Annotated in this window: 53 protein-coding genes, 1 other RNA gene and 2 pseudogenes (2 of these 56 only partly in view); 36 read left to right on the forward strand and 20 right to left on the reverse strand. The window is 71.8% G+C overall.

Translation table 11 applies throughout. The annotated features are described in order from the left end of the window. Positions 1-1522 carry the 3' portion of an FAD-dependent oxidoreductase gene (locus ACF08M_RS05465; RefSeq protein ID WP_392183987.1) on the forward strand. It extends 182 nt beyond the left edge of the window, so the window shows 1522 of its 1704 coding nt (coding positions 183-1704); its start codon lies beyond the left edge, outside the window; the stop codon is at positions 1520-1522. Between the two features lie 96 nt (positions 1523-1618). On the opposite strand, the gene ACF08M_RS05470 is transcribed toward ACF08M_RS05465, so the two are convergent. Then, on the reverse strand, positions 1619-3214 hold the full coding sequence (locus ACF08M_RS05470) for an FAD-dependent monooxygenase (RefSeq protein WP_392183902.1): 1596 nt from the start codon (positions 3212-3214) through the stop codon (positions 1619-1621). A 245-nt stretch (positions 3215-3459) separates the two neighbouring features. Here ACF08M_RS05470 and ACF08M_RS05475 point away from each other — a divergent pair, with 245 nt between their 5' ends. The 17 genes and pseudogenes from ACF08M_RS05475 (at position 3460) to ACF08M_RS05555 (ending at position 18887) form a co-directional block, all read left to right on the forward strand. Next, entirely contained in the window at positions 3460-3909 is a 450-nt protein-coding gene (locus tag ACF08M_RS05475; RefSeq protein ID WP_392183903.1) for an anthrone oxygenase family protein, read from the forward strand. Next, on the forward strand, positions 3906-4475 hold the full coding sequence (locus tag ACF08M_RS05480) for a hypothetical protein (RefSeq protein WP_392183904.1): 570 nt from the start codon (positions 3906-3908) through the stop codon (positions 4473-4475). The genes ACF08M_RS05475 and ACF08M_RS05480 overlap by 4 nt, the downstream gene beginning before the upstream one ends. After that, positions 4472-6352, forward strand: a complete 1881-nt coding sequence (gene asnB, locus ACF08M_RS05485; RefSeq protein ID WP_392183905.1) for an asparagine synthase (glutamine-hydrolyzing) — start codon at positions 4472-4474, stop codon at positions 6350-6352. The genes ACF08M_RS05480 and asnB overlap by 4 nt, the downstream gene beginning before the upstream one ends. Before the next feature lie 225 nt (positions 6353-6577). Next, the gene (locus tag ACF08M_RS05490; RefSeq protein WP_392183906.1) at positions 6578-8530 is read left to right on the forward strand and encodes a BTAD domain-containing putative transcriptional regulator; all 1953 of its coding nucleotides are present in this window, start codon (positions 6578-6580) and stop codon (positions 8528-8530) included. Positions 8531-8878: 348 nt separating this feature from the next. After that, entirely contained in the window at positions 8879-9250 is a 372-nt protein-coding gene (locus ACF08M_RS05495) for a TcmI family type II polyketide cyclase (RefSeq protein ID WP_392183907.1), read from the forward strand. Continuing rightward, positions 9247-9678, forward strand: coding sequence for a cupin domain-containing protein (locus ACF08M_RS05500; protein ID WP_392183908.1), 432 nt, complete (start codon positions 9247-9249; stop codon positions 9676-9678). The genes ACF08M_RS05495 and ACF08M_RS05500 overlap by 4 nt, the downstream gene beginning before the upstream one ends. Then, on the forward strand, positions 9675-10955 hold the full coding sequence (locus tag ACF08M_RS05505) for a beta-ketoacyl-[acyl-carrier-protein] synthase family protein (RefSeq protein ID WP_392183909.1): 1281 nt from the start codon (positions 9675-9677) through the stop codon (positions 10953-10955). The genes ACF08M_RS05500 and ACF08M_RS05505 overlap by 4 nt, the downstream gene beginning before the upstream one ends. Beyond that, entirely contained in the window at positions 10952-12319 is a 1368-nt protein-coding gene (locus tag ACF08M_RS05510) for a ketosynthase chain-length factor (RefSeq protein ID WP_392183910.1), read from the forward strand. The genes ACF08M_RS05505 and ACF08M_RS05510 overlap by 4 nt, the downstream gene beginning before the upstream one ends. A 38-nt stretch (positions 12320-12357) precedes the next feature. Then, positions 12358-12621, forward strand: a complete 264-nt coding sequence (locus tag ACF08M_RS05515; RefSeq protein WP_392183911.1) for an acyl carrier protein — start codon at positions 12358-12360, stop codon at positions 12619-12621. Then, a pseudogene (locus tag ACF08M_RS05520) lies at positions 12621-13076 on the forward strand (SRPBCC family protein); the annotation flags it as partial. The gene ACF08M_RS05515 and the pseudogene ACF08M_RS05520, both read left to right, overlap by 1 nt. Positions 13077-13100: 24 nt before the next feature. Next, positions 13101-13817 (forward strand): annotated as a pseudogene (locus tag ACF08M_RS05525) (SDR family NAD(P)-dependent oxidoreductase); the annotation flags it as partial. Between the two features lie 29 nt (positions 13818-13846). After that, positions 13847-14596, forward strand: a complete 750-nt coding sequence (locus ACF08M_RS05530) for an SDR family NAD(P)-dependent oxidoreductase (protein WP_392183912.1) — start codon at positions 13847-13849, stop codon at positions 14594-14596. Between the two features lies 1 nt (position 14597). Then, entirely contained in the window at positions 14598-14924 is a 327-nt protein-coding gene (locus tag ACF08M_RS05535; protein WP_392183913.1) for an antibiotic biosynthesis monooxygenase family protein, read from the forward strand. Further along, entirely contained in the window at positions 14921-15265 is a 345-nt protein-coding gene (locus tag ACF08M_RS05540; protein WP_392183914.1) for an antibiotic biosynthesis monooxygenase family protein, read from the forward strand. The genes ACF08M_RS05535 and ACF08M_RS05540 overlap by 4 nt, the downstream gene beginning before the upstream one ends. Positions 15266-15267: 2 nt before the next feature. Next, positions 15268-16527, forward strand: coding sequence for a cytochrome P450 (locus ACF08M_RS05545; RefSeq protein WP_392183915.1), 1260 nt, complete (start codon positions 15268-15270; stop codon positions 16525-16527). 38 nt (positions 16528-16565) lie between these two features. Further along, positions 16566-17390, forward strand: a complete 825-nt coding sequence (locus ACF08M_RS05550; RefSeq protein ID WP_392183916.1) for an SAM-dependent methyltransferase — start codon at positions 16566-16568, stop codon at positions 17388-17390. A 6-nt stretch (positions 17391-17396) separates the two neighbouring features. Continuing rightward, on the forward strand, positions 17397-18887 hold the full coding sequence (locus ACF08M_RS05555; RefSeq protein ID WP_392183917.1) for a peptide MFS transporter: 1491 nt from the start codon (positions 17397-17399) through the stop codon (positions 18885-18887). A gap of 338 nt (positions 18888-19225) precedes the next feature. On the opposite strand, the gene rnpB is transcribed toward ACF08M_RS05555, so the two are convergent. Together rnpB and ACF08M_RS05565 are read right to left on the reverse strand one after the other, a co-directional pair. Further along, an RNA gene (gene rnpB, locus ACF08M_RS05560) (RNase P RNA component class A) lies at positions 19226-19627 on the reverse strand. Between the two features lie 79 nt (positions 19628-19706). After that, the gene (locus ACF08M_RS05565) at positions 19707-20276 is read right to left on the reverse strand and encodes a Uma2 family endonuclease (RefSeq protein ID WP_392183988.1); all 570 of its coding nucleotides are present in this window, start codon (positions 20274-20276) and stop codon (positions 19707-19709) included. Between the two features lie 179 nt (positions 20277-20455). Between ACF08M_RS05565 and ACF08M_RS05570 the strand changes: the two genes are divergently transcribed. Both ACF08M_RS05570 and ACF08M_RS05575 read left to right on the forward strand, forming a co-directional pair. Next, positions 20456-21199 (forward strand): MerR family transcriptional regulator, encoded by a 744-nt coding sequence (locus ACF08M_RS05570; protein WP_392183918.1) that lies wholly within the window; start codon positions 20456-20458, stop codon positions 21197-21199. Continuing rightward, complete coding sequence (locus ACF08M_RS05575; protein ID WP_392183919.1) at positions 21196-22050, forward strand: hypothetical protein; 855 nt, start codon at positions 21196-21198, stop codon at positions 22048-22050. Before ACF08M_RS05570 ends, ACF08M_RS05575 begins: the two co-directional genes overlap by 4 nt. On the opposite strand, the gene ACF08M_RS05580 is transcribed toward ACF08M_RS05575, so the two are convergent. After that, entirely contained in the window at positions 22001-23443 is a 1443-nt protein-coding gene (locus tag ACF08M_RS05580; protein ID WP_392183920.1) for an RNB domain-containing ribonuclease, read from the reverse strand. The two genes, ACF08M_RS05575 and ACF08M_RS05580, sit on opposite strands and share 50 nt — an antisense overlap. Before the next feature lie 195 nt (positions 23444-23638). Between ACF08M_RS05580 and yaaA the strand changes: the two genes are divergently transcribed. Both yaaA and eda read left to right on the forward strand, forming a co-directional pair. Then, on the forward strand, positions 23639-24439 hold the full coding sequence (yaaA, locus tag ACF08M_RS05585; protein ID WP_392183921.1) for a peroxide stress protein YaaA: 801 nt from the start codon (positions 23639-23641) through the stop codon (positions 24437-24439). A gap of 179 nt (positions 24440-24618) precedes the next feature. After that, positions 24619-25239 carry a bifunctional 4-hydroxy-2-oxoglutarate aldolase/2-dehydro-3-deoxy-phosphogluconate aldolase gene (gene eda, locus ACF08M_RS05590; protein ID WP_392183922.1) on the forward strand — a complete coding sequence of 207 codons (621 nt, stop codon included), beginning with the start codon at positions 24619-24621 and terminating at the stop codon, positions 25237-25239. A gap of 78 nt (positions 25240-25317) precedes the next feature. On the opposite strand, the gene ACF08M_RS05595 is transcribed toward eda, so the two are convergent. From ACF08M_RS05595 to ACF08M_RS05610, 4 genes are all read right to left on the reverse strand, one after another. Then, a complete protein-coding gene (locus ACF08M_RS05595; protein WP_392183923.1) occupies positions 25318-26595 on the reverse strand; it encodes a bifunctional RNase H/acid phosphatase in 1278 nt (425 codons plus the stop codon). Then, positions 26595-27338 carry a zinc ribbon domain-containing protein gene (locus ACF08M_RS05600; RefSeq protein ID WP_392183989.1) on the reverse strand — a complete coding sequence of 248 codons (744 nt, stop codon included), beginning with the start codon at positions 27336-27338 and terminating at the stop codon, positions 26595-26597. The genes ACF08M_RS05595 and ACF08M_RS05600 overlap by 1 nt, the downstream gene beginning before the upstream one ends. Next, positions 27335-28177 (reverse strand): Nif3-like dinuclear metal center hexameric protein, encoded by an 843-nt coding sequence (locus ACF08M_RS05605; protein ID WP_392183924.1) that lies wholly within the window; start codon positions 28175-28177, stop codon positions 27335-27337. Before ACF08M_RS05605 ends, ACF08M_RS05600 begins: the two co-directional genes overlap by 4 nt. Before the next feature lie 85 nt (positions 28178-28262). After that, positions 28263-29306 carry an ABC transporter substrate-binding protein gene (locus ACF08M_RS05610; protein ID WP_392183925.1) on the reverse strand — a complete coding sequence of 348 codons (1044 nt, stop codon included), beginning with the start codon at positions 29304-29306 and terminating at the stop codon, positions 28263-28265. 199 nt (positions 29307-29505) lie between these two features. Here ACF08M_RS05610 and ACF08M_RS05615 point away from each other — a divergent pair, with 199 nt between their 5' ends. Next, entirely contained in the window at positions 29506-30816 is a 1311-nt protein-coding gene (locus ACF08M_RS05615) for a hypothetical protein (RefSeq protein WP_392183926.1), read from the forward strand. Between the two features lie 375 nt (positions 30817-31191). Here ACF08M_RS05615 and ACF08M_RS05620 read toward each other — a convergent pair whose 3' ends face one another. The 3 genes from ACF08M_RS05620 to ACF08M_RS05630 form a co-directional block, all read right to left on the reverse strand. Further along, positions 31192-32145 carry a 3-oxoacyl-ACP reductase gene (locus ACF08M_RS05620; protein WP_392183927.1) on the reverse strand — a complete coding sequence of 318 codons (954 nt, stop codon included), beginning with the start codon at positions 32143-32145 and terminating at the stop codon, positions 31192-31194. Between the two features lie 63 nt (positions 32146-32208). Beyond that, positions 32209-33285: a Zn-dependent alcohol dehydrogenase gene (locus ACF08M_RS05625; protein ID WP_392183928.1), complete on the reverse strand. Its 1077-nt coding sequence runs from the start codon at positions 33283-33285 to the stop codon at positions 32209-32211. A gap of 42 nt (positions 33286-33327) precedes the next feature. Beyond that, the gene (locus ACF08M_RS05630) at positions 33328-34194 is read right to left on the reverse strand and encodes a MaoC/PaaZ C-terminal domain-containing protein (RefSeq protein ID WP_392183929.1); all 867 of its coding nucleotides are present in this window, start codon (positions 34192-34194) and stop codon (positions 33328-33330) included. Positions 34195-34466: 272 nt separating this feature from the next. Between ACF08M_RS05630 and ACF08M_RS05635 the strand changes: the two genes are divergently transcribed. From ACF08M_RS05635 to ACF08M_RS05645, 3 genes are read left to right on the forward strand one after another with little or no spacing between them, the layout of a single operon-like run. Further along, positions 34467-35405 (forward strand): ABC transporter ATP-binding protein, encoded by a 939-nt coding sequence (locus ACF08M_RS05635; protein ID WP_392183930.1) that lies wholly within the window; start codon positions 34467-34469, stop codon positions 35403-35405. Continuing rightward, the gene (locus tag ACF08M_RS05640; RefSeq protein WP_392183931.1) at positions 35405-36124 is read left to right on the forward strand and encodes an ABC transporter permease; all 720 of its coding nucleotides are present in this window, start codon (positions 35405-35407) and stop codon (positions 36122-36124) included. Before ACF08M_RS05635 ends, ACF08M_RS05640 begins: the two co-directional genes overlap by 1 nt. A 5-nt stretch (positions 36125-36129) precedes the next feature. Further along, entirely contained in the window at positions 36130-36450 is a 321-nt protein-coding gene (locus tag ACF08M_RS05645) for a hypothetical protein (protein ID WP_392183932.1), read from the forward strand. A gap of 240 nt (positions 36451-36690) precedes the next feature. On the opposite strand, the gene ACF08M_RS05650 is transcribed toward ACF08M_RS05645, so the two are convergent. Further along, positions 36691-37890 carry a lipid-transfer protein gene (locus ACF08M_RS05650; protein WP_392183990.1) on the reverse strand — a complete coding sequence of 400 codons (1200 nt, stop codon included), beginning with the start codon at positions 37888-37890 and terminating at the stop codon, positions 36691-36693. Positions 37891-37974: 84 nt separating this feature from the next. Beyond that, a complete protein-coding gene (locus tag ACF08M_RS05655) occupies positions 37975-40155 on the reverse strand; it encodes an acyl-CoA dehydrogenase (protein ID WP_392183933.1) in 2181 nt (726 codons plus the stop codon). A gap of 270 nt (positions 40156-40425) precedes the next feature. Here ACF08M_RS05655 and ACF08M_RS05660 point away from each other — a divergent pair, with 270 nt between their 5' ends. Beyond that, positions 40426-42240: an MFS transporter gene (locus ACF08M_RS05660; RefSeq protein ID WP_392183934.1), complete on the forward strand. Its 1815-nt coding sequence runs from the start codon at positions 40426-40428 to the stop codon at positions 42238-42240. A gap of 85 nt (positions 42241-42325) precedes the next feature. Here ACF08M_RS05660 and pepE read toward each other — a convergent pair whose 3' ends face one another. Then, on the reverse strand, positions 42326-43054 hold the full coding sequence (pepE, locus tag ACF08M_RS05665; RefSeq protein ID WP_392183935.1) for a dipeptidase PepE: 729 nt from the start codon (positions 43052-43054) through the stop codon (positions 42326-42328). Positions 43055-43134: 80 nt separating this feature from the next. Beyond that, entirely contained in the window at positions 43135-43965 is an 831-nt protein-coding gene (locus tag ACF08M_RS05670; RefSeq protein WP_392183936.1) for an IclR family transcriptional regulator, read from the reverse strand. A 175-nt stretch (positions 43966-44140) separates the two neighbouring features. Here ACF08M_RS05670 and ACF08M_RS05675 point away from each other — a divergent pair, with 175 nt between their 5' ends. From ACF08M_RS05675 to ACF08M_RS05715, 9 genes are all read left to right on the forward strand, one after another. Then, positions 44141-45094 (forward strand): DUF1177 domain-containing protein, encoded by a 954-nt coding sequence (locus ACF08M_RS05675; protein WP_392183937.1) that lies wholly within the window; start codon positions 44141-44143, stop codon positions 45092-45094. Then, a complete protein-coding gene (locus ACF08M_RS05680; protein WP_392183938.1) occupies positions 45094-46485 on the forward strand; it encodes a cytosine permease in 1392 nt (463 codons plus the stop codon). Before ACF08M_RS05675 ends, ACF08M_RS05680 begins: the two co-directional genes overlap by 1 nt. Further along, on the forward strand, positions 46482-47810 hold the full coding sequence (locus ACF08M_RS05685) for a M20/M25/M40 family metallo-hydrolase (RefSeq protein WP_392183939.1): 1329 nt from the start codon (positions 46482-46484) through the stop codon (positions 47808-47810). Before ACF08M_RS05680 ends, ACF08M_RS05685 begins: the two co-directional genes overlap by 4 nt. A gap of 136 nt (positions 47811-47946) precedes the next feature. Further along, complete coding sequence (locus tag ACF08M_RS05690) at positions 47947-48216, forward strand: type II toxin-antitoxin system prevent-host-death family antitoxin (protein ID WP_392183940.1); 270 nt, start codon at positions 47947-47949, stop codon at positions 48214-48216. After that, positions 48206-48664 carry a type II toxin-antitoxin system VapC family toxin gene (locus tag ACF08M_RS05695; RefSeq protein ID WP_392183941.1) on the forward strand — a complete coding sequence of 153 codons (459 nt, stop codon included), beginning with the start codon at positions 48206-48208 and terminating at the stop codon, positions 48662-48664. Before ACF08M_RS05690 ends, ACF08M_RS05695 begins: the two co-directional genes overlap by 11 nt. A gap of 221 nt (positions 48665-48885) precedes the next feature. Beyond that, a complete protein-coding gene (locus ACF08M_RS05700) occupies positions 48886-49473 on the forward strand; it encodes a class I SAM-dependent methyltransferase (RefSeq protein WP_392183991.1) in 588 nt (195 codons plus the stop codon). A gap of 35 nt (positions 49474-49508) precedes the next feature. Next, positions 49509-50438: an N-acetylmuramoyl-L-alanine amidase gene (locus tag ACF08M_RS05705; RefSeq protein WP_392183942.1), complete on the forward strand. Its 930-nt coding sequence runs from the start codon at positions 49509-49511 to the stop codon at positions 50436-50438. A 192-nt stretch (positions 50439-50630) separates the two neighbouring features. Beyond that, the gene (locus ACF08M_RS05710) at positions 50631-51452 is read left to right on the forward strand and encodes a hypothetical protein (RefSeq protein ID WP_392183943.1); all 822 of its coding nucleotides are present in this window, start codon (positions 50631-50633) and stop codon (positions 51450-51452) included. 123 nt (positions 51453-51575) lie between these two features. Continuing rightward, on the forward strand, positions 51576-52583 hold the full coding sequence (locus ACF08M_RS05715) for an LLM class F420-dependent oxidoreductase (protein WP_392183944.1): 1008 nt from the start codon (positions 51576-51578) through the stop codon (positions 52581-52583). Between the two features lie 40 nt (positions 52584-52623). Here the strand turns inward: ACF08M_RS05715 and ACF08M_RS05720 are convergent, their stop codons facing one another. From ACF08M_RS05720 to ACF08M_RS05740, 5 genes are all read right to left on the reverse strand, one after another. Continuing rightward, positions 52624-53214 (reverse strand): VOC family protein, encoded by a 591-nt coding sequence (locus ACF08M_RS05720; RefSeq protein WP_392183945.1) that lies wholly within the window; start codon positions 53212-53214, stop codon positions 52624-52626. A gap of 4 nt (positions 53215-53218) precedes the next feature. Then, a complete protein-coding gene (locus ACF08M_RS05725) occupies positions 53219-54298 on the reverse strand; it encodes a PHP domain-containing protein (RefSeq protein ID WP_392183946.1) in 1080 nt (359 codons plus the stop codon). Between the two features lie 115 nt (positions 54299-54413). Further along, positions 54414-55190 carry a maleylpyruvate isomerase family mycothiol-dependent enzyme gene (locus ACF08M_RS05730; RefSeq protein ID WP_392183947.1) on the reverse strand — a complete coding sequence of 259 codons (777 nt, stop codon included), beginning with the start codon at positions 55188-55190 and terminating at the stop codon, positions 54414-54416. Positions 55191-55231: 41 nt separating this feature from the next. After that, positions 55232-55381 (reverse strand): hypothetical protein, encoded by a 150-nt coding sequence (locus tag ACF08M_RS05735; RefSeq protein ID WP_392183992.1) that lies wholly within the window; start codon positions 55379-55381, stop codon positions 55232-55234. 138 nt (positions 55382-55519) lie between these two features. Continuing rightward, positions 55520-55742 carry the 3' end of a prenyltransferase gene (locus ACF08M_RS05740; RefSeq protein WP_392183948.1) on the reverse strand. The gene runs 866 nt beyond the window's last position, so the window shows 223 of its 1089 coding nt (coding positions 867-1089); the start codon falls outside the window, past its right edge; the stop codon is at positions 55520-55522.

Consider the following 55742-nt stretch of genomic DNA (forward strand, 5'->3'; position numbering starts at 1 on the left):
CCTGGTGGAACGCCACCCCGACACCTCCACCCACCCCAAGGCCCGCGCCATCAACCCACGGACGATGGAGCTGTACCGCGCGGTCGGCATGGAGGAGCGGGTACGCGCCGGGCGTTCCCCCATCTCCGGCAACACCGATCTGGTGCACGTCGAGAGCCTCGTCGGCAAGGAACGCGTACGGATGCCCAACGCCTCCCCGGAGGACATCGGGCGGATCAGCCCCACCCAGTGGACGCTGATCGACCAGAACCAACTGGAGCCGATCCTGCGGGAGCGGGCCGTCGAGGCCGGAGCGGACGTCCGCTTCTCGATGCGGGTCGACGCGATCCAGGAGTACGCGGAGGACGGGGCGGGGGTGCTGGTCAGCACCACCGACCTGGCCACCGGTGCGCGTTCACAGATCCACGCCGACTACGTGATCGCGGCGGACGGCAGTCGCAGCCCGCTGCGCGCGATGCTGGGCATCGGGGCACACGGCCGGGGCACCATCACCAACCTCGTCAGCTTCTTCTTCGAGGCCGACCTGACCGAGGCACTGCGCGGCCGCCGGATCATCGCGGCATACGTCAACAACCCCGAGGTGCGCGGCACGATCATCCCCATCGACAACGACCGCCGCTGGGTCATCAACGTCTCCTTCTTCCCCGAACAGGGCCAGCGCGCCGAGGACTTCACCGAGGAACGCTGCACCGCGCTGGTGCGGGCCGCGGTCGGGGTGCCCGATCTGCCGCTGAAGATCGAGTCGGTGGACATGCCCGCCTGGGACATCTCCGCGCGCGTGGCGGACACCTTCGCGACCCGCCGGGTGTTCGTTGCCGGTGACGCCGCCCATGTGATGCCGCCCACCGGGGCCTTCGGCGCCAGCACCGGCATCCAGGACGCGTACAACCTGGCCTGGAAGCTCGCCCTGGTGCTGTCCGGCACGGCCGGCCCCAAGCTGCTGGAGAGCTACGACGCCGAGCGGCGGCCGGTGGCCGAGGAGACCGTCCGGCAGGCGATGCTGCGGTTCGCGGTGCGGGAGGGCAAGCAGTACCAGGAGGTCGCTGACGAGCTGTTGGACGAGACGACCATGACCTTCGGGTACTGCTACCGCTCCGGGGCCTTCGCCGTGGAGGAGGGGGCACCCGGCTCGATCGTGGAGGACCCTGCGCATCCTGGCGCGCGGCCCGGTGCGCGCGCCCCACACCTCCAGCTCGACGGTCCCGATGGGCCGGTGTCCGTCATCGACCTGTACGGCGACGGGTTCACTCTGCTCGTGGACGAGGTGGCGGGGCGGTGGACCGGGGCGGTGGAGCAGGAGGCCGCGCGGCTCGGTGTGGGCCTGAAGGTCGTCCGCATCGGCCGTGGTACCAGGCTGTCGGACCAGGACGGGTCCTTCCGCCGCCGGTACGGCCTGCTGGCCGGTGGGGCGGTTCTGGTACGGCCCGACGGGTTCGTCGGCTGGCGTACGACCACGGGGCGCAGTGGGCCGGTCGACCGCGCGGCGATCGCGGCCCTGCGTGCGATCCTGGACCGGGTGTAGGCGTTCTCTGCCCCTGAGAGAGCGATCCGCGCGCATCGAACGGCCGCGGTGCTCCGTCCTGGAGCGCCGCGGCCGTGGTGTGGGCGAGGGCGGAACCTACGACAGGCCCTGGGGGGCCGTGCGGTGCAGCACCGTGTCCAGGATCGTCATCAGGGACTTGGCGGGGTTCTCCGGCAGGTCGGTGCCGCGCCAGGCGATGAAGCCGTCCGGGCGGAGCAGAACCGCGCCGGTGTCCTGGACGCCGTGGCGGGCGAGGAAGCGCTCGACGACCTCGGGGAGTTCCTCCGTGCCGACGCGGTGGAAGGACAGGCCGAGCGTTGCCGCCGGCTCCTGCCAGGCGGTGCCGTTCGGGCCGGCGAGAAGCCAGAAGTCGCCGTCGAGGAGGTCGTGGAGGGGGATCTCCTTGCCCTGGCGGACCAGGGGGAGGTGGGGAGCGCGGGTGCCGGGGCGGCCGCTGGGAGTGGCCGGGTCCTCGACCACGCCGGTGCCGTCGTCGCCGGCCTCGCCGATGACGGCGTCCGATCGGTACACGTGGCCGAACAGCACCGTGGTCTCGGGACGGTGCCGGGCCGCGGCCGCCTCGTCGAGGCCGCTGCGCTGGAGGTAGCGGATGACGCCCTGGTCGACGGTGAACTCCGCGACCGGCGCCCGCTCCTGCTCGTAGGTGTCCAGCAGACCGGGACCCGCCTCTCCGCGCAGCACCCGCGCGAGCTTCCAGGCCAGGTTGTGCGCGTCCTGGATCCCCATGTTGCCGCCGAACCCTCCGGTGGGCGGCATCACATGCGCACAGTCACCGGCCAGCAGCACCCGCCCGGAGCGGAAGCGGTCCGCCACCCAGGCGGCGATCTCCCAGCTCGTCGCCGACTCCACCGCAACCGGCAGATCGGGCACCCCCACAGCGGCCCGCACCAGCTCCACGCAGTCCTCGGTGCCGTAGGCGCTGTGGTCGGCCCCGGGCGGCAGGCTCGGCGCGAGCACCCAGCGGTCGGAGTCCGCGCCGCCGAGCTTGCCGAGTACGCCCTTGACGGTCGGGTTGCTGACGAAGCAGAGGAAGAAGGTGCGCCCTGCCACGTACGGGTCGAGGTCGGCGTGGAAGACGATGTTCATCTGCCGGCCGAACGCGCCCGGCCCGTGCCGGCCGATGCCGAGCGAGGTACGAATCGGCGCCCGTGAGCCGTCGGCCGCGACCAGGTACCGCGCCCGCACGGTCTGCTCGGAGCCGTCGCCCAGGTCGCGCAGGACGGCCGTGACGCCGTCCGCGTCCTGGGTGAATCCCGTCATCTCGGTGGCGAACCGGATGTCCGCGCCGAGTTCCTCGGCCCGCTCCCGCAGCACCGGTTCGAGACGGTCCTGTCCGATCAGGGTCCAGCCGGTGGTGCCCACGTCGTTCGGGTCGTGGCGGAACGGGCCGTCGAATCGCCCGAGTTCGGCCCCGGTGAGCGACTCGGCCTGGAGGATGTCGCCGTACTGGGCGTGCGGGTTCTCCCGCGCCCGTACCGCGTCCTCCAGGCCGAGCGCGCGGAGCAGCTCCATGGTCCGCGGGCTCGCGGCCTGCGCCCGGGGGTGCGCGGAGATCTCCGCATGCCGCTCCACCAGCAGTGGCCGGATGCCCTGCCGGGCGAGGAACAGGGCCTGGGCGAGGCCCACCATGCTGCCGCCCACGATGAGTACTTCGGTCGTCTCGTCCGCCATACCGGCTCCTCGAAGGTGTGGGAATGCGTTGGGTTTCGGCGGGCCGATGCAACACCCGGGACCTCGAACCGGGCTCGCGGCGCGGGCGAACGGAACGGGTGCGGAGGGGGCACGCTCCCAGGCGGATTCGAGTGCCGTCCGAGGTACGGCTGACAGGTTCGAGCCGATGGCAGGCCCTGAAGAGGACCGGAACAGGCTGAGCACAGGCCCTGGGGACGTGCAAGGATCGAAGGAGGGCGGAAGCGGTGGTGGAGGCTTTGAGTGTGCTGGTGCTGACGGGCACCGGCCTGGTGGCGGGGGTGCTCTTCGCGGTCGCGGTGAGCGTGATGCCCGCGCTGATCGCGATGACACCGGAGCGGTACGTGTCCACGCACATCCTGCTCGGCAGGCGCTACGACCGGATCATGCCGTTCATCGTCACCGGCTCCACGGCCGTGGACGTGGGGCTCGCGATCCGGGCCTCGGGCGGTCCCCGGGCGCTGTTCGCGGTCGCCGCCCTGTGCATGGCCGGGGTGGCCGTGGTGTCGCAGACCCGGAACGTGCCGATCAACCGGGTGGTCAAGCGGACCCGGCCCGAGGACCTGGGCCCCAGCTGGTGGGATCCCCGTCCGGCCTGGCGCGGCTGGCATCTGGCGCGCACCTGCCTCGCGATCGCGGGATGCGCGCTGACGGCCGCCGCGGTGGTGGTGTCGTGAGCCCCGTCGTCGTACGCGATCTACCGAACGGCGAGGAGCGGGCCGCGGCCGACGCCCGGATGCGGGAGCTGCTGTCCGCGCCCGCGCCCGGTCCGATGGCCGAGCGGCTCGCGCTGCTGCACTTCACGGGGCGGCACAGCGGACGGCCGTACACCGTGCCCGCCGGGGTGCACACCCTCGGCGGCGCGCTGGTGGTGGCGACCGGCAGCGGCTGGCGGCACAACTTCGCGGGCGGCTCGACGGGCGAGCTGACCTGGCGAGGGCAGCGGCGGCCGGTGCGGTTCTCGCTGGTTGACGACGCGGAGCGCACCGCGCACGGCTATCTGGAGTTGTACCGCCGCTACGGGGAGGCGGCCCTGCGTCGGCTCGGCATCGCGGTACGCGGCGAAGGGGCTCCGGGGCTCGACGAGTTCCGGGCGGCCGTGACCCGGCACGGGCTGTCGCTTGTCGAGCTCACCCACCTCCCGGCCGAGAACAGCGCCCCCGCAACGGACGCCTCCACACCAGACGCATCCACTTCGGATGCCCCCACTTCACACGCAGCGAACGAGAGGACCCCACGATGAGCGGAATCGCCGGCTGGGTGGACTTCGAGCGGGACCTGACACCGGAGGCGCCCACCGTACGGGCGATGGCGGCGGCGCTCGCGCACCGCGGCCCCGACGGCTTCGGCGAGTGGATCGAGGGGCACGCCGCGCTGGCCCACCGGCGGCTCGCCCTGCTCGCCCCGGGGCACCCCGAGCATGTGGCGCAGCCTGCCGTGGTGGAGTCGGAGGCCGGGAGCCCGGTGGCCGTGCTGACCTTGGACGGGGCTGTCACCAACCACACCGAGCTGCGCTGTGAACTGGCAGCCAAGGGGCACCGGTTCACCGGCGGCGGCGACGCGGAGGTAGCACTGCACGCCTACCTGGAGTGGGGGGCCGCGTTCCCCGAGCGGCTGGAGGGCCTGTTCGCCCTGGCCGTATGGGACGTACGACGGCAGGAACTGCTGCTGGTGCGCGACCGGCTGGGGGTGAAGCCGCTGTGCTACTTCCTGTCCCCGTCCGGGGTGGTCTTCGCCTCCGAGCCCAAGGCGCTGCTGGCCCACCCGGCGCTGCGGCCGGTGGTCGACGGCGACGGGCTTCGGGAGCTGTTCGCGCACAGCCGCATGCCCGGTACCGGGGTCTTCCGGGGCACGCGTGAAGTGCTGCCCGGCCACACGATGACCGTGCGCGCCCCGGGTACGGGTCACCGGCGGTACTGGTCGCTGCCCGCCCGGCCGCACACCGACGGCCTGGACACCACCGTCGCCACCGTGCGCCGGCTGCTGTCGGAGGCGGTGGCTACGCATCTGCGCGCGGACGTGCCGGTCGGCGCGATGCTCTCCGGCGGGATCGACTCCAGCGCGCTGACCGCGCTCGCGGCCCGGGAGCGGCCGGCGGCCGGGGGCGGGCTGCGGTCGTTCTCGGTGAACTTCTCCGGCTACGCGGAGAACTTCGAGCCGCACCCGACCATGCGCGCCACTCCGGACGCGCCCTACGCGGCCCTCGCCGCCGAGCACATCGGGACCGAGCACACCGAGATCCTGCTGGACACGGCGGCGCTCGCCGACCCGAAGACGCACGCCGCCGCCCTGCGCAGCCAGGACGCGCCCTCCCCGCTCGGTGACATGGACGTCTCGCTGCTGCTGTTCTTCCAGGCCCTGCGCGGCGCCGGGATCACCACCGTGCTCTCCGGGGAGACTGCCGACGAGGTGTTCAACGGCTACTTCTGGGCGTACGACCCGGACCACAGCAACTCCACGACCTTCCCGTGGGTCTCCTTCGAACGCGGGCACGACGCCGCCGCGGGCGGTCTCGGCTGCTCGCTGGTGGACCGCACCCTCCGCAAGGAGCTGGACTTCATGGAGTACGCCGACCAGCACTACCGCGACGCGCTGACCGAGGTCCCGCACGTGGCCGGGGAGGGCCCCGCCGAGCGCAGGGCGCGCGAGGTCACCTATCTGGCGCTGACCCGGTGGGCTCCGACCCATCTGGACCGGGCCGACCGGATGAGCATGGCCCACGGGGTGCAGCTGCGCCCGCCGTTCTGCGACCGGGCGCTGGTGGAGTACGTGTACAACGTGCCGGCCGAGTTGAAGCGGGTGAACGGCCAGGAGAAGAGCCTGCTGCGGGCCGCCGTCGCCGATCTGCTGCCGGATCGGGTGCTCAACCGGCCCAAGAGCGCCTATCCGACCGTCCAGGAGGCGGCGTACGGCGAGTTCGTGCGCAGCCGCTTCGGGGACGTGGCCGCGGACCGGGCGGCCCCGGTCGCGCCGCTGCTGGACGCCGAGGCGACCCGGGCGGCGCTGGGCGCGGCGGCGGCTCCGAGCGGCGCCTTCGCGTGGGTGGAGCGGGCCGGCATGGAGATGGTGCTCCAGCTCAACACCTGGCTGGCGGAGTACCGGGTCGAGCTGGCTCTGTGAGGGGTGCCGGACGCCACACTCCGGAAGGAAATGTGTATCTTGTCATCCATGTGCGCGGAGTAATAGGACGCCGAGGCAGGGAACAAAAAAACGACTTTCGGAGAAAAGGGGGATTCTTTCCGTCCTATCCATGCACGAGATGTTCCGCGCAAAAATGAGTGACGCAGGAAGGTGAACAACCGATGGCCGCCACTTGACACAGGCGGCGCACTCAGGGGGAATGCAGTGATAGAGATCGGCCTGCTGGGCTCCATGCAAGTACGTAGGAACGGAGAGGACGTCACACCGTCGGCTCCCAAACTGCGTCAGGTGCTTGCCCTGCTGGTGCTCAATGCCAACTCACTGGTCAGCGTGGACCAGCTGTGCGAGGAGCTGTGGGAGGACCGTCCGCCGCTCAGCGCGCTGACCACGTTGCAAACCTACATTTATCAACTGCGCCGCAGACTGCTGCTGGCCACCGGACAGCACGGCGCGCCTTTCGGAACCCGTCCACCGCACGGCTGCCCCGCACTCCTGACCAGGGTGGGCGGTTACGAACTGCGCCTGGACAACAAGCAGTCAGTGGACGCCTACCGGTTCGACCAGCTCACCGAACAGGGCATGGCACAACTCCGCGGCGGCGACTGGGACGAGGCCGCCCGCACCCTGAAGAACGCCCTTTCCCTGTGGCAGGGCGGAGCCCTCGTCGATATCAGCGCCGGACGCCGGCTGTCGGCCTGGTCGACCCAGTTGGAGGAACGCCGTAAGAGCGTCCAAGAGCAACGTTTCTCCTTGGAGCTCGAACTCGGCCGCCACCACGCCGTGCTGGACGAGCTGTCCGAGGCCTTCCGCGCCCACCCCACACACGAGGCGTTCGCCGGACAGCTGATGCGGGCCCTGCACCGCTGCGGACGCCGGCCCGACGCCCTCAACGCCTTCCGCACCCTGCGCAGCCATCTCGTCGAGGAACTCGGCCTGGAACCCTCCGCGCAGCTCCAGCGGCTCCACCAGGAGGTGCTCGCCGACCGCGGCCACCTCAGGGGACCGGCCGCCACGGCCAAAGCGGACACCGCCCCCGGCGGGCGCTGGCTCGCGCCCGGACCGGCCCAGCTCCCCGCCGACGTCGGTGACTTAGTCGGACGGGAACGCGAACTCGACCAGCTGGAGACCTTCTTCGGCGCGGACCGGGCCAGCACCGGCATGCGGGTCGTGGAGGTCCACGGCCCGCCCGGCGTCGGCAAGAGTGCCTTCGCCGTACGCGCCGCGCACCGGCTGCGCCCGCGCTTCCCCGGCGGACAGCTCTTCATCGACCTGTCCGCCGTCGGCGAGGGCTCCCAGCAGCTCACCGACGTATTGTCGGCCTGTCTCACCGCCTGTGGCATCCAGCGCGAGAAGCAGCCCGGCGGGCTCGACGAACTGAGCCGGCTCTTCCGCACCTGGACCGCGGACCGCCGGGTGCTGGTCGTGGTCGACGACGTGCTCACCGCCTCCCAGGTCCGTGCCGTCCTGCCGGGCGGCTCCGGCTGCGCGGTGATCGCCACCAACCGCTACCGGGCGCACAGCCTCTCCACCAGCCGCAAGATCGTGCTTCCCGCCCTGTCCCCCGAGCTGTCCCTCCAGCTCTACGACCGGGTCGCCGGGGAACGCTCCCGGCAGGAGGACCCCGCCGCCGTGCAGGAGCTCATGGAGCAGTGCGAGGGACTGCCCCTGGCGATCAGAGCGGTAGCGGGCCGGCTCACCGCGCGGCCCGGCTGGTCGGCGGCCCGGCTGGCGCTGCGGCTGCGCGGCAACCACCGGATGCTGCTCGAACTGCCCGCCGGGACCCAGTCGTTGATGACTACGGTGGCCGCCAGCCATCGGCATCTGCCCGCCCCCTCCCAGGAGCTGCTGCGCCTGCTGCTCCAGCGTGAGCGGCCCCGATGGAGCCTTGACGAGGTGGTGGCACGGCTGCGCCCCGGCATCGGTGACGCCGAGACGCTCCTCGAGTACCTCGTCGACGTCCATCTCGTCCAGGAACACCTGACCGCGGACGCCGAGCTCCTGTACTCCGTGCCCTGGCTCACCCGGCAGGCCCTGATCCTGCTCCTGCGGGGCGCGCCTGCGAGTGACGTACCGAACGGCCGGACGGGCACCGCGGGCGTCGGCGGCCGCACCGGCGCCCGCGTGACGCTGATGAAGACGGCGGGCGTCCGCCGATAGAGCCAAACATGCCGGTAGAACCGGCAACGCCGGGTGGGACGACCTCCCCGACGGCCCGCCGCACCCCAGGTGCGGCGGGCCGTCGTGTTGTGCCGGCTGCTCTTCGCGTCGGCCCGTCGCGCTGCGTCCGTCGTTCCTCGCGCCGGCCCGTGTCGCGCTGTGCCCGGCCGCCTCCGCCCCGAGTCGCTGCACTCTGCCCGCCCCTCCCCCACCGAGCCGTCGTACCGCCCCCGCCCGGCCTGGCTGGGCCCCCGCACCGGGGCCGTCAGTGGTTCTCCAGGCGCCCTCGAGGGCGTCTCGACCCCCGCCGACCAGGGTGAACACAGACCGACAAGCCAGGAGGACATCGTGCACCGAACGCTGATCGTGGCGAGGATGGACCTCGCCGACGCCGAGGGCGTCGCGCAGGTCTTCGCCGATTCGGACAGTACCGAACTGCCGCATCTGGTGGGGGTGTCGAGGCGGACGCTGTTCGCGTTCCACAACCTGTACTTCCATCTGGTGGAGGCCGACCAGGACATCGCGCCGAACCTGTACAAGGCGCGCAGCCACCCGCTCTACGAGGAGATCAACACCCGGCTCGGCCAGTTCATCTCGCCCTACGACCCCGACTGGCGCGAGCCCAAGGACGCCATGGCCGTCCCCTTCTACTCCTGGACGCCTCAGCAGGGCCCGCGGACCAGCGCCCCGCGCTCGGCGAACCTGGGCGGTGCCCGATGAGCGCCCCAGCCACCACCAGGGTCTCCGCGAACGAGGTCGCCGCCAACACCAAGCGCGGCGGCGACATCCGCGTCACTCTCAGCCCCAAAACCGTGGGCTGCACCTCCGGCTTCGGCGGAGTGCTGCGACTGGCCCCCGGCCACCACGTCACCGAGCACTACCACCCGTACTCGGAGGAGTTCCTGCATGTGATCCAGGGTCGCCTGGAGATGACGCTGGACGGCGGCGCCCCGGTCGAACTCGGCCCCGGCGACTCGTTGCTGGTGCCCATTGGGGTGAGCCACCGCCTGGTCAACACCGGTTCCGTACCGGCCGAGGCGGTCTTCCACCTCTCCCCGCTCGCACCGCGCCCCGAACTGGGCCACGTCGACACAGAGCAGCCGCTCAACGCGTCCGCGGGCAACCCCGATGTGGGAGCGGCCCGATGACAGCGTCGCACCGCCGCGCGGTGATCACCGGGGTGGGCGCCGTCGCGCCCGGCGGGATCGGGCGGGACGCCTACTGGGACCTGCTCACCGCCGGCCGCACCGCCACCCGCCGCATCAGCCTGTTCGACCCGGCCGGGTTCCGCTCCCAGGTCGCCGCCGAGTGCGACTTCGACCCGCTCGCCGCCGGACTCACCCCCCAGGAGACCCGCCGGATGGACCGGGCCGGCCAGTTCGCGGTCGTCGCCGCCCGCGAGGCTGTCGCGGACAGCGGCGTCGAACTGCCCGGCGCCGACCCGGAACGGGTCGCCGTGAGCATCGGCAGCGCCGTCGGCTGCACCATGGCCCTGGAGGAGGAGTACGCGGTCCTCTCCGACGGCGGCCGCGACTGGCTGGTCGACCACAGCTACGGCGTTCCCCACCTGTACGGCTACATGGTGCCCAGCACCCTCGCCGTCGAGGTGGCCCGGCAGGCCGGCGCCGAGGGGCCGGTCGCGCTGATATCCACCGGCTGCACCTCGGGCCTGGACGCCATCGGACACGGTGTCCAGCTGATCGAGGAGGGCACGGCCGATATCGTGCTCGCCGGCGCCACCGACGCCCCGCTGTCGCCGATCACCTCTGCCTGCTTCGACGCCATCAAGGCCACCACCGCCAACAACGACGACCCCGAACACGCCTCCCGGCCCTTCGACGGACGGCGCGACGGATTCGTCCTGGGCGAGGGCTCCGCCGTCATGGTGATCGAGGAGCTGGAGTCGGCCAGGCGCCGCGGCGCCACCGTCTACGCCGAGATCCTCGGCTTCGCCGGCCGCAGCAACGCCTTCCACATGACCGGCCTCAAGCCCGACGGCCGGGAGATGGCTGAGGCCGTCCGGGTCGCCCTGGGCCGGGCGCGGCTCGACGCCGGCGACATCGACTACATCAACGCGCACGGCTCGGGCACCAAGCAGAACGACCGGCACGAGACCGCCGCGTTCAAGCACAGTCTCGGACAGCGGGCCCACGAGGTGCCCGTCAGCTCCATCAAGTCAATGATCGGGCACTCGCTCGGCGCCATCGGCTCCCTGGAGATCGCCGCCTGCGCTCTGGCCCTGCGCCACCAGGTCGTACCACCGACGGCCAACCTGTCCACGCCCGACCCCGAATGCGACCTCGACTATGTGCCGGTGACGGCCCGCGAGCACCGCATGGACCGGGTGCTCAGTGTGGGCAGCGGCTTCGGCGGCTTCCAGACGGCGATGGTCCTGGGCCGGCCCACCCTCGGGGAGGCGGCATGAGCGCCTCCGGCATACGTCCCGGCCACCGCGGCCGGTCCGTGGTCACCGGGCTCGGCGTGGTCGCGCCCACCGGGATCGGCGCCGCCCGGCACTGGGAGTCGGTGCTCGCGGGCAAGAGCGGCCTCAGCCGGATCACCCGCTTCGACCCGACCGGCTACCCCGTCCGGGTCGCCGGTGAGGTGCCGGGATTCCGGGCCGGTGAGCAAGTACCCGGGCGGCTCGTCCCGCAGACCGACCGCTTCACCCACATCGCGCTGGCCGCCGCCGAGGACGCCCTCGCGGACGCCGCCGCCGACCCGGCGACCCTGCCGGAGTACGAGATGGCGGTGGTGACCGCCAGTTCCTCGGGCGGCACCGAGTTCGGCCAGCACGAGATGGAGAACCTCTACCAGAAGGGCTCCTCCTGGGTCGGCGCCTACCAGTCCATCGCCTGGTTCTACGCCGCCACCACCGGCCAGGTCTCCATCCGGCACGGCATGCGCGGCCCCTGCGGGGTCATCTGCGGCGAACAGGCCGGCGGCCTCGACGCCCTCGGCCAGTCCCGGCGGCTGCTGGACACCGGCTCCCGGCTCGTGCTCAGCGGCGGGACCGACGCCTCGCTGTGCCCGTACGGCCTGGTGGCGCAGATGTCCACCGGACGGCTGTCCACCGAGGACGACCCCGCCCGCGCCTACCTGCCCTTCGACGCGGCCGCCTCCGGCTTCGTCCCGGGTGAGGGCGGCGCCATCCTCGTCGTCGAGACCGCCGACTCGGCCCGCTCCCGAGGAGTCCCGTCGTACGGCGAACTCCTCGGCTACGCGGCCGGCTTCGACCCCACGGCCGACAGCACCACCCGGAACCCCTCGGCGGACAGCGCGTCGTCGGCGGACGGCACCACGCGGCCCGCATCGCCGACCGCCGCCACCCGCTCCTCAGCGCCGGACGGCACCACCACCCGGCCCCCCGTCCTCGTCTCCGTGATCCGCCGCGCCCTCGCCGACGCCAGGCTCGCCCCCGCGGACGTCGACGTCGTCTTCGCCGACGCCTCCGGCACGCCCGCGGACGACCTCGCCGAGGCCCGCGCCATCACCGGGGTCTTCGGCCCCGGCGGCGTACCGGTGACCGCGCCGAAGACCCTCACCGGACGCCTGTACGCGGGCGGCGCCGCGCTGGACGTGGCGACCGCGCTGCTCGCCCTGAGCGCCGGTGTCGTCCCGCACACCGCGGGTCTCGGCCGAACGGCCCTCGGCTGCGAGATCGACCTCGTCCTCGACCGCCCCCGCCATACCGACCCGCGTACCGCCCTGGTCCTGGCCCGCGGCCACGGCGGCTTCACCTCCGCACTGCTCGTCGGCGCCAGCGACCGCGACGCCCTCAAGAAGTGACCGACGCACCACTCACCACGTACGAAAGGCGGCTCCCCATGACGGAGTTCACCCTCGACGACATCCGGCGGATCCTGCGCGCGAGCGCCGGCGTCGACGAGCAGACCGACCTGGACGGCGAGCACTTCGCCGACACCGCGTTCGTCGACCTCGGCTACGACTCCCTGGCCCTGCTGGAACTCGTCAACCGCATCGAGCGCGAGTACGGCATCCAGATCCCCGACGGCGACCTGGCGCACACCCAGACCCCGCGCGAGGCCCTCTCCTATGTCCACACCCGGCTCACGGAGGCCCACGCCTGATGGCAGGACACACTGACAACGCGATCGTCGTCGAGGCACCGATGGACCTGGTGTGGACGATGACGAACGACGTGGCCGCCTGGCCGCGGCTGTTCAACGAATACGCCTCCGCCGAGATCCTCGGCCAGGACGGCAACACCGTCACCTTCCGCCTCGCTCTGCACCCGGACGAGAACGGCACGGTCTGGAGCTGGGTCTCCGAGCGCACCCCCGACCCGGCCACCCGCACCGTCGTGGCCCGCCGAGTCGAGACCGGCCCCTTCGCGTACATGAAGATCCGCTGGGAGTACGAGGAGGTGCCCGGCGGCGTACGGATGCGCTGGATCCAGGACTTCGCGATGAAGCCCGACGCCCCGATCGACGACGCCGGGATGACCGCCCGGCTCAACGGCAACACCGCCGTCCAGATGCGGCTGATCAAGGCCAAGGTGGAGACCGCGGCCCGGGCCGGCCGGCAACTCCAGGGCAAGCGCGTCCTGGTGACCGGCGGCAGCCGCGGTATCGGGCGGGGCATCGTCCTCGCGGCGGCCCGGGCCGGCGCCGACGTCGTAACCTGCTATCGCACCCCCGGCACGGCCGTCGCCACCCTGGAGGAGGAGCTGGCCGGCGCCCCGGGCAAGCACCAGGTGCTGCGAGCCGACGCCGCCGACGAGACGGACGTGGACCGGCTGGCCGCCGCGTGCGAGGCGAGCCTCGGCGGACTGGACGCCGTCGTCAACAACGCCGCCACCTTCCGTCCGCAGCCGTACGCCGACCTCGGACCCGCCGAGTGGGCCGCCACCCTCCAGGGCGGCCTCACCGCCACCCACCTGGTCACTCAGCGCACCCTGCCGCTGCTCTCCGCCGGCTCCTCGGTGGTCAACATCGGCTCCACGGTCGCCTTCATCGGCATGGTCGGCGGCGTCCACTACACCGCCGTCAAGTCCGCGCTGGTCGGCATGACCCGTTCGCTGGCCCGCGAGCTCGGATCGCGCGGCATCCGCGTCAACACGGTCTCGCCCGGCCGTATCGCCACCGAGGCGCTCGACGAACTGCCCGCCGAGGAGGCCGAGCAGCAGCGCGCCACCTTCGCCTCCTTCACCGCGCTCGGCCGACTCGGCACCGTTGACGACATCGCCCAGGCCGTGCTGTTCCTCGTCAGCGACCACGCCGGCTACGTCACCGGCCAGAACATCCACGTCGACGGCTGCGTCTGAGCCGCGGCCCCACCATGGAGGGAATCCCAGTGGAACTCGCACTGCACGGCAGGAAACTGCTCGTCACCGGCGGCACCCGCGGCATCGGCCGGGGCATCGTCCTCGCCGCGGCCCGGGCCGGCGCCGACGTCCTCACCTGCTACCGGCAGGAGAGCGAGGCCGTCGACAGCCTGACCGCCGCGCTGAAGGAGACGGCCGGCGACCACCATCTGATCCGCTCGGACGTCGGCGACACCGCCGAGGTCGACCGCCTCGTCGGCGAGGCCAAGGACCGCTTCGGGCGGCTCGACGGCGTCGTCAACAACGCGGGCGTGATCAGCCACATCCCGTTCGCCGACCTGCCCGCCGACGAATGGGCACGGATCCTCGACACCAACCTCACCGCCGCCTATCGGATCATCCAGCAGGCGCTGCCGCTGCTCGGCGCGGGCTCCTCGGTGGTCAACATCGGCTCGCGCGGAGCCGCCGCGGGCATACCGCTGCGCGCCCACTACACCGCCGCCAAGGCCGCCATGATCGGGCTGACCCGCTCCCTCGCCAAGGAACTCGGCCCGCAGGGCATCCGGGTCAACGTGGTCGCCCCCGGCGTCATCGAGACCGAGGCCTTCGCCACCATGCCCGCCGACCGCGCCGACGGACTGCGGGCCACGTACTCCCGCAAGACCGCGCTCGCACGCCTCGGCACCGTCGAGGAACTCGCGGGCCCGGTGCTGTTCCTGCTCTCCGACGCCGCCGCGTACATCACCGGCGAGACCCTCAACGTCGACGGGGGGATCTGACATGCCCGAGCCCGCCGAGAAGGTCTTTCGGGTCATGCTGCGGATGCAGATCAAGCCCGGCATGGAGAACGACTTCGAGAAGGTGTGGCTTGAGGTCGGCGACTCGGTCACCACCCACCCCGCCAACCTCGGCCAGTGGCTGTCCCGCAGCACCGAAGAGGACGGCGTCTACTACATCGTCAGCGACTGGACGAACGAGCCGCTGTTCCGCGAGTTCGAGACCAGCGACCGGCATCTGGAACACCGCCAGAAGCTGCACCCGTACCGCAGCGGCGGCTCCATGACGACCATGCATGTGGTCGCCGCCCTGCCCGGCGCCGCATCGTGACCGGTGGCGCCATCGAGGTGGTGCTCTACCACCTGAGTGACGACCCGGACCGGGTGCTGCCCGCGTACCACGAGGCCAGCCGCCGGATGACGGGTACCGCCGGCCTGCTCGGCAACAAGCTGCTGCACGCCGTCGGTGATCCGCGCTCCTATGTCGTGGTCAGCCGCTGGTCGGACTGGGAGGCGTTCACCGCCTGGGAGAGCGGCCCCGCCCACAAGAACCAGACCGCCCCGCTGCGACCGCTGCGCGACACCGGCCGGGACCGGCCCTTCGAGATCTACCGGGAGCTCGCCAGCTACGCGGGGGACCGGGCCACCGCCGATGTCACGGAAGGAGTCTGAGAATGTCACGCACCAACGCCCGGCAGACCGCCCCGCCGATCGACCTGTTCACCCCCGCCTTCCACCAGAACCCGCACGAGGCGCTGGCCGAGCTGCGGCGCACCGCGCCAGCCGTGCCCGTGACGACACCGAACGGCCTGCGCACCTGGCTGGTCACCGGATACGAGCACGCCCGGGCGCTGCTCGCCGACCCCCGGCTGAGCAAGGACATGCGGGTCGGCCGGGACCTCATCCCACGGAACTTCGCCGATCCCGACAAACAGCGGGAGTTCCTCGCGGAGTCGGGCGAGCGCAGCCAGTTCCCGCACGTCCTCAGCGTGCACATGCTGGACAGCGACCCGCCGGACCACACCCGGCTGCGCCGGCTCGTCGGCCGGGCCTTCACCGCGCGCCGGATCGAGTCCCTGCGGCCGCGCATCATCGAGCTCACCGACGAACTGCTGGACGCCGTGGCCCGGCACGAGCGGCTGGACCTCATGGAGGCGCTGGCCTTCCCGGTGCCGTTCACGGTCATCTGCTGGCTGCTCGGTGTGCCCCCGGACGACCGGGCCGCCTTCCGCCGCTGGTCCAACCTGCTCGTCTCCGGCGCGGGCACCGACGAGGTGCGCGAGGCCGGCGCGTCGATGATCGCTTACCTGAAGGCGCTGATCGAGGCCAAGCGGGCCGAACCGGCCGACGACATGCTCACCGACCTGGTGCGCGCCCGGGACGACGGCGACCAGTTGTCGTCCGACGAGCTGATCTCCATGGCGTTCCTGCTGCTGGTGGCCGGCCACGAGACCACGGTCAACCTCATCGGCAACGGCACCCTGGCCCTGCTGACCCACCCCGGGGTGGGTCAGCAGCTCGCGGCGGACGAGTCGCTGTGGCCCGCGGCCGTCGAGGAGTTCCTCCGCCACGACGGTCCGGTCACCAACGCCACTTGGCGGTTCACCACCGAGCCCGTCGAGGTCGGCTCCGTGGTCATCCCCGAAGGCGAGTTCGTGACCATCTCGCTCGGCGCCGCCGGCCGGGACCCGGCCCGCTACCCCGACCCGGACCGCCTGGACATCACCCGCGCCCACACCGCCTCGGTCGCCTTCGGCCACGGCATCCACCACTGCCTGGGCGCCCCGCTCGCCCGGCTGGAGGGACAGATCGTCCTCAGCCGCCTCCTCGCGCGCTTTCCCGGGCTGCGGCTCGCCGTGGACGCGGACCAACTGCGCTGGCGCAGCAGCCTGATGATGCGCGGCCTCGAAGAGCTCCCGGTGTTCACGGCGTGACCGCCGATCCCGCCCAGCCCCTACTGGAGGAGACACTCGTGGAACGTCACGACACCGAACCGGAACGCCCCGCCTGGGCCCCGCCGGAGGTCGACATCAACACCCCGAGCATCGCCCGGGTCTACGACCACTGGATCGGCGGCACCCACAACTTCCCGGTGGACCGGGAACTCGCCCGCAAAGTCGCGGCCGGCAACCCCGACCTCCCCGCCACCCTCAAGGCCAACCGAGCCTTCCTGCGCCGCGCGGTACGCGAGCTGTCCGCGCTCGGCATACGGCAGTTCCTCGACATCGGCTCCGGCATCCCGGCCGAGGGCAACGTGCACGACGTGGCCCTCGCCGCCCACCCGGACAGCAAGATCGTCTACGTCGACATCGACCCGGTGGCCGTCGCGCACGGTCGGGCGCTGCTCGCCGACGAACCCCGAGCGGCCGTCTTCCAGGGCGACCTGTACAAGTCCCAGGAGATCCTGGACGCGGGGGGCACCCGCCGGCTGATCGACTTCGACCGGCCGGTCGCGCTGATCCTCGCCGCCGTGCTGCACTTCGTCCCGGACAGCGACGATCCGCTCGCCCTGGTGCGCCGGTACACCGAGCGGCTGGCACCCGGCAGTGCCCTGGTGATCTCGCACGCCGGCGCGGAGGAGGTGCCGAGGGCGGCGCCGGAGGCGGCCGAGCAGTACCGGGGTGCCGTGAGCCAGGTGATCTGGCGCGACACCCAGGAACTCGCCGCGCTGTTCGAGGACTTGGAGCTGGTGGAACCCGGCGTGGTCCGTGCCCCGCTGTGGCGTCCCGAACCGGCCGAGACTCCCGACCCGGGGCTCGCGATGCTGGCCGGGGTCGCGCTCAAACCGGGCGGGTGACCTCCGGTGGACACGTCCCTCACCCCCTCGGACGCATCGCCGACGACCGCATCCGCCGCAGCGGTACGGGCGGGGAACGGCCGCCGGCCCGGCTTCGGCACCCTGCTCGCGGTCGACCTGTGGGAGCGGTTCAGCTTCTTCGGCATGGCGGCGATCCTGGTCCTCTACCTGACCGCTGCTGAGGCTCGCGGCGGCATGGGCATGGCGCCGCAGTCGGCCACCGCGATCTTCGCGGCGTACATGTCGCTCACCTTCATGGCAGGTCTGCCGGGCGGCTGGCTCGCCGACCGGGTGCTGGGCGCGCGCCGGGCCGTGCTGCTCGGCGGTGTGCTCATCACCTGTGGCCACGCGGTGCTCGCGGTTCCGGTCACGGGCACGCTCTATGCCGGGCTGCTGCTGGTCGTCGCGGGTACCGGCCTGGTCAAGCCGGCCATGGCGGCCATGGTCGCGGGGGTCAGCGGGGACGGGGAGGGCCGCCGCGAGGCGGCCTTCTCGCTCTTCTACATGTGCATCCAGATCAGTGCGCTCATCGCCCCGGTCGTCACTGGGCTGCTGGCGGAGCGCGTCGCCTGGCACCTCGGCTTCGCGTTGGCCGCCTTCGGCATGACGGCGGGGCTGATCCAGTTCGCCCTCGGCCTGCGCCGGTACGGCGACGTGGGCGCGCGTCCGCCCCGCCCGCTGCCGGGCCCCGAGGCCGCCGCGATGCTCCGGCGCGCCGCCTGGGCCACGGGGGCGGTGGGAGCGCTCCTGGTGGTGCCGGCAGCGTACGGACTGCTGCCTCTTCCCGCGGTGCTCGCCGTCCTTGGCCTGACCACGATCACCCTCCCGTTCTGGTACCTGCGTTCACTGCGCCGGGCCCACACACGGGAAGCGGGCCACCAGCGTCGGCTCACCGGATTCACCGCGCTGATGGCCGCGTCCGCCGCGTTCTGGATGATCTTCGCGCAGAGCGGCTCGGTGCTCAGCCTCTTCGCCGAGCGGCACACCGACCGGGACCTGCTCGGCTTCGAGGTCCCCGCCAGTTGGTTCCAGTCCGTGCACCCGCTCTTCGTCCTGCTGGTCGCCCCGCTCTTCGCTCGGCTCTGGCTGCGTGCCGGGCCCCACGTCGACGTTCCCGTCAAGTTCGCGGGCGCACTGATCGCAGCCGGTCTCAGCTTTCTGCTGATGGCCGTCGCGGCCCGGCTCGCCGAGCACGGCCCGGTCGGCCCGCAGTGGTTACTGCTGGTGTACCTGCTCTACTCCTGCGGCGAGATCGCGCTCGCTCCGGCTGGTCTGGCGCTGGCCGCCGCGGTCGCACCGCCCGGCAGCACAAGCCGTCTGCTCGCGGTGAACGGCATGTTCGGTGCCGTGGGTGTAGTGGTGGGAGGCCAGCTGTTCCGGCTGACCGCCGTACTGTCGCCGACGGCCTACTTCCTGCTGCTCGGTTCCTTCGTACTGGCGGTCGGCACAGCGGTCGCCCTCGGCACTCCGCGGCTGCGCCGCCTGCTCACGCCGTAGCGGGGCCGGTTGGTCAGCCGCAGCCGCATGCCGCTGCGGTGGCCAGTCCGGTGCGGCATCCCTCCCCGCCGGGGTCGGGGTGGGTGCTCTTGCCGAGCGTGTCGGCGCCGGCCTTGACCACGTACACCTCCCAGGGCTCCCGGCTCCGGCCCGTGGATCCACACTTTGTCCTGGCGGGCGTAGCAGCAGGAGGGGTCGTTCTCCTCGAAGGCAGCGAGGCCTGCGTCCTTGAGCCGGGTGGTGACGGCGTCGACCTGGTCGGTGGAGTCGACCTCGACGCCGAGGCGGTCCGGACGGGTCTCCGCGCCGGGCTCGCCCTCGACCCGAATAGAGAGCGGCAGACGAGTCGGGCTGTACGCCGGGTTCTGTCGCCCGGTCGCCTCGCGGCGGCCGGGGAGACGGCCATCCATCTAGGACCGGCATTGCTGCCGGCCTCGTGCGGTCTACCCGCGAACTCGGGCGGGCCGCCCTCGGACATTCGCGCAGGGCCGTCTCGCGACGGCCCCTCTTGACCTTGCTCCGGGTGGGGTTTACCTAGCCGCCTGAGTCACCTCAGGCGCTGGTGGTCTCTTACACCACCGTTTCACCCTTACCGGGAACCGAAATCCCCGGCGGTCTGTTTTCTGTGGCACTGTCCCGCGGGTCACCCCGGGTGGCCGTTAGCCATCACCCTGCCCTGTGGAGCCCGGACGTTCCTCGGGGAGATCCAGGGATCCCCACGCGGCCGTCCGCCCGGCTCGTCTGCCGTGCCGACCATGCTACCCGTCTGGCGGGGACCGCCGGACGGGGCCACCGGACCGGGCCACCGCACAGGACGGCTCAGATGAACGCCTCGGTCTCCAGATCGAAGGCGAAGGGCGCCGGAAGGCTGAGCGGCTTGCCGAACGGAATCGTGCAGAGCTGACGGTAGTTGTCCCCCTCCGGCTCGCTGAACAGCGTCACCGAGGACTCCTCGCGGTCGACCAGCAGGTACAGGGGGACGGGTCCGCGGGCGTAGCAGTGCCGCTTGTCCGTGCGGTCGGCCCGGGGCCTCGTCGAGGTGACCTCGACGACGAGAGCCACCCCCTCGCACGGCATCCAGGGGTCCGCTCCCCGGTACAGCCGCAGCTCGGTGGGGGCGAAGGTGCCATCGGGGATGACGTGGTTCCTGGGGCAGCGTCCACCGCTTTTCAGTTTCAGTCCCTTGTTCCCGGAAAAATCCATGTCGGTCCCGGAGAGTCCGATCACTTGGTTCAGGATCAGGCCGATGCAGTCCTCGTGATCCCCGTCCGGCGGGGGCGTCACGACAATCTCTCCCTCGATGAGCTCGGCCCGGAAGCCCTCCGGCGTATCCAGCGCCAGGAAGCCTTCCAGCAGGACATCCGCCTGCGTGAGCGGTTCGTGCGGCATGGCAGTCATGTCACGCCCCTCCCTCGGTCGCTCGCCAGATTGGGACATCGATGGATCCGCCGTCCGCGAGAGGGGAGTACTTCCTTCGATCGTGGCACAGGAGGGAGCGCAGTTGTCGGATGCGGACGAGTGGGGTGAGCGCTTGACCTTGCCGTAGCGTGAACGTTTCTACTGGCCGCATGCGTATCGGAGAGATCGCCGCGCTCGTCGGGGTCACCTCGCGGGCGATCCGGCATTACCACCACATCGGACTGCTTCCCGAGCCCGGCCGCCGGGCCAACGGCTATCGCGTCTACAGCGTGCGCGAGGCCGTGGTTCTGGCCCGGATCCGGCGTCTCACCGAGCTCGGGCTCGGGCTGGACGAGGTACGGGACGTCCTCGCCGACGAAGCCGGGCGTGAACTCATCGAGGTGATCGTCGAGTTGGATGCCGACCTGGCCCGGCAGGAGGACGAGATCCGGGAGCGGCGGCGTCGGCTGGCCCGGCTGCTGGACGGGCCGGTGAGCGCCGAGGGGCCCGTGTCGCCCGAGCTGGCCGAACTGCTGGGCGCGGTTCCGGCCACCGGGTCCCCCGCGGCCGCCAAGGATCGCGAGCATCTGGCGCTCCTGGACCTGGCGGGCGGTGGGGGCGAGGTGTACGCCGTGTTGCGGCCGCTGGCCGAGGACCCGGCAGTGCCCGCACTGTACGAGCGGCTGGACGCGCTGGCCACTGCGGCCGAGGACGATCCTCGGATCGCCCTGCTCGCCGCCGATCTGGCAGCCGCGGTGCCGGACGAGGTGCTGGCCGCGATCCCCTCCGACGGTCCGGTCATGCCGGGAATCGCCGAGGTCCTGCTCGCCGACTACGCGCCCGCGCAGGCCGAGGTGGTGCGCCGGGTGATGGCGGTCCTGACGACGCGCACGGCGGAGCTGAGGGCGGGATGAGTGTGCGGGGCGCGCGCTACGGGCTGCCGGTGGCGTTGATCGTCGAGTGGGGTGTGGTGGGCTGCCTGATGGCGGAGGTCCGGATACCGGGCGCCGTTCTCTTCGCTGCCGAGGCCCTGGTGGTCGGCGCGGCCGGGTTCGAGGGAGTGGTCCTGTGGCGGCTCTGGCTCGCGGACCGGCGCGCGGGTGCCGGGCGGCGGGAGGCGATGGGCGCGGCGCTCCGTACCGTCGTGCCCGAGCAGGTACGCCGCCTGCTCGCGCATGAGGTGCGTGGTCTGCACAGTCTCGGGCTGTGGGTGCTGCGGCGGCGCCATGCCGTGCCGGAGGGCGCCCTCGCTCTCCCGTACACCGGACCTCAGACCGCGACGATGTACGGCCTGGTCTTCGTCGCCGTGGTCGAGACGGTGATGCTGGCACTGCTGATCCCATGGCCGGTCGTGCACGCGGTTTCGCTGGTACTCGATGTGTACGGGGTGGTGCTGGCGCTCGCCCTCCATGCCGCGTGTGTGACCCGGCCGCATGTGGTGGGTGCCGACGGGGCGTTGCGGATTCGCTACGGCGTCCTGTTCGACCTGCGGGTTCCCGCCGGGGCGATCGCCGCAGCACGGGTCGAGCGGCGGTATCCGGAGGGGTGGCTGCGAGTGGATGCGGACGGGGTGCTCGATCTCGTCGTGGGCGGGCAGACGACGGTGACCGTGGAGCTGGTCTCCCCGGTGCCGTTCGTACGGCCGCTCGGCAAGCGCGGGTGGGCCCGGACGGTGCGGTTCCACGTGGATGATCCGGGTGGAACCGTGGCCGCGCTCACGCGGGGGCGAACAGGACCTTCGCCGAGCCAGGATCCGCCCGGGTGAGCCTGACCGGCAGCCGCTCCCCCAGCGGGAGCCTCGCCGTGCCGCCCTCGACGCGCCCGACGACGGCCGGGTCGTCGATGTGGACGGTGCCTGTCGTCGGCTCCCGCTCCGACACGTCGATCACGTACCCGTCGAAGACCTCACCGATCCGGTCCTTGAGCAGCGCGGCCTCGACCACGTCGACGCACTCGCGCTCGACCGTGTTGGCCCGCCTGGTTCCGTCCGCCATCTCCTTCGGCAGGCCGGGCAGCGCGGCGAGGACCCACTCGGGCGGGTCCTGTTCCGCGACGGCGGCGAGGCACAGCTCGGCCGCGTACCGGTCGACGAGCCGGCGCAGCGGCGCGGTGCAGTGCGTGTAGAGGTCGGCGACGGCGGCGTGGACGGCGGGGGTGGGGATGTCGCCGTGCTCGAAGACGGTGTAGCCGGCGCCGCGCAGGAGGGTGGTGCACTCCTGGAGGAACGCGGCGTGGTCGGACTTCCCGGGGTCGAGGGAGCGGACGACCTCGGCGTACGGGACGTGGTGCGGCCAGTCGATGTGCAGCGCCTCGGCCGAGCGCCGGAGCCGGGCGACGGCGCCGTCCGGGGCGACCGGGAGGGTCCGCAGGATGCCGGTGCCGGTCTCCGTCATGAGGTGGGCGGCGGCCATACCGGTCAGCAGGGAGATCTGGGCGTTCCAGCCGTCGGCGGGCAGCGGGGCGCGGTATTCCAGGCCGTAGGTGCCGTCGCGCGCGACGATCTCCTGCTCGGGCACGTTGAGGGAGATCCCGCCGCGGGCGACCTCCTGTTCCTCGCGGAGCCGTCCGATGTCCCGGAGCAGGGCCAGGGGCTCTTCGGCGGTGCCTGCTCCGATCTGCCGCTGGACGCCCGCGTAGTCGAGTTTCGCGCGGCTGCGGACGAGGGCCCGGTGCACCGAGGTGGCGACGGCGCCGCCCTCGGAGTCGAGGTCGATCTGCCAGAGCACGGCGGGGCGGGTCCGGCCGGGAAGGAGGCTGGCCGCACCCTCCGAGAGCGAGGTGGGGTGGAGCGGCACCCTGCCGTCGGGGAAGTAGAGGGTCGTCACCCGGCGGTGGGCCTCGGTGTCCAGTGCGCCACCGGGGCGCACGAAGGCGGCGACGTCGGCGATGGCGTAGTGCACGCGGAAGCCGTGGCGGCGGCGTTCGAGGTGCATGGCCTGATCGAGGTCGGTCGATGCGGGCGGGTCGATGGTGAAGAACGGCAGGTCCGTCGCGTCCCGGTGGGCCGACACCGCGGGGGCGCCCGCCGCCTCCACCGCCTCGGCGAGGACATCGGGCGGGAAGCCGTCGGGCACGTCGAGTGCGGTGCGCAGCTTGCGCAGGGCCGCCCTCAGCGGGGTGTCGGCCGGCCCGGTCATGTGGAGATGGCGGCGGGGCATGGACCGAGCGTATGGCGGGGCGGGTCCGGCGGCATCCCGGGCGGCGACGGGCCCCCGGGGGCCGGCTGGTTCCGGGACCGCTGTCCGGCCCGGATCCGGCGGACGGGCCCCGGGGCGGTGCCGGTGGCCCCCGTACGCTGGTGCGCGGGCCTTCTCGGCCCGTCCGCCTGTGCGTTCGTACGAAGGAGAACCGCCGTGCTCGTGCTGTTGCCGCCCTCCGAAGGAAAGGCCGCGTCGGGGCGCGGAGCACCCCTGAAGCCGGAGTCGCTGGCGCTTCCGGGGCTGGCCGCGGCGCGGGCCGCGGTCCTCGACGAGCTGGTGGAGCTGTGTACGGCGGACGAGGAGAAGGCCCGTGAGGTGCTCGGGCTGAGCGAGGGGCTGCGCGGCGAGATCGCGAAGAACGTCGAGTTGCGGACGGCGGGGACGCGTCCGGCCGGGGAGATCTACACGGGGGTGCTGTACGACGCCCTGGACCTGGCTTCCCTGGACACTGCGGCCAGGCGGCGGGCCGGAAAGTCGTTGCTGGTCTTCTCCGGGCTGTGGGGCGCCGTGCGGGTGGGCGACCGGATTCCTTCGTACCGCTGCTCGATGGGGGTGAAGCTGCCGGGGCTGGGCCCGCTCGGGGCGTACTGGCGTGCTCCGATGGCGCAGGCCCTGCCGGAGGCGGCCGGGGACGGGCTGGTCCTGGACCTGCGGTCGTCCGCGTACACCGCGGCCTGGAAGCCGAAGGGTGCGGTGGCGGAGCGTACGGCGAGTGTGCGGGTGCTGCATTCCCAGCTGGTGGACGGGGTCGAGAAGCGGTCCGTGGTCAGCCACTTCAACAAGGCGACGAAGGGGCGGATGGTCCGCGATCTGCTGCTGGCGGGCGCACGGCCCGAGGGGCCCGCGGAACTCGTGGAGGCGTTGCGGGAGCTCGGGTACGTGGTGGAGGCCGAGGCTCCGGCACGGGCCGGGCGGGCGTGGTCGCTCGACGTCGTGGTGACCGAGATCCACTGAGCCGGGATCCACCGGGAGACACTGAGCCGGGATCCGCTGAGCCGGGAGGCGCCGAGCCTGGATCCACCGAGCCTGGAGACAGCAAGCCAGGAGACGCGGCACGTCGTGGCACACCACGCGCGTTGCAGCATGTGCAACAGTCGTTGCGTGCTGTGTTGTGTGCGCGGCAAGATGTGCGCATGACCTCCTCCGTGCTGGACCTCGCCCCCGTCGTGCCCGTCGTCGTCCTGGAGGAGGCCACCGACGCGGTGCCGCTCGCCCGGGCCCTGGTGGCGGGCGGGCTCCCGGCCATCGAGGTGACGCTGCGCACCGCCGCGGCACTGGCCGCGATCAGGGCGATCGCGGCCGAGGTGCCGGGCGCGGTGGTCGGCGCGGGCACGGTGATCTCCGTACGGAACGTCTCCGACACCGTCGCGGCGGGCGCCCGGTTCCTGGTCAGTCCCGGCTGGACGGAGACGCTGCTGGACGCGATGAAGGCGTCGGGGCTGCCGTTCCTGCCGGGCGTCTCGACGACGTCCGAGGCGGTGGCGCTGCTGGAGCGCGGGGTCACCGAGATGAAGTTCTTCCCGGCCGAGGCGGCGGGCGGCACGGCGTATCTGAAGGCGCTCTCGGCGCCGCTGCCACAGGCCCGGTTCTGCCCGACGGGCGGCATCTCCCTCGCCTCCGCACCGTCCTATCTGGCTCTGCCCAACGTCGGCTGTGTGGGCGGAAGCTGGATGATCCCGGCGGACGCGCTGGCGGCGAAGGACTGGTCGCGGGTGGAGCGGCTGGCGCGCGAGGCGGCGGCGCTGCGCGGCTGACTCCCCCGCCCCGTCGCCCCCGAGTGCCTCGCGTCCACGCGGGGCTTTTACCCCGCCACCTCGGATGCGACGTGTCATTTACCTCAGATGCGACGTGTCGTTCAGCAGCCTGAGCGACACGTTCCCGTCCGAGTAGTACGCGACCGCGGACACCGAGGCCGCAGAGAGTTCCATCCGGAACATGGCTTCCGGCGGGGCACCGAGCGCCAGCCGAACCAGGGTCTTGATCGGCGTCACATGGGTGACCAGGAGGACCGTACGGCCCGCGTAGCGGGCGGTGAGGCGGTCGCGGGTGGCCGCGACACGGCGGGTGACCTCGGCGAAGCTCTCGCCGCCGCCGGTGGGGGCCGCCTTCGCGGAGGCGAGCCAGGCGTCCAGGTCGGGGCCGTAACGCTCGCGCACCTCGGCGAACGTCAGCCCCTCCCAGGCTCCGAAGTCCGTCTCGCGCAGGCCGTCCTCGATCCGGACCTCCAGACCGAGGCGGGCCGCCACCGCGGCCGCCGTTTCGCGGCAGCGGCGCAGCGGGGAACTGACGATCTCCTGGATCGTGCCGCGCTCGGACAGCGACCGGGCGATGCGTTCGGCCTGGTCGCGGCCGGCCGCCGAGAGTTCGGGGTCGCTTCCGCCACTGCCCGAGAAACGTTTCTCGGGGGTGAGGGCCGTCTCGCCGTGCCGGAGCAGCACGAAGGTGGCGGGCGCCCCGAGATCGGGCGCCGCCGCCCAGCCCACCTGGGGGGTGGCCGTGGCTGCCGCGGCCGTGGCCGTTCCGGCCCCCGGGCGGGCGGACAGGGCCGCCCGTGCCCTGGCCGCGCCCGCCGCCGCGTCACCGGGCGGGCCGGAGACCGGCGGCAGGACGGCGGTCGTCGAGGGCCGCGGGGTGTCGAGGGCGGCCGTCGACGCCGACGGTTCCCACTGCCTGCCGTGCCGGCCCGCGTCCATCGCCTCGTTGGCGAGCCGGTCCGCGTGCTTGTTCTTCTCGCGCGGGATCCACTCGTACGTGACGGCGGCGGCCGGCAGGATTCTGGCGGCCTCCGCCGCGAGCGGCTTCATGTCGGGGTGCTTGATCTTCCAGCGGCCCGACATCTGCTCCACGACCAGCTTGGAGTCCATCCGGACCCGCACCTGGAGCGTGCCGTCCGCCGAGGCGTCCGGCAGCAGCGCCTTCGCCGCCTTCAGGCCGGCGATGAGGCCCTTGTACTCGGCGACGTTGTTCGTCGCGACACCGATGTACTCGGCGGTTTCGGCAAGGGTCTCCCCCGTCACCGGGTCGATGACGACCGCACCGTAACCGGCGGGCCCGGGGTTGCCCCGGGAACCGCCGTCGGCCTCGACGACGAGCTGGCGCGACTGGGTCATTACAGGCCCGATTCCGCCGTACGGACGAGGATGCGGCGGCAGTTCTCGCAGCGCAGCACGGTGTCCGGGGCCGCCGCCTTCACATCGTTGACCTCGGTGATGTTCAGTTCGAGGCGGCAGCCTTCGCAGCGGCGCTGGTAGAGACGGGCGGCACCGACCCCGCCCTGCTGGTCGCGGAGCTTGTCGTACAGCTTCAGCAGGTCCGCGGGGACGGAACCGGCGACGAGCTCGCGCTCCCTGGTGACGGTCGCGGCCTCCTCGTCGAGCTCCTTGGTCGCGGCGTCCCGGCGGGCGGTCGCGTCGTCGACCTTGGCCTGGACGGCGGAGACCCGGTCGGACAGCTCGGCGACGCGCTCCTGGGCGGACTCGCGGCGCTCCATCACTTCGAGGACGACGTCCTCCAGGTCGCCCTGGCGCTTGGCCAGCGAGGCGATCTCGCGCTGGAGGCTCTCCAGGTCCTTGGGCGAGGTGACCGCGCCCGAGTCGAGGCGCTGCTGGTCCCGGGCGGCGCGCTGGCGCACCTGGTCGACGTCCTGCTCCGCCTTGGTCTGCTCGCGGGCGGTGTCGCTCTCCTCGGTCTGCGAGGCGATCAGCAGGTCGCGCAGTTGCGCGAGGTCGCTGGTGAGCGTCTCGATCTCGGCGTGCTCGGGCAGCGACTTGCGCCGGTGCGCGAGCTGCGACAGACGTACGTCGAGGGCCTGGACGTCGAGGAGTCGGATCTGGTCGGCGGGCGCGGCGTTCAGTTGGGGGCTCCAGAAGAGTGGTGGGTGGTGGTGGTCCAGGGGTCGGTGACCTGCTTCGAGACATGGACCCGCAGGCCCCATCCGTGGCGGTCGGAAATCGCGTCGAGCTGTGCTGCCGCCTGTTCGCACCAGGGCCATTCGGTGGCCCAGTGCGCGGCGTCGATCAGGCCGAGCGGGGAGTGCTGGATGGCTTCGGAGGCCGGGTGGTGGCGCAGGTCGGCGGTGAGGAAGGCGTCGACGCCCGCGGCGCGTACCGCGTCGAAGAGGCTGTCGCCGGAGCCACCGCTGACCGCGACGGTCCGCACCGTCGCCGCCGGATCGCCCGCGAGCCGGATGCCCTGCGCGGTGGCGGGCAGCCGGGCGGCGGCGCGGGCGGCGAAGTCGGCCAGGCTCTCGGGGTGGTCGAGCACACAGATCCGGCCGAGGCCGCGACGGCCCCTGGGGTCGGTGGGATCCGGTACGAGGGGGGCCTCGACGCGCAGGTCGAGCGCACCGGCGAGGGCGTCGGAGACGCCCGGGTCGGCGGTGTCGGCGTTGGTGTGGGCGACGTGCAGCGCGATGTCGTGCTTGATGAGGGTGTGCACGACCCGGCCCTTGAAGGTGTCGGCCGCGACCGTCGTCGTACCCCGCAGATAGAGCGGGTGGTGGGTGACGACCAGCTGGACGCCGAGCCCGAGCGCCTCGTCGACGATCTCCTGCACGGGGTCGACGGCGAAGAGGACCCGGTCGACGTGCGAGGCGGGGTCTCCGCAGACGGTGCCGACCGCGTCCCAGCCTTCGGCCCGCGCGGGCGGCCAGAGAGCGTCGAGCTCGGCGAGGACTTCAGACAGACGGGGCACAAGGAAAAGGCTACCTGCCCTCCGTGCCCCGTCGCCCATGGCTTCCGCGACCCGTGCGGACTGGCCGCAGCACGCCGATGAATCGTTACTTCACAAGGTCGGCGCGGAGGTCGTCGAGGACCAGGTCCGCGGCCGTGACACCGAGGCCGAGATACCAGGTCTCGTCGGAGACGTCCTTGGCCCGGCCCTCCTTGACCGCCTTGAGGTTCTTCCACAGCGGGTTGGACTGGGCGGTGTCGCGCTTGGTGGCCTTCACGTCGCCGTAGACGCCGGTGAAGATCCAGTCGGCGTCGGCCTCATCGATCTTCTCCGGGCTGATCTCCGCGGCCAGGTCGTCGATCTGCTGGTTCTCGGGCCGCGGCAGGCCGACGTCCTCCAGGATGGTGCCGATGAAGGACGCCTTGGCGTAGAGGCGGATCCGGTCCGGCAGGTAGCGGACCATGGAGACGGTCGGCTTGTCCGGGCCGATGTCCTCGCCGAGCTTCTTCGCCTTCGCCGCGTAGGCGTCGAGCTCGCTCTTCGCCTTGGCGGTCTTGTCCAGTGCCGCCGCGTTGAGGAGGTAGTTCTCCTTCCAGGTGAAGCCCGGGCGGATGGAGAACACGGTCGGCGCGATCTTGGAGAGGGCGTCGTACTTGTCGGCGGCGCGCAGCTGGCTGCCGAGGATCAGGTCGGGCTTCAGACCGGCGATGGCTTCGAGGTTGAGGTTGTTGATCGTGCCGACATTCTTCGGGTTGCCCGCGCCCTTCTTCAGGTACGAGGGGATGGCCGCGTCGCCCTCGGAGGGGGCGTAGCCGACCGGCTTCACACCCAGCGAGACGACGTTGTCGAACTCGCCGACGTCCAGCACGACAACGCGCTTGGGGGCGGACTTGATCTCCGTCTTGCCCATGGCGTGGGTGAGGGTGCGGGGGAACTGGCCGGGCTCGGCGTCCGTCCCGTACGCCGCCGTCTTCTTCGCGGCATCGGCGAAGTCCTTGCCGCCCGTCGCGACGGCCGCCTTCTTGTCACCGCCGCCCTCGGCCTTGGCCGAGCCGTCCGAACCCGCGTCGCCGCTCCCGCAGGACGAGAGGGTGAGGGCGGCGGCCACCGCCAGGCCGGCTGCGGCGGTACCGCGGCGACGAAGGGACATCACGTGCTCCAGTTGTCAGATCAGGCAAATGCTGCTTAGGGCTGCCTAACCTTACTCATCACCTTTCTTGCCGAGCACAGGCACCCCCTCGTGCTCAGGCGAATCCCGGCATCACCACCCTTATGTGTGAAGCGACCGGTCTCGTGTTGTTCGGCAGGAAGTGCGAAAACTAGCTTCGGTTGCCGGAGGTGACCAGTCCATGACTGCCTGTGCCATCGAGAACGAGACCGTGGGGGCGGCCGGGGGTGCCGGGGGTGCCGGGTATACGGCCGCCGGGAGCGCCGGGACCGCCGGAGAGACAGCCTTGGGGGACGACGGGCCGGCTGCCCGGGGAGAGCCGGACGCGCCGGACCGCACGGCCTTCGCCCCGCCTGCTCTCACGATCGCGGCGGACGGTTCCTACGCGGCCCGGCTCGCCCTCCGCGATGTCGCGGCGGAGCCCTCGGACGGGGCCGGACAGGCATGGTTCGTGGAGCGCTGGACGCTCGACGGGCACGAGCCGTACGCCGTGCCGCTCCCCCTCGACCAGCCAGAGGAGCCGGACTCGGACGTGCTGCCGCTGACCGACGGACGCGTTCTGATCCGGCGCCGGGTCGCGGACCGGCACGCGTTCTCGTTGCTCTATCCGACCGGCCCGGGTACCGGTGAACTGCCGCTCGGCACCGTCGGATGCGAGGACCTGACCCTGCTGCCGCCGTCACCGGACGGCGCGAGCGCGTACGCCCTGTCGGTCGGGACGCACTCCACGGCCGTCTGGCTGGTGGCGGGCGGCGCCTTCGGACCCGAGCTGGTCGCCGAGGTGCCGGGGCACTGTTCCGGCGGGGTCTGGCTGGACCGGGCGGGGCGGATGCTGGCCCTGGACCGGGAGATGCCGGGCGGCGGCCCGGTCAAGGCGGTCGCCGTGGACCTGGCGCGGTGCGGCGAGGTGACACCGCTGCTGCAGATCGCGCCGGGGAGCGACGACCGGCTGCTGCTCGCCGACGCGGACAGCGGTCTGCTGCTGATCCGCTCGGACGCGCCGGGGCACGACCGGCTCGGGTGGGGGGTGCTGGGCAGCTGCCTGCCGGTGCGTTTCCCGGAGTGCCTGCGCCCGGCGGACGTGGCGGTGACGCCGTTCGCCGTACAGCCGGGGCAGACGCTGATGCCGGAGAGCTGTGCGGTGGCCCTGCGGATCGACGGCGCGGCCGGCAGTCGGCTCGGGGTGTGGCGCCCGGCGGGGCGCCGGCTGCATCAACTCCCCGCCCCCGAGGGGTGGCAGGCCGGCCGCGGGGTGTGGACCCGGGACGGCGTGCTCGGACTTCCGTACGCCAACGAGAGCGTGGCGTGCGGGGTGGCACGGCTGACGGCACCGGTGGACGGGGAGCACGGCACGGAAGCGACGGCGGAAGCGGGCACGGGAGGGGGCTGGGAAAACGGTATGCAACCGTCCGCTGCCGCTGCGCTTCTTCCGGTGTGCAAGCCGGTTCCACTGGGGCAGGCGCCTCTCACGGGGCGCGTGATGCCTGGCTAAGATCCTGGACCTGGGCTACGCAGCCGGGTACGACGGTCGCCGTTGGCGACCGTGCCGTGCTGCGGTGGCGCGATAGGCCCTGGTGACATACACGCAAGCGATCACAACGGGGTGACTTCCCACATGTCTGAAGCCCGAACCGACACGACCCAGACGCGCCCGCCGGAGGCGGACGCGGAACGGGCCGAAGCCGGCGGCGCCGGAAAGCACCGAGGGGGTACCGCGACGGACGACACGGCAGCACAGCCGCACGGCCGTCACCGCCGCCTCTCCGAAGGGGACAGCCGGGCGGCCTGACCGCTCGGAACATCAACGAGGGACGGGTGGGCCCCGGACGCCGGTCGGCGTCCGGGGCCCACCCGTTTCCGTTCGCGGTCAGCCGCGCTTCAGACCGAGCACCTCCGCCGCGGCGAACGTCTCGTTCGGCGGGCGGTCCGCGTAGTACGGAGAGATGAGCTCGTCCAGCTCATCGAAGGAGAACGTCTCCTTCGACGAGTCGAACTTCGCCACCACCCTGGGGCGTTCGACGATCGCCACCATCCCGCCGTGCACGACGAGCAGCTGCCCGTTGACCCCGGCGGCGGCCGGGGAGGCCAGATAGCCGACCAGTGGCGAGACGTGCTCGGGGGCGAGTGCGTCGAGCCGGCCGTCCGCCGGCTCCTGGAAGCCCGCGAAGACGTCCTCCGTCATCCGGGTGCGGGCCCGCGGGCAGATGACGTTGGCGGTGACTCCGTACTTGGCCAGGGCCAGGGCCGTGGAGGTGGTGAGACCGACGATGCCGCCTTTGGCCGCCGCGTAGTTCGGCTGGCCCGCCGAGCCGGCCAGGAACGCCTCCGAGGAGGTGTTGACGATCCGGCCGTAGACCGGGCCGCCGGACTCCTTGGAGCGGGCGCGCCAGTGGGACGCGGCGAAGTGCGTGGTGTTGAAGTGGCCCTTGAGGTGGACCCTGATGACGGAGTCCCATTCGTCCTCGGTCATCGAGAACACCATCCGGTCGCGCAGGATGCCCGCGTTGTTGACCAGGATGTCGAGCTTTCCGTACGTGTCGACGGCCAGCTCCACCAGGCCACGGGCCTGCGCGTGGTCGGAGACGTCACCGAGGTGTGCGACCGCCCGGCCGCCCGCCGCCCGGATCTCCGCGGCGACCTCCTCGGCGGGGGTGGCGGACGCCTCGCCGGAGCCGTCGCGGCCCGGCTGCCCGTAGTCGTTGACGACGACGGACGCGCCGAGCCCGGCCAGCTCCAGCGCTTCGGCGCGCCCCAGGCCGCGGCCTGCGCCCGTGACGATCGCGGACATGCCGTCCAGGGGAAGTGACAGGGGAAGTGACATCGGAATCCCGGAACCTCTCGGAGGGGAGCAGGGAGCAGGGAACAGGGAGCAGGGGAGACGGCGTCAGAGTTCGATGCAGGTGCGCAGCGACTCGCCGGTCCTCATCTGGTCGAGGGCGTCGTTGATGCCGTCGAGCCGCACCCGGTGGGTGATCATCGATTCGAGGTCGATGCGGCCGGCCCGCCAGAGCGCGATGGCTCGTTCGTACGAGCGGAGCACGTCCCCTCCGCCGTACATGGAGGGCAGGATCCGCTTCTCGTCGAAGAAGAGCTCGAACATGTTGACCTGGAAGTTGTCGTCCATGGCGCCCGCGCCGACGATGCAGAGGGTGCCGCCGCGCCGGGTGTTCTCGTACGCCGTGCGGGCGGTGGCCGACTTGCCGACGACCTCGAAGACGTAGTCGAAGCCCTCGCCCGCGGTGATCCGCTGCTTGGCATCGGCGAACTCGTCGGGAGAGACCGCCTCCGTCGCACCGAACCGCAGGGCCGCCTCGCGCCGGGACGCGACCGGGTCCACGGCCACGATCTGGGCGGCGCCCCGTACCCTCGCGCCCTGGATGGTGGAGATGCCGACCCCGCCGCAGCCGATCACCGCGACCGACGAACCGGCCTCCACCTGTGCGGTGTTGATGGCCGCGCCCAGGCCCGTGGTCACCCCGCAGCCGATCAGCGCGGCGATCTCGAACGGCACGTCGTCGGGGATCGGCACCGCGCAGCCCGCGCCGACGACGACCTCCTCGGTGAAGGTGCCGGTGCCCGCGAAGCCGAAGACCTCTCCGCCGGGACGTCTGAAGTTGGGGGTGCCCGCGTTCATGAAACCGGCCAGGCAGAGCTGGGTCTGACCGCGTTTGCAGGACGGACAGGCCCCGCACGCGGGCAGCCAGCAGACCAGCACCCGGTCCCCCGCGGCGAGCCCGGTGACGCCGTCGCCCACGTCGACGACCTCGCCCGCGCCCTCGTGGCCCGGGACGAAGGGGGCGGGCTGCGGCAGCACACCGCTCATCGCGGAGACGTCGGAGTGGCACAGTCCGGTGGCCCGGATGCGGAGCCTGACCTTTCCCGGGCCGAAGCCCACCGCCTCGACGTCGTCGAGGACCTCCAGTTTTCCCTGGCCTATCTCGTGCAGTACGGCTGCGCGCACGGTGCGGCTCCCCTCATGGGCCTGTGACCTCTTGGAGTTGGTTCAGGAGTGTTCGACGAAGGTGTCGCCGAGGACCGGGGCGCCGTCCCGCTCGACGGCTCCCACCTCGACCCGGACCTGGTTCTCGCCGGTCCACATCTGGATACGGAGGGTCTCGCCGGGGAAGACGACCCCGGCGAAACGGGTGCGGTAGGAGCGGATTCGGGTGACATCGCCGCCGAGCACCGTGTCGGTGACGGCCTTGAGCGTCATGCCGTAGGTGCACAGCCCGTGCAGGATCGGCCGGTCGAAGCCGGCGAGCCTGGCGAACTCGGGATCGGCGTGGAGCGGGTTCCAGTCCCCGGAGAGGCGGTACAGCAGCGCCTGGTCCGGGCGGACCGGCCGCTCCACGACGTGGTGGGGGGCGACGGCTGGACGGGCCTGCCGCTCGGAGGGGCCGCGTTCCCCGCCGAAGCCGCCCTCACCCCGGACGAAGATCTGGGCGTCGTTGGTCCACAGCGGGCCCTCGTCGTCGGCGGCCTCGGTGCGCAGCACCAGCACGGCCGCCTTGCCCTTGTCGTACACCGCGGCGACCTTCGAGCTCTGCACGGCGCTGCCCTTCACGGGGATCGGCCGGTGCACCCGTACGCTCTGCCCGCCGTGCAGGACGGCGGCGAGGTCGATGTCGATGCCGGGCGAGGAGAGCCCTCCGACGACCCCCGCGCCCGCGACCGTGGCGAAGGAGGGCAGCACCTGGAGCCGGGACTCCAGGGTGTAGCGCAGCTCACCGGGGTCGGTGGCGGGGTCGACCCGGTCGGGGTCGGCGCCCGCGCCGATCCCGAGGTGGTAGAGCTGGACGTCCTTGTGGTCCCAGCTGATCCGGGTGGACCGGGGTTCGGCGGCTACCGCCTTTTCGGCATCAATGGGCATGGGAAAGCTGCTCCTTGATGGTGGGAAGACCTCGGCGCGGCCGTCCGCACCGTCGGCCGCACCGAGGTCGTGCGGGACCGGCCGCCACGCCCGTTCTAGAACGCGTTCTAGCCGATGACCCCATGTATAACGCAGCGCCCAGCAGTTGTGAAGACTGTTGCTGACGTAGCGTCAGATCGGGTCGGGCAACGCCCATCCATGACATATGTCATGGCGAAGTCCGTACACACACCTCTGCCGGGCCGCCGGACGCCCGCCGTAGCGTCGTGGCCATGAAGCAGACAACGGGGAGTCCGGCCGCGGTGGTCTTCACCGGGGCGGTCAGGACCTACGGCCGGGCGGGACGGACGGTACGGGCCGTGGACGGGATCGACCTGTCCATCGGCCGCGGTGAGACCGTCGCCCTGCTCGGCCGCAACGGCGCGGGCAAGTCCACCACCATCGGCCTCCTGCTGGGGCTCGACGAACCGGACTCCGGCAGCGTGCGGGTGCTGGGCCGGACGGCTGGTCAGGCGGTGCGCGCCGGTCTGGTCGGCGCCATGCTCCAGGACGGGCGGCCCATCCAGCGGGTCACTGTCCGCGAACTGATCGCCTTCGTCGCCTCGACCTTTCCGCGGCCGATGCCGGTGGCCGAGGCGCTCTCCCTGGCAGGAGTCCAGGAGTACGCGGACCGGCGCATCGACAAGCTCTCCGGCGGCCAGACCCAGCGCGTCCGCTTCGCCGTCGCGCTGGCCGGAAACCCGGAGCTGATCGTCCTGGACGAGCCGACGGCCGCCCTGGACGTGGAGGCGCGCCGGATGTTCTGGGACTCGATGCGGGCCTACGCCCGGCGCGGCAACACCGTCCTCTTCTCCACCCACTATCTGGAGGAGGCCGACGGGAACGCCGACCGGATCGTCGTCATCGACCGGGGCCGGATCGTCGCGGACGGCAGCGGCGACGCGATCAGGGGCTCGGCGGGCGCCGGTCTCGTCTCCTTCGACCTGGCGGGCGGGCCGGCCGCGGGCCTGGAACTGCTGCCCGGGGTCGTCGCCGTCGAGGTGTCCGGGGACCGGGCGGTGCTGCACACGGACGACTCGGACGCCACCGTCGTGGAGCTGGCCCGCCTCGGCGCAATCCGTGGTCTCCAGGTCTCCCGGGCCACGCTGGAGGACGCGTTCCTCGCCCTCACCGCACCGGCCGCAGCCCATACCGAGAGGGAGAACGTGTGATGTTCCGCTACATCGTGCTGGAGGTGCGCAGGACTCTGCGCGACGGCTTCTTCCTGATCTTCGGGACCGGGATGCCGGTGATGATGTATCTGCTCTTCACCAACATCGGCGGTGGGGGTGCCGACGGCTGGAAGACGGCCTCGATGGTCGGGATGGCCGCGTACGGGGCACTGGGTTCCGCCATGTCGATCGGTACGGGGGTCGCCTCCGACAAGACGCTCGGCTGGCTGCAACAGCTGCGGGTCACCCCGCTCGCCCCGTCGCGCGTGGTCGTGGGCCGGGCGATCAGCGGTTCGGTGACCGTCCTGCCGACGGTCCTGACGGTGCTGCTGGCCGGCGGACTGGTCAACGGGGTGCGGCTGGGCGCCTGGCAGTGGATCGCCCTGGCGCTGCTGCTGTGGATCGGAGCGCTACCGTTCACCCTGCTCGGCCTCGGCAACGGCTACCGGCTCACCCCGCAGGGCACCGGGGTCGTCAACGTGGCCTGTCTGATGGGTTTCGCGATCGTCGGCGGGCTGTGGTTCCCGCTGGAGCTGCTTCCCGGGTGGCTGCGTTCCGTCGGCAGGTTCACCCCGGCCAACCGGTTCGCCGACCTGGGCTGGGCGACCACCGACGGGCACGCGCCCGGCACCGGCACGATCGCCGTGCTCTCCGGATGGCTCCTGCTGTTCGGTGCGTACGCGGTGGTCTCGTACCGTCGGTCCGCGAGAACCGTGTGACAGGGGTGGACATATCCAGGAAGCGAGCGGGCACGCGGACAGGTACGGACGCGGGTGCGGGTGCGGACGACGGCCCCGACGCACCGGCCACGCCCGGCATCGGCGGCACCGGGCTGACCGGCCTGACCGAACGCCTCGCCGCGGCGGGCGGCTCGCTGGAGGCAGGCCCGCGACCGCAGGGCGGCTTCGCACTCGCCGCGGAACTCCCGGCGGGCGGGCCGGAGGGGCCGGATATGCCGGAGTCGGAGCCGGAGTCGGAGCCGGAGTCGGAGCCGGATGCGGGTGCGGCCGCCGGTCCGGACCGGAGCCATACGCTGGGGCCGTGAACGAGACGCCACAGGATCACCGTCCGGCCAAGTCCGTGCGCGTTCTGCTCGCCGAGGATCAGGGCATGATGCGCGGTGCGCTCGCCTCGGTATTCGGGCCGACCCCTGGCCCGGTACGACTGCTTGCGAAGGGCACGGCCGGGGACGGTACGGCGACGTACGAAGGCACGGCCGGGGACGGTACGGCGACGTACGAAGGCACGCCCGGGGGCGGTCCGGCCCCGGCCGGCCGGACCGCCCTCACCGGCGCCGCAGCAACGTCACCACCGCCGCGCCGCCGAGCCCGATGTTGTGTGCCAGACCGACCCGCGCCCCCTGCACCTGCCGGCCCTGCGCCTCGCCCCTGAGCTGCCAGGTCAGTTCGGCGGCCTGGGCGATTCCGGTGGCGCCGAGCGGGTGCCCCTTGGAGATCAGCCCACCGGACGGGTTGACCACCCACCGGCCGCCGTACGTGGTGGCCCCGGACTCGACGAGCTTTCCGGACTCCCCCTCCCCGCACAGGCCGAGCGCCTCGTAGGTGAGGAGTTCGTTGATGGAGAAGCAGTCGTGCAGCTCGATGACGTCGAGGTCGCCGGCCGAGAGTCCCGAGGACTCGTACACCTGGCGGGCGGCGGCGCGCGACATCGGCTGTCCGACGGCGTCGATGCAGGTGCCGGAGGCGAAGGAGTCCTCGGTGTCGGTGGTCATGGCCTGGGCGACGATCTCGACCGCCCGGTCGCCCAGGCCGTGGCTCTCGACGAAGCGTTCCGACACGACGACCGCGGCGGCCGATCCGTCGGAGGTGGGTGAGCACTGGAGCTTGGTCAGCGGATGGTGGATGGTCTTCGCGGCGAGGATCTCCTCGGCCGTGTACGGGTCCTGGAACTGGGCGTACGGGTTGTTCACCGAGTGCCGGTGGTTCTTCGCGCCGACCGCGGCGAGCTGGGCCTCGGTGGTCCCGTACCGCTCCATGTGCTCACGGGCCGCGTTGCCGAATATCTGGGCGGTGGGCGGGCTCATCGCGAAGCCGTGGGCGGCGGCCATGATCCCGTAGTGCCGGGCCACCGGTGACGTCTTGAAGTCCGACGCACCGCCGTCGGCGCCGCCGCCGCCGAGCGCGCCGCGCGTCATCTTCTCGAAGCCGAGCGCGAGGACGCAGTCGCTGCCGCCGCCCTCGACGAACTGCCGGGCCATCATCAGCGCGGTGGAGCCGGTGGCGCAGTTGTTGTTGACGTTGTAGACGGGCACTCCGGTCAGCCCCAGGCCGTACACGGCGCGCTGACCGGCGGTGGAGGGCTGGAAGCAGTAGCCGACGACGGCCTGCTGGACCTGCTCGTATGCGACCGAGGCATCGGCGAGCGCCGCCGTCCCGGCCTCCTTCGCCATGTCCCAGTACTGCCAGTCGCGGGACTCGGGCTTCTCGAACTTCGTCATTCCCACGCCGACGATGTACGCCTTCATGAGTTTCATCGGCTTCATGGGCTTTGTGGGCTTCGTGGGCTTCATGGGCTTCGTGGGCTTCATGGGCAAGTCCCTTCGATCGCGTCAGTCGCGCGGAAGGCCGAGGATGCGCTCGGCGACGACATTGAGCTGAACCTGGGTGGTACCGCCCGCGATGGTCAGACAGCGGGACATCAGGAAGCCGTGCACGGCCCGCTCCCCCGCCCCTTCGCCGACCGCGCCGGCCGGGCCGAGGAGTTCGAGGGCCAGTTCGGCGACCTTCTGCTGGTGGGTAGTCTGGACGAGTTTGCGGACGGAGGCCCCCGCGCCGGGTTCCAGACCGGACACCTGCCGCAGGGTGGTCCGCAGTCCGATGCAGGCGAGCGCGTGGGCCTCGGCGGCGAGTGCTCCGATACGGGCCCGGTACGTGCCGTCAAGTTCGCCGGAGCGGGCGATCAACGCCTCCAGGCCGGTGTCGAAGGTCATCTGGTCGGCCATGTGGACGCGTTCGTTGCCGAGGGTGTTGCGGGCGACCCGCCAGCCGTCGTCGATCTCGCCGACGACGGCGTCGGCGGGCAGCAGGACGTCGTCGAAGTACACCTCGTTGAAGAGGGAGTCGCCGGTGATCTCCTTCAGCGGGCGGATGTCGATGCCCTCGGTGTTCTTCATGTCGACGAGGAAGTAGCTGAGCCCCCGGTGCTTGGGGGCGTCCGGGTCGGTCCTGGCCAGCAGGATTCCGTGGTCGGCCCATTGGGCGGCGCTCGTCCACACCTTCTGTCCGTTGATCCGCCAGCCCTCGTCGGTCCTCTCCGCCCTCGTCCGCAGCGAGGCGAGGTCGGAGCCCGCGCCGGGCTCCGAGAACAGCTGGCACCACAGGAGTTCGCCGCGCAGGGTGGGCAGCAAATAGCGCTCCTGCTGCTGTGCCGTCCCATGGGCGATGAGCGAGGGCACCACCCAGGTGGCGATCCCGAGGTCGCTCAGCTTCACCCGCTGTTCCCTCAACTCCTGCTGTATCGCGAGTTGTTGAACCGGTCCGGCACCCAGCCCACAGGGTGCGGGGAGATGCGGGGCGGCGTAGCCGGTCGGCGCGAGCGCGCGGCGGGCGGCCTTCGGATCGAGGCCGCGGGCGGCGGCGACGGCTTCGCGCGCCTCGGCCCGGTACGCCGCGGCCGCGGCCGGGAGTTCGAGGGCGAGTTCGCGGCGCGCCCCGCTCTCGGCCAGCCGGACGGCCCGCAGCCGGTGGGCGTCACCGGCCCCCAGCAACTGCCGGGCCACCAGGGCGCGGCGCAGATACAGGTGGGCGTCGTGCTCCCAGGTGAAGCCGATGCCGCCGAGGATCTGGACACAGTCCTTGGCGCAGCCGTACGCGGCGTCGAGGGCGTCCGACGCAGCGAGGGCGGCGACCATGGACCGTACGTCCGGGTCCCCCTCCCCGTCGGCGGCACGGGCCGCGTCCCACACCAGCGCACAGGCCCGTTCGACCCGTACGAGCATGTCGGCGCAGAGGTGCTTGATGCCCTGGAACCGGCCGATGGGCCGGCCGAACTGCTCGCGGACCTTGGCGTATTCGGCGGCGGTGTGCAGCGCCCTGGCCGCGGTTCCGCACGCCTCGGCGGAGAGGAGGACGGCGGCGAGGTCGCGGACGTGCGCGGTGTCGATCCGGACGACGCGTTCCGCGGGGACGAGTACGCCCTCGGCGCGGATCTCCGCCGTGGGGCGGGTCGGGTCGGCGCTGCGGTGCGGGCGGACGGTCAGCCCATCGGCGGATGCGTCGACGGCGAACCAGAGGGTGCCGGTGGCCGATTCGGCGGAGAGCAGGAGGAGGTCGGCGTCGGCGCCGGAGAGAACGGGCGGGGCCGTACCGTCGAGGAGATGGCCGTCCCCGTGCTCCACGGCGGTGAGGGTGCCGGGGCCGAGGGCGACGGCACCGATGCGCGCGCCGGCCGCCAGATCGCGCACCAGCTCGCCCGCGCCCGCCGCGTACAGCAGGGCGGAGGCGAGGGAGCTCGCGAGATACGGGCCGGGGAGCGCGGCCCGGCCCGCCTCCTCCAGCACCACGGAAAGATCGAGGAGTTGGCCGCCCCCGCCCCCGTACTTCTCGGGCAGGTGGATGGAGAGGAGGCCCTGTTCGGCGAGCCCGTCCCAGTGCCCGGGGCGCACGCCGGGAGTGCCGGGGGCCTCGGCGTCGAGGAGTTTGCGTATCTCCTCCGGCGGCACGGCGCGCGCCAGCCACCCCCGTACGGCTTGCGCCAACTCCCTCTGTTCTTCGGTGATTCCGATGCCCATGCGGATCCTCGCCGGTCGCAGCCACTGGAACGGCGCCAGAGTAGAACACGTTCCATTCTGACGGAAGGTCGGATGACGACCGGATCGTCACCGGCTCCGGGCCGAGTGCGCGGTTGTGCCCCCGTTCGTACCGCGTTCACCGGAATACCGGGGACATGAGGAAGGTTTCACCCTGCACGCAATTGGCGGCCGGCGCTGCCCGCCGCCGCGCCCGCATGCCTTTTCAGATACTCGACCGACTCTCGGTCACACTGCCCGGAGGCCGCACGGATGCCACAGACGACGAACGAACAGCACATCGGGGAACTCCCCGGTCCACGGCCGCACAAGGCGGGCGGCGGGGTCGTCCCCGTACTCGCCTTCGCGGGTATCACCGTCGCGGTGATGCAGACCCTGCTCGTCCCCGTCATCAAAGACCTGCCCGCCCTTCTGCACACCGATCCGTCCAATGCCACCTGGGTGATGACCGCGACCTTGCTCGCGGGGGCCGTCGCGACCCCGATCATGGGGCGGCTCGGCGACCTCCACGGCAAGCGGAGGATGCTGCTCGCCAGTCTCGCCGTGATGGTGGCCGGTTCACTGATATGCGCCTTCACCGACGTCCTCGTGGTCATGATCGCGGGACGCGCGCTCCAGGGCTTCGCCATGGGCGCCATCCCGCTGGGCATCGGCATCATGCGCGACGAGCTGCCGCGCGAGAAGCTCGGTTCGGCGATGGCCCTGATGAGTTCCTCGATCGGGGTGGGCGGTGGACTCGCACTGCCCGCCGCCGCGCTGGTGGCCCAGCACGCCGACTGGCACACCCTGTTCTTCGGCGCAGCCGGTCTTGGCGTGCTCTCGATGGTGCTCACCGCCCTCGTCGTACCGGAGACCACGCTGCGCGCTCCCGGACGGTTCGACCTGGTCGGCGCGCTCGGCCTCTCCCTCGGCCTGGTCTGCCTACTGCTGCCCGTCACCAAGGGCAGTGACTGGGGCTGGACCTCGGGCGCCACGCTCGGCCTGATCGCCGCCGCCGTGGTGATCCTCATCCTGTGGGGCCTCTTCGAACTGCGCAGCCCGGCCCCGCTGGTCGATCTGCGGACCACGGCCCGGCGCGAGGTGCTGCTCACCAACCTCGCCTCGATCATGGTCGGGGTCGCGTTCTACGCCGTCTCACTGGTCCTGCCGCAGCTGCTCCAGCTGCCGGAGTCGACGGGTTACGGGCTCGGCCGGTCGATGGTGGTCGCCGGGCTGTGCGTGGCGCCGCTGGGTCTGACGATGATGTTCATCGCCCCGCTGTACGCCCGGCTGTCCGCCCGCCGGGGCCCCAAGGTGTCGCTGATGCTCGGCATGCTGATCATCGCGATCGGCTACGGGGCGGGGCTCGGGCTGATGAGTGCTGCCTGGCAGACCGTGATCACCGCGGTGGTGCTCGGGGCCGGCATAGGACTCGCCTACTCCTCACTGCCCGCGCTGATCACCGGGGCCGTCGATCCCTCCGAGACGGGCGCGGCCAATGGGCTGAACACCCTGATGCGGTCGATCGGGACGTCGGTGTCGAGCGCCGTGATCGGCATGGTGCTGGCCAACACCTCGGTGCGGACGGGCGGGGTGTCGCTGCCCTCGATGGAGGGGTTCCGCATCTCGTTCGGGATCGCGACGGGCGCGGTGGTGATCGGGCTGGTGCTGGCCGCGTTCCTGCCGTCGCAGCGCGACGCGATGCGCCCGGCGCTCCTGGCGAGCAGCGACGACGACGCGCCGGTCACCACACGCCCCGCGTCCCGGCCGGTCGCCGGTTCGGGCGGATTCCGCGGCCGGGTGCTGGACGCGGACGGTGCGCCGGTGGCCCGCGCCAATGTCACGCTGATCGACCACCACGGTCGGCAGGCAGGTCTCACCGTGGCGGACGAGGCCGGCCACTACATGCTGGCCGCGCCGTCCGGCGGCAGCTACGTGCTGGCCGGATCGGCCGCCGGGTACGCGCCGCGTGCCCACCCGGCGGTCTGCCCGGGCAACGGACTGCCGGTCGACGCCGACCTGGTGCTGACGGCCGGGGCCTCCCGCCTGGGTCACGCCGGGATCGCGGGCCCCGGCACCGCGCCCTGACCCGCCCCGATCCGCCCTGACCCGCTCCGATCCGCTCCGATCCACTCTGATCTGCTCTGATCTGCTCCGATCGGAACGAAGGGACTCAGCGCGCCGGAGCGTCGAACCGCGGTGTCGTCGTGAGCAGATGAGAGACGTCCGACCCCGCCAGCAGCTCCTGCGGCCGCGCGCCGCGGGTGAACAGCCGGGCGGGGTGGGCGCCCTGCACTCGGGCCTGGCGCCCGTCGACCCGCAGCCAGGATCCCTCGCGCAGGCCGAGCACCGGTACGTCGTTCTCCTCCAGGAACTCGGTGAGCCGCTCCTCGCGGGTCTCGCCCTTGTGGGTGCTCTCCGGGTCCGGGTCCAGGTAGTGCGGGTTGATCTGGAAGGGGACGAGGCCGAGCGTCTCGAAGGACGGCGGCTGCACGATGGGCATGTCGTTGGTCGTACGGAGGGTGGGCGCCGCCATGTTCGTACCCGCGCTGGCGCCCATGTACGGCAGCCCGCCGCGCACCGCTTCGGTCACGGCGTCCCGCAGACCGGTCCGGTACAGGGCGCTCAGCAGCCGGAAGGAGTTGCCACCGCCGATGAACACCGCGTCGGACGCGGCGAGTTCGGCGACGGGGTCGGCGTTCTCGTGGACTCCGCGGACGCTGATGCCGGACGGCGCGAGGGCGTCGCGGACGCGTGCGGTGTACGCGGTGTAGTCGGCGAGCGCGTACGGCACGAAGGCGAGCCGGGCGCCGGAGGGCAGGAACGCGGTGACGGTGTCGAGGGCGTGTTCCAGATAACCGCGGCCGTACTGGGTGGAGTTGGAGAGCAGCAGCAGATTCACGGGGTTCCTCTTGGTTATGTTCTGACTCTTGGTTCTGTTCTGGTTCTTGGTTCTGTTCTGGTTCTTGGTTCTGTTCTGGTTCATCGGTCGGTACGAGGGCGGCGGGCGCGGGGCTTCGGGCGCTGCGGCGGCTGGGTGAGCCGCCGCTCCAGCAGCTGGGCCGCGTGGCGCAGAGCGTCGAGCCGGTCGTGCGGCGCACCCTCGAAGAGTTCCTCGGCGCCGCCGAGGCTGAGGCTCCCGTACGGCTCGCGCCCGAGGAACACCGGTACGGCGACGGTTGCGATACCGGTGTCGTACTCGCCGACCGTCCAGGCGTACCCCTGGGCGCGGACCTTGAGGAACTCCTCCTCCAGCCGGTCCGGGTCGGTGACCGTCCGGTCGGTGAAGCGGGCCATCGGACGGCCCCGGAAGAGCCGGTGGCGCTGCTCGTCGGGCAGATACGCGTAGTACGACTTGCTGGTCGCCCCGGCGTGCGCCGGGTAGAGCTCGCCGACGAGCGGGTAGTAGCGCAGCGGCCCGGCCTCCCCCTCCTCCGCGGCGACGCACCGCATGTGGAAGCTGTCCGGCAGACAGAACAGGACGGTGTCGCCGGTGACCCGGCGCAGCTCCTCCAGGACCGGCCCGGCCAGCAGCTCCAGCGATCCGGAACGCTCCCAGAGCCTGCCCAGGCGCAGCACGGCGGGGCCGATGCGGTAGCGGCGGGTGACCGGGTCGGAGACCAGGAAGCCGCGCCCGGCGAGGGTGGCGAGCAGCCGCTGGGCCACCGAGGTGTCCCAGCCGAACTCCTCGGCGACCTCGGTGACGCCCCAGTCGGGCCGGGTCCGCTCGAAGGCGAGCAGCACGAGGAGCGCCCGGTCCACGGTTTGCAGCGCCCCGGTGGGGGTGCGCCGGTCCAGATCGAAGTCCGCCATCGTCATCTCACCATTCAGACCTGAATTGCAAATAACGGGAAACAGTTGCGTTCAACGCTATCCGATCCCGAATGTTGCCTCAGCACCCCGCCCCGCGCTTCCCCCGTCGGGCACCTCGGCCCGGGTGCCCGGACTGCGCCGCCCCGGGTGTCCGGATGAGTGAGAAAGGCCCCCCATGTTGAAGTACGTGCTGGACATCGTCGAGCTGTTGGACGATCCCCAGGTCAATGGCAAGACGGTCGCCGAGTACCTCGACTCCGTGAGCGGGAGGGAGGGTTCGTCCGCGCAGGTCACCACGGTCACCGGCGAGCAGGGCTCGACGGACTTCGTGATGGTCCGCATCCCCGGCTCCCGGGGACGTACATCCGGAGGCAGTGCCCGCACGCTGGGCGTGGTGGGCCGGCTCGGCGGCATCGGCGCCCGGCCCGAGGTGACCGGCATGGTCTCCGACGCCGACGGCGCGGTCTCCGCGATCGCCACCGCCGCCAAGCTGCTCGACATGCGCCGCCGCGGCGATGTGCTGCCCGGCGATGTGATCGTCGCCACCCATATCTGCCCGGACGCGCCGACCGAGCCGCACGACCCGGTGCCGTTCATGGGCTCGCCCGTGGACATCGCCACCATGAACCGCCACGAGGTGACCGGCGAGATGGAGGCCGTGCTCTCCATCGACACCACCAAGGGCAACCGCATCATCAACCACAAGGGCCTCGCCCTGTCGCCCACCGTCAAGGAGGGCTGGGTGCTCCGGGTCAGCGAGCAGCTCGGCGAACTGCTCGCCGTGGTGACCGGTGAGCCGTTGGTCACGTACCCGGTGACCACGCAGGACATCACCCCGTACGGTAACGGTGCACACCACATCAATTCGATCCTGCAGCCCGCCACCGCGACGGCCGCCCCGGTCGTCGGCCTGGCCATCACCTCGGCCGCCGCGGTGCCGGGCTGCGGTACGGGCGCGAGCCACGAGACGGACATCGCGTCCGCCGCCCGCTACGCCGTGGAGGTCGCCAAGGCCTACGGCAGTGGCCATCTGGACTTCCACGACGCGGTGGAGTTCGGCAACCTCGTCAACCGCTACGGGTCGCTGGCTCACCTCCAGACCCTCGGCCGTACACCCCAGGAGTCCTGATGGCAGCCGCCCCGCAGGCCGAGGCCGTGGCCCACGAGACCAAGAGCATCGGCAGCGACGACTACGCGCTATCCCGCGTCCCCCGTGACAAGCGGTTCGGTTTCTGGTCCATGCTGCTCCAGTGGCTGGCCCAGTCCGGCTCGATCTCGCAGTTCACCCTCGGTGCCACCATCGGTGTCGGCATGACCTTCGGCGACGCCTTCCTCGCCTTCACGCTCGGCGCGGTGATCCTGGAGATCGTGATCTTCGCGATCGGTCTGGCCGGGATGCGCGAGGGCCTGGCGACCCCGATGCTGACCCGCTGGGTCGGCTTCGGCCGCAACGGCTCGGCACTGGTCAGCTTCGTCATCGCGGTCAGTCTGGTCGGCTGGTTCGGCGTCCAGAACACGATCTTCGGCAACAGCGTCTCGGCGCTGGTCGGCGGCCCGTCCTGGATGTGGTGCGTGCTGGCCGGCATCGCCATCACCGCCCTGGTGATCTTCGGCTTCAGGTACATGGCCGTCTTCGCCAAGATCGTCACACCGCTCTTCTTCGCGATGGTCGCCTGGTCAATCGTCTCGACGCTGAAGGACCACTCGCTCAGCGAGCTGATCCACTCGCCGCCGCCCGGCCAGACGATCCCGCTGGCCGTCGCCGCCACCGCCATCGCGGGCGGTTACATGACCGGCGCGATCGTGTCCCCGGAGATGACCCGGTACAACCGCAAGAGCTCGCACGTCTTCCTGCAGAGCGCCTCGTCGATGATCCTCTCCGAGTACATCGTCGGCCTGACCGGTGTGCTGCTCGGCCACCTGGTGAAGAGCAACGAGGTCTCGCACATCGTGCTCTCCACCTCCGGCGCCTTCGGCGTCATCGTGGTCCTGATGTCCACCGCCAAGATCAACGACTGGAACCTGTACGGCTCCTCGCTCGGCGTCGTCAACTTCTTCCAGGTCGTCTTCGGCAAGCGGCTGCACCGCGGCGCGGTCACGATCGTCCTCGGCGTCGCGGGCACGGCCCTGTCCGCGGTCGGGATCATGACCCACTTCACCGAGTTCCTCTCCGTCCTGGGCGTCGCCATCCCGCCGATCGGCGGCATCATCGTGGCCGAGTACTGGGTCGTGAAGAAGATGCGCAAGCCCCTGGACGAGACCCGGGAGTCGGAGACCCTGCCGAACTCCTCACCGACCTGGGTACCGATGTCCATCGCCATCTGGATCGCGGCGTTCTGTGTCGGCAAGTTCTACGACGGCGGCATCCCGGCCCTGAACTCGCTGGCCACGGCCTTCATCCTGTACAGCGTCCTCGGTCTGCTGGGCTGGGTGAAGCCGTACGGCACCTCCACCCTGGACGACGAGGGCGACACCGCCGCCCCCGCCGCCCGTGCGACAACCCCTGTGGGAGCAGCATGACCACCTCCGACCCCACCGCCGCTCTCGTCCCGGCCTCCGTCGAGGCCCAGGACGAGGTCATCGAACTCTGCGCCGAACTGATCAGGTTCGACACCTCCAACCCCACCAGCGACGAACGCGCCGCCGCCGACTGGGTGGTGGGCCGCCTCTCCGAGGTGGGCATCGACTCCGAACTGGTCGAGTCCGCCCCTGGCCGCGCCAGCGTCATCGCCCGGATCGCGGGCAGCGATCCGGAGCGCGGCGCCCTGCTGGTCCACGGCCATCTGGACGTGGTCCCGGCCGACGCCTCCGAGTGGCAGGTACCGCCGTTCTCCGGCGAGATCCGCGACGGCTACCTCTGGGGCCGCGGCGCGATCGACATGAAGGACACGGTGGCCGTCATGCTGGCCACCGCCCGCCACTTCGCCCGTACCGGCACCAAGCCGTCCCGCGACCTGGTCCTCGCCTTCCTCGCCGACGAGGAGGCGGGCGGCAAGTTCGGCGCCCACTGGCTGGTCGAGCACCGCCCCGAGCTCTTCTTCGGGGTCACCGAGGCGATCGGGGAGGGCGGCGGCTTCTCCTTCGCGATCGACGGCACCCGTCGCCTCTACCCGATCGAGAACGCCCAGCGCGGCATGGCCTGGATGGAGCTCACCGCCACCGGCCGGGCCGGCCACGGCTCGTCCCCCAACGACGAGAACGCGGTCACCGACCTCGCCGAATCGCTGGCCCGCATCGGCCGCGAGACCTTCCCGATCCGTCTGATCGAACCGGTCCGCGCCCTGCTCGAAGAGGCCGCCCGCCTCTACGGCGTCGAGTTCGACGAGAACGACATCGAGGGCAGCCTGGAGCGGCTGGGCCCGGTCGCCGACTTCATGCAGGTGGTGCTCCGCAACTCCGCGAACCCCACCATGTTCCACGCGGGCTACCAGACCAACGTCATCCCCGGAAAGGCGACCGCCCGGGTGGACGGCCGCTTTCTGCCCGGCCACGAGCAGGAGCTGATCGACACGATCGACCGGCTCCTCCTCCCGTCGGTCGGCCGCGAGTGGGTCAACCACGACATCGCGATGGAGACGACGTTCGACGGCCCGCTGGTCGACGCCATGTGCGAGGCCGTACGCGCCGAGGACCCGGACGGCCACCCGGTCCCGTACTGCAACCCCGGCGGCACCGACGCCAAGGCCTTCACCCACCTCGGCATCCGCTGCTTCGGCTTCAAGGGCCTCAAGCTCCCGCACGACCTGGACTACGGCCGGCTCTTCCACGGCGTGGACGAGCGCGTCCCGCTGGAGGGCCTGCGCTTCGGCGTCCGCGTCATGACCCGACTCTGGCAGAGCTGCTGACCTCCACATCGCAGCCCTGCCAGGTGGCGCCCCGGCCCGGGCTCACCGAAGGGTGCGGCCCGCCCGTGGCCGGGCCGCACCCTCAGGGCGTAGCACCTGGTGGCACCCCATGGCACCTGACGCTACCGTGGATGCCATGACAGCGCAGCAGGAGATCACGCAACGCGACCTGCGCAACAGGTCCAAAGAAATCATGGACGCCGTCCAGGGCGGGCAGGCATTCACCGTCACCCGGGACGGACACCGCATCGGCGAGTTGGTACCGCTGCGCCGACGCAGGCGGTTCGTCCCGCGCGGCGAGTTCGCCGCCATGTCCCGCACCGCTTCCGACATCTCGTTGGACGCCTTCCGGGCGGATCAGGACACCACCGCCGAGCAGAGGCTGGACGACCCGTATGCCCGCTGAGTACGAACAGGGACTGCTCGACACCAACATCATGATTCTTCGCAGATGGGTGGATCCCGAGGAACTCCCCGCCGAAGTGGCGATCAGCGCCGTCACGCTGGCCGAGCTCTCTGCGGGCCCCCACGAAGTCCGGCGGAACGAAGAGCAGGACGACTACGACGAGTACGCCGAGCGAGCCCGTCGGCTGGACATCCTCCAGCGTGCCGAGAACGAGTTCGACCCGATCCCCTTCGATGCCGAGGCAGCCCGCATCTACGGCAGGGTCTGCGCTGCCGTGATCGGCGCCGGCCGCAAGCCGCGGCGCCGGATGGCCGACTTGATGATCGCGTCCATCGCCATCGCCGAGGAACTCCCCCTCTTCACCACGAACCCCGATGATTTCAAGGGACTGGACGATCTGCTCACGGTTGTCCCCGTGACCCGGCCGCAGGTGCTCCACGACCGGTAGGCCGCCTGAATACACCCCGACCCGGGCTCACCCCTCGTACGCCCCCGCCGACACCCGCGGCGGGGGCGTACGGCACGATGGGGCGCCGTCGAACGCGTACCCCGCAGAACCGATGCCACCAGGAGGAACCCGTGCCCGCCGAGTCCGTCGCCGAGCCGTCGCCGGAGATTGCCGGGCCGTCGCCCGAGAGTCTCGCCGCCTTCCAGGCCGCCAAGGGCTTCATGCCGGTGGTCGAGGGGCTGGCACTGTACCGGGCCGCCGTCGAGGGGGCCGCGCTGGGGCTGCCGGTCCTTGAGGTCGGGACGTACTGCGGGCGCTCCACGATCCTGCTCGCCGATGCCGCCCGGGCGGCGGGCGTGACGGCGCTCACCGTCGACCACCACCGCGGCAGCGAGGAGCAGCAGCCGGGCTGGGAGTACCACGACCCGAGCGTGGTGGATCCGGAGGTCGGCCGGATGGACACGCTGCCGACGTTCCGCCGGACCCTGCACGCGGCGGGGCTGGAGGACCACGTCGTGGCGATGGTCGGGCGGTCCCCGCAGGTCGCGGCCGTGTGGGGCGGGAAGCTGGGCCTCGTCTTCATCGACGGCGGGCACACCGATGAGCACGCGAACGGCGACTACGAGGGCTGGGCGCCGCATGTCGCCGAGGGCGGGCTGCTGGTGATCCACGACGTGTTCCCGGACCCGGCGCACGGCGGCCAGGCCCCGTACCGGATCTATCTGCGGGCGCTGGCCTCCGGCGCGTTCACCGAGGTGTCGGTCACCGAGTCGCTGCGGGTGCTGCGGCGCACGGGCACGGGTATCTGAGGCGGGGCGTCCGACCGCCCCGATAGCATCGCAGGGTGCCGTACGACGAGAGCGTTCCCCCCACACCACGCCGCCGGCCCCTGCTCGCCGCCGCCGTGCTCGCAGCCGTGACCCTGACCGCCGCGGGCTGCGGCGCGGGCGATGACGGCGGGTCGCAGGCCCTGCCCCGGCAGGGCGGCGGCGGCACCTCCGCCGCGCCGCCGTCGAAGAGCTCCCCCGGGCCGGAGAAGACGGCCTCCTCCCCCGCCCCGTCCGCGAAGCCCTCGAAGCCCACGGGCGGCCGGGCCACCGGTCCGCTGTCCGGGAAGACCGTCGTCATCGACCCCGGGCACAACCCGGACAACCATCTGCACACCCGTGAGATCAACCGCCAGGTGGACATCGGCACCACCCGCAAGGAGTGCGACACCACCGGGACATCGACCAACTCCGGTTACGCGGAAGCCCGGTTCACCCTCGACGTGTCGCACCGGATGCGCGCCCTCCTCCAGAAGCAGGGCGCGAAGGTCGTGCTGACGTACGACAACGACCGCCCGTACGGGCCCTGTATCGACGAGCGCGCCAGGACCGGCAACGAGGCCGGGGCGGATGCGGTGGTCTCGGTGCACGCGGACGGTTCCGCGGTCGGCAACCGCGGCTTCCATGTGATCCTTCCCGGACTGGTACGGGGCGGGACGGCGGACACCTCGAAGATCGTCGAGCCGTCGCGCGATCTCGGCACCCGGATCGCCGGCCTCTTCGCCCGCGATACCGGAAGTGCGCCTTCCAATTACGTCGGCGGCAATAGCGGATTGGACACCCGTAAGGATCTGGGCGGACTGAATTTGTCGACCGTGCCCAAAGTCTTCATCGAATGCGGCAATATGCGTGATCCGAAGGACGCCGCCCTGCTCACCAGCGCGGGATGGCGCCAGAAGGCGGCGCAGGGCATCGCCGATGGCATCAGCAGCTACCTGAAGGGGTAGCAGGAGGTAGTTCTGAGGCGAAATTGAGGGGAAGCGCGTCCGAGGTCCGGGCAGGGACACAACCCGCCCGGGCAGACGATAGATTCATCCGTACCATGGAGAGCCGCCCCCCAGCTTCGCGCCGCGCCCGCCGTACCCCTACAGGCGGCAGCGACGACCGCCCCGACGAGACGACCGACTAAGGACCTTCACGTGAATATCCGCTCCCTCACTCGAGGCGACGGCGTGGTGATCGGAGCAGCGGTGGTGCTGTTCATCGCCTCTTTCCTCGACCTCTCCGGCTTCGACTGCCCTGCGGGCCTCAACTGCTCCAACTACAGCGCACCGAACGCCTGGGACACCCTCGGGCTTCTCATGAGCGTCTTCCTGGCCGGAATCATCGGCGCGGCGCTCGTCGTCGTGGGCCGCGCGATGCCGAGCCGCAAGGTCGTCGGACTCGACCTCGGTCAATTCGGAACCGCCTTCTGCGTCTTCGCGCTGTGGACGGCATTCTGGACGACGATCGACTCCAGCAAAGCCGGCGCCGGAATGATCCTCGGCCTGCTCGGGTCCATCGTGCTCGCGGGCGGCGCGGTCGCCACCCCGCTGGTCCCCGCGCTCAAGGCTCCGCTGATGGGCGCCCCGCGTCCGCAGGCCGTGCAGTCGCCGTACGGCGGCCAGCAGCAGCCCGGCCAGGGCTACGGCTACCCCGGCGCCCAGCAGCAGCCGTACGGTACGCAGCCGGGTCAGCAGCAGCCGTACGGTGCGCAGCCGCAGGTCGGCCAGCCGCAGCCGCAGCAGACCCAGCCGGCCCCGGCGGCCGGTGCCCCGGCCGGTGACTTCACGCCGTTCTGGTTCGCGGTGCCGGTGGCCCGCCCGCTGTACGGGGAGGACGGTTCGCCGTCCCCGATCGCCGAACTGGCGCCCGGCACCTGGTACCTCGCGGTGGAGCAGCGTGGTTCCGCGCTCATCGCCCAGACCCAGGACGGCCGGCGCGGCGTGCTCCAGGACAGCACGGGCATCCAGCGCGGCTGAGTCCACGCCCCCGCAGAACGAACAGCGGCCCCCCGCCCCTTTCCGGGCGGGGGGCCGCTGTCGTACTCTCCGTCCGTGCGTCAGATATCTGACGCCTCGTCAGATAGGCTGGGAGGGAGCGGAATGCGGCTCGGACTCGCGCTCGGCTACTGGGGCCGCGGCCCGGACCCCGCCCACCTGGAGCTCGCCCGGGAGGCGGAGGCGCTGGGGTACGCGTCGGTGTGGACGGCGGAGGCCTGGGGGTCCGACGCCTTCACCCCGCTGACCTGGATCGCCGCGCACACCTCCCGGATCCGGCTGGGCACCGGCATCGCGCAGATGGCGGCGCGCACCCCGACCGCGACCGCGATGCACGCCCTCACCCTCGACCATCTCTCCGGCGGCCGGATGATGCTCGGCCTGGGGCTGTCCGGGCCGCAGGTGGTGGAGGGCTGGTACGGGCGGCCGTTCCCGAGGAGCCCGCTGACCGCCACCCGCGAGTACGTCGACGTCATCCGCCAAGTGCTCGGCCGCGAGGCCCCCGTGGAGCTGGCCGGGCGCTTCCACTCCCACCCGTACGACGGCCCGGACGGCACCGGTCTGGGCAAGCCGCTGAAACCGATCACCCATCCGCTGCGGGCCCGGCTGCCCGTGCTGCTCGGGGCGGAGGGGCCGAAGAACATTGCGCAGACGACACGGATCGCCGACGGCTGGCTGCCGCTGTACTGGTCGCCGCTGCGCACCGACGTGTACGAGGCGTCGCTCACGGACCTGCCCGACGGATTCATGATCGCGCCGATGGCCCGCGCCCGGGTCTGCGACGACGTCGCCGAGGGGCTGCTGCCGGTGAAGGCGATGCTCGGCTTCTACATCGGGGGCATGGGACACGCGGCCCGTAACTTCCATGCCGATCTGATGGCACGGATGGGTTTCGAGGAGGAGGCGCGGCGGATCCAGCAGCTCTTCCTCGAAGGGCGCAAGGAGGAGGCCGTGCTGGCCGTGCCGGATGCGTTCGCCGATGAGATCTCGCTCGTCGGACCCCGTCGACGCATCGCGGAACGGCTGGAGTTGTGGCGCAAGGGACCGGTGACCGATCTGCTGGTGACGGCGCCGGACCCGCACACCCTGCGGGTACTCGCGGAACTCAACTGAGGGCTGTCCCGCAATCCCTGGTGGATCAGCGCGCGGCGCCCTACAGGTTCGCCACCCGGGATGCCGGTCTGGCCGGGTCCGCCGGCCAGGCTCCGGTGGCGACCGGGGCGGGGCGTACGCGCCGTCGTGTCGCGGTGCGCTCCCAGGGCTGGGGGTCGGGGTAGGTCAGGAGTTCCAGGGTGCTGCCCCACGGGGTGCGCAGATACGCGAACCGGTTGCGCTCCCCCGCCTCGGGGCCCGGCAGCGGTTCCGCCTCGGCGAGCAGCAAGGCGCCCGCGGCGACACAGTTCCGTACGGCCGCGTCCAGATCGTCCGCGTAGAGCGCCACATGCTGCCAGCCGAAGTCGCAGGGCCGCACCGGAGGTTCCCGGCGGGGTCCCTCGAACTCGAACAGCTCGATGCCCGGACCGTCGCCGGGGAGGGCCAGCATCCGGACCGCCAGCTGCTGGGTGCCCGCCGGGACACCGAGCCGGCGCTCGACGTCCAGTCCTGCGCGCGGCCCGTCCTGGCGGCGCAGGACGTCGTACAGCACCTCGGCGCCGAACGCCCTGACGAGGAAGAGGGTCGCGGTCTCCAGATCGGGGACTGTGACCCCGATGTGGTCGATCCCTCGCACGCTTGTGGCCGTCATGGCTTCACCGCTCCCGTCCCGGGGCCGCTCCGACCGCCCCGTCCGCCCCGGAGCGGGCCCGCTCCGGGGTCGTACCCCCGCGCGACCAGGCCAGCAGCTCGCCGGCCGGCCATGTGGTGACCACGCGTTCCGCCGGGACGTGGCATTCCTCGGCGCGGGCGCAGCCGTGGATCTGCCAGTCCAGCTGTCCCGGCGCGTGTGCGTCGGTGTCGATGGCGAACAGGGTGCCCGCGTCGACGGCGCGGCGCAGCAGCCGGCGGGGCGGGTCGAGCCGTTCGGGACGGCTGTTGATCTCCACCGCCGTGCCCGCCGCCGCGCACGCGGCGAAGACCTCGTCCGCGTCGAACCGCGATTCCGGGCGGCCCCGGCCGGTGAGCAGCCGCCCGGTGCAGTGCCCGAGGACGTTCGCCCGCGGGTGGCGGACGGCCGCGAGCAGGCGCCGCGTCATCGGGGCGGGGTCCATCCGCAGTGCGGAGTGCGCGGAGACCACGACGACGTCCAGCTGTTCCAGCAGCTCCTCCTCCTGGTCGAGGGAGCCGTCGGGGAGGATGTCGCACTCGATGCCGGTGAGCAGCCGGAACGGTGCCCACTGCCTGTTGAGTCCGGCGATCACATCCAGCTGGCGGCGCAGCCGCTCCGGGGAGAGCCCGTTCGCCACGCTCAGCCGGGGTGAGTGGTCGGTGAGGACCGCCCATTCATGGCCCAGCTCCGCCGCAATGCGGCCCATCTCCTCGATCGGGCTGCCGCCGTCCGACCAGTCGGAGTGCAGATGGCAGTCGCCGCGCAGCAACGCGAGGAGGAGGCCGCCGCCCTCGGGGAGCGGGGCGGCGGCGGCCTCCTCCTCCAGCCGCTCCAGGTAGCCGGGCACTTCCCCGGCCACCGCCTCGCGGATCACCTGCCCGGTCTTCGGCCCGATGCCCTTGACCGACTCCAGTGAGCCGTCCGCCGCCCGCCGTGCGGCCTCGCCGTCCGCCATCGCCGCCACCGCGTCGGCGGCCGCGCGGAACGCCTGGACGCGGTAGGTGCCGGCCCTGCCGCGTTCCAGCAGGAAGGCGACCCGTTTCAGGGCGCGGACGGGCTCCATCGGCACCTCCACCGGGGCCGCCGGACACGACGGACTGTCCCTTCCAGCTTGGCTCAGCACAGCCCCGCCCGCACAGCGGACGCGGAGCGCACAGCGGGCGGTAGCCGGTACGCGCTCAGCCGAAGGTGGCGCGCTCCAGCCAGAGGTCCAGCAGCTCCGAGTCCCCCAGCACCTCGACGCGGCCGCTGTCCGTCGCGAGGCGCCGGTTGAAGACCAGCATGACGTCGGTGAGCGGGCCCCGCAGGGACACCGTCGCCTTCTCGTGGGCGCGCCGCCAGCTGAAGCCGTCCGCGCCGAGCTCGATCAGCCACTCGGCATCCGGCACGTCCGTGGCGTGCAGGTGGATCGAGCGTCCGGCGCCGGTCAGCCCGGCGTCCTCGTCGAAGCCGCTGGACCGTGCGAAGGCGACGATCTCCAGCCACTCATCGATGGTGTCCGCGGCCAGCTCCGGAGCCACCTCGTACCCGGCCCCCGTGGTGAGCGCCGCGTCGGCCTGGTGAACGATCGTCTCGTGCGCCATGCGACGCGCCCAGAAGCCCGTGCTGTGCTCCCATCCCCAGGTCCACACCTTCTGGCCGGGGCCGGCCGCGCGCAGGAGCCCGGCGGTCTCCGCCGCTCCGTCCGCCAGCCAGGCACCGAACACGGCGGGGTCGTCGCCCTCGGGCCCGGACTCCCCCGCCCGTTCGAACGGGACCGCTTCGGTGGCCCGGGTGCGTACGATCTCGCTCACCCAGCGGTGGGCGCCGCCGACATGGACGGCGAGATCGCGCAGGGTCCAGTCGGGGCAGGTCGGTACGGTCGCGCCGAGGTCGGCACCGTTGATCGCCGCCCTCAACGCGTCGGTGCGGCCGATGATTTCGTCACAGTAGAGGTCGTGCGGGAGTGCGCTCATGAGACGCACCCTAGTTCGTTCAACAGCCGGAACCCCAGCAGTTATCCGCCGAGTTGCGAGGTGGTGGGCACCTTGTCCGTCACCTCGGCGCCCGCGCTCCTGCCCGCGTCCTTGACGTTGTTGATCACGCTCTCGAAGGCGCCGATGTCGCTGCGGAGCGGTATGGAACCGTTCGCGGCGGAACTGGGCACGGCGGTCCTCCCTGGCCGGGCACCTCACGGCGACCTCTACGGTGAGTGACCGTTTCCGGCACCCTCCGTAAGGCTCGCCCGATGCTGGGCGGTCTGCCGCTCAGAGCCTGTCGGGTGACCTCTGACCGGGTGGCCGGGTCACCCGGCGGACTCCGGGCCGCAGCAGTCCGGTTCCAGCCCGTGCGGCAGGTACTCGCCGCTGAAGACGGCCGTGGTCGCCTCGTCGCCGCCGAGCGCGGCCACCGCGAGCAGCAGTGAACCGGCGGTCCAGGTGGTGAGCTCCTCCGGCCAGAACGCCCGGTTGCCCTCGAAGACGTACCCCGTCCAGTACATGCCGCCTTCGGCGCGCAGGTGCTGGATG

The sequence above is a fragment of the Streptomyces sp. NPDC015032 genome (genome assembly GCF_043080425.1).
Lineage (GTDB): Bacteria > Actinomycetota > Actinomycetes > Streptomycetales > Streptomycetaceae > Streptomyces.

What these genes read in the sequence shown, in the direction of transcription:
- ACF08M_RS05470 (WP_392183902.1), bottom strand. Translation starts at nt 3,214, where the DNA reads ATGGCGGACGAGACGACCGAAGTACTCATCGTGGGCGGCAGCATGGTG.
- asnB (WP_392183905.1), top strand. Translation starts at nt 4,472, where the DNA reads ATGAGCGGAATCGCCGGCTGGGTGGACTTCGAGCGGGACCTGACACCG.
- ACF08M_RS05500 (WP_392183908.1), top strand. Translation starts at nt 9,247, where the DNA reads ATGAGCGCCCCAGCCACCACCAGGGTCTCCGCGAACGAGGTCGCCGCC.
- ACF08M_RS05505 (WP_392183909.1), top strand. Translation starts at nt 9,675, where the DNA reads ATGACAGCGTCGCACCGCCGCGCGGTGATCACCGGGGTGGGCGCCGTC.
- ACF08M_RS05510 (WP_392183910.1), top strand. Translation starts at nt 10,952, where the DNA reads ATGAGCGCCTCCGGCATACGTCCCGGCCACCGCGGCCGGTCCGTGGTC.
- ACF08M_RS05515 (WP_392183911.1), top strand. Translation starts at nt 12,358, where the DNA reads ATGACGGAGTTCACCCTCGACGACATCCGGCGGATCCTGCGCGCGAGC.
- ACF08M_RS05535 (WP_392183913.1), top strand. Translation starts at nt 14,598, where the DNA reads ATGCCCGAGCCCGCCGAGAAGGTCTTTCGGGTCATGCTGCGGATGCAG.
- ACF08M_RS05545 (WP_392183915.1), top strand. Translation starts at nt 15,268, where the DNA reads ATGTCACGCACCAACGCCCGGCAGACCGCCCCGCCGATCGACCTGTTC.
- ACF08M_RS05565 (WP_392183988.1), bottom strand. Translation starts at nt 20,276, where the DNA reads ATGCCGCACGAACCGCTCACGCAGGCGGATGTCCTGCTGGAAGGCTTC.
- ACF08M_RS05570 (WP_392183918.1), top strand. Translation starts at nt 20,456, where the DNA reads ATGCGTATCGGAGAGATCGCCGCGCTCGTCGGGGTCACCTCGCGGGCG.
- ACF08M_RS05575 (WP_392183919.1), top strand. Translation starts at nt 21,196, where the DNA reads ATGAGTGTGCGGGGCGCGCGCTACGGGCTGCCGGTGGCGTTGATCGTC.
- ACF08M_RS05580 (WP_392183920.1), bottom strand. Translation starts at nt 23,443, where the DNA reads ATGCCCCGCCGCCATCTCCACATGACCGGGCCGGCCGACACCCCGCTG.
- eda (WP_392183922.1), top strand. Translation starts at nt 24,619, where the DNA reads ATGACCTCCTCCGTGCTGGACCTCGCCCCCGTCGTGCCCGTCGTCGTC.
- ACF08M_RS05595 (WP_392183923.1), bottom strand. Translation starts at nt 26,595, where the DNA reads ATGACCCAGTCGCGCCAGCTCGTCGTCGAGGCCGACGGCGGTTCCCGG.
- ACF08M_RS05610 (WP_392183925.1), bottom strand. Translation starts at nt 29,306, where the DNA reads ATGTCCCTTCGTCGCCGCGGTACCGCCGCAGCCGGCCTGGCGGTGGCC.
- ACF08M_RS05615 (WP_392183926.1), top strand. Translation starts at nt 29,506, where the DNA reads ATGACTGCCTGTGCCATCGAGAACGAGACCGTGGGGGCGGCCGGGGGT.
- ACF08M_RS05620 (WP_392183927.1), bottom strand. Translation starts at nt 32,145, where the DNA reads ATGTCACTTCCCCTGTCACTTCCCCTGGACGGCATGTCCGCGATCGTC.
- ACF08M_RS05630 (WP_392183929.1), bottom strand. Translation starts at nt 34,194, where the DNA reads ATGCCCATTGATGCCGAAAAGGCGGTAGCCGCCGAACCCCGGTCCACC.
- ACF08M_RS05635 (WP_392183930.1), top strand. Translation starts at nt 34,467, where the DNA reads ATGAAGCAGACAACGGGGAGTCCGGCCGCGGTGGTCTTCACCGGGGCG.
- ACF08M_RS05640 (WP_392183931.1), top strand. Translation starts at nt 35,405, where the DNA reads ATGTTCCGCTACATCGTGCTGGAGGTGCGCAGGACTCTGCGCGACGGC.
- ACF08M_RS05650 (WP_392183990.1), bottom strand. Translation starts at nt 37,890, where the DNA reads ATGAAGGCGTACATCGTCGGCGTGGGAATGACGAAGTTCGAGAAGCCC.
- ACF08M_RS05655 (WP_392183933.1), bottom strand. Translation starts at nt 40,155, where the DNA reads ATGGGCATCGGAATCACCGAAGAACAGAGGGAGTTGGCGCAAGCCGTA.
- ACF08M_RS05660 (WP_392183934.1), top strand. Translation starts at nt 40,426, where the DNA reads ATGCCACAGACGACGAACGAACAGCACATCGGGGAACTCCCCGGTCCA.
- ACF08M_RS05670 (WP_392183936.1), bottom strand. Translation starts at nt 43,965, where the DNA reads ATGGCGGACTTCGATCTGGACCGGCGCACCCCCACCGGGGCGCTGCAA.
- ACF08M_RS05675 (WP_392183937.1), top strand. Translation starts at nt 44,141, where the DNA reads ATGTTGAAGTACGTGCTGGACATCGTCGAGCTGTTGGACGATCCCCAG.
- ACF08M_RS05680 (WP_392183938.1), top strand. Translation starts at nt 45,094, where the DNA reads ATGGCAGCCGCCCCGCAGGCCGAGGCCGTGGCCCACGAGACCAAGAGC.
- ACF08M_RS05685 (WP_392183939.1), top strand. Translation starts at nt 46,482, where the DNA reads ATGACCACCTCCGACCCCACCGCCGCTCTCGTCCCGGCCTCCGTCGAG.
- ACF08M_RS05690 (WP_392183940.1), top strand. Translation starts at nt 47,947, where the DNA reads ATGACAGCGCAGCAGGAGATCACGCAACGCGACCTGCGCAACAGGTCC.
- ACF08M_RS05695 (WP_392183941.1), top strand. Translation starts at nt 48,206, where the DNA reads ATGCCCGCTGAGTACGAACAGGGACTGCTCGACACCAACATCATGATT.
- ACF08M_RS05700 (WP_392183991.1), top strand. Translation starts at nt 48,886, where the DNA reads ATGCCGGTGGTCGAGGGGCTGGCACTGTACCGGGCCGCCGTCGAGGGG.
- ACF08M_RS05715 (WP_392183944.1), top strand. Translation starts at nt 51,576, where the DNA reads ATGCGGCTCGGACTCGCGCTCGGCTACTGGGGCCGCGGCCCGGACCCC.
- ACF08M_RS05720 (WP_392183945.1), bottom strand. Translation starts at nt 53,214, where the DNA reads ATGACGGCCACAAGCGTGCGAGGGATCGACCACATCGGGGTCACAGTC.
- ACF08M_RS05725 (WP_392183946.1), bottom strand. Translation starts at nt 54,298, where the DNA reads ATGGAGCCCGTCCGCGCCCTGAAACGGGTCGCCTTCCTGCTGGAACGC.
- ACF08M_RS05730 (WP_392183947.1), bottom strand. Translation starts at nt 55,190, where the DNA reads ATGAGCGCACTCCCGCACGACCTCTACTGTGACGAAATCATCGGCCGC.